This window comes from Phaeobacter sp. HF9A, assembly GCF_011806385.1.
In the GTDB taxonomy this organism is placed as follows: domain Bacteria; phylum Pseudomonadota; class Alphaproteobacteria; order Rhodobacterales; family Rhodobacteraceae; genus Epibacterium.
Genome location: NZ_JAATOX010000005.1, coordinates 1 through 55,621, shown reverse-complemented (window position 1 = coordinate 55,621; position 55,621 = coordinate 1). Strand labels below are relative to the sequence as shown.

Here is a 55,621-nt window from a genome sequence, read left to right as displayed (position 1 = left end):
GCCGCCACGACGTCGAGTTTTCGCTCGGCTATGTCAATCACCTGATCCGGCTGCTGCTTGGCCCCGGCTACGCCCCGGCGGAAGTCTGGTTCGAACATCCCGGACCTGCGCGGCCGGAGCGGCAAGAGGCCTTGCTGGGCTGCCCGGTGTTCTTTGATCAGGATCGCAACGCGATTTGGTTCCGCCCCGAGGATGTGCATCGCCGTGCGCCGGGGGCAGATCCCAATCTGGTTGCCTTGATGCAGCATTACATCCAGCTTCTGGACCGGCCTGACCACACGATCCAGACCTTTACCGAGGAGGTCCGTCAGACCCTTGCGGGGCTTGCAGACGGGCAGGAGCCCAGTTTGGTGCGTGTTGCGGCTCAACTGGGGGTTGGCGCGTCCACCCTCGGGCGGCGTCTGCGCGCCGAGGGCAGCTCCTTTCGCGATCTGGTCCGGCGCAACCGCATCGACCGGGCGACGCGGCTTTTGCTGGAAACCAAGCTCAGCGTGCTGGAGATCGCAGAGCGCAGCGGCTATGGCGAAACCGCGAGCTTTACCCGCGCGTTTCGATCCGTCACCGGAGAAACGCCACGGGCCTATCGGGCACGCCTCCTGGACGCGAGGCTTGGTAAGCTGTCCTGAGGCGGCGCATGCCGGGCTTTGGCGATGTCAGGCCTGCCCTGCCTCTGCGGCTTCGAAATCTCTCCAGCCATTTTCGATCACCGGCAGGATCGCAACAAAGTCGAAATAGGGCTGCGCAAAGAGCGGCGTGTCGCGCAGACGCTCCATCGCCGTATTCAGCGCCCCGACGCCGGGTGCCGACAACATCCAGATATCCGAGCACATGGCCGAGAAGGCTTCGCAGTCGAAGAGACGAACCTGCGTGTCGTCGCGCGGCAAGGCGCTGGCCGCGATGTCCTGGCGTTCGGCGCGCGACAACGCCAGCCAGGCGGGCAGCGCCCGAACCAGAATAAAAAGGGTGAGCGGGTGGGAATAAACCGTGGTTTGGGTCATGGGATCAGGCTTTCGGCTTGCAATGAGGTCAGGTGACACTAATTTTCAAGCAATTGCTCAGTTTCTCAACTCGCATCCTGATCCGATGACATCCGCGCTGCCGACGCCCAGAAAAACACCGACCCAGCGCCGCGCGATCGAGACCTGCGCGGCCATTGTCGAGGCCGCAGCTCGTATTCTGGAGGAGCAGGGCAGGGAGGCGCTCAACACCAATCGGATCGCCGAGCGCGCCGGGGTCAGCATCGGAACGCTGTATCAGTATTTCCCCGACAAACATGCCATCCTCGTCAGTCTCATCCGGCGCGAACGCGAGGCCCTATTGGCCGAGTTGCGGGCCATTCAGGCGCATGGCGAGGCGGCCTTGCAGGCGATGATTGCCGCCTCCATACGCCATCAATTTGCACGGCCAAAGCTGGCGGCGGCATTGGAACTTGTCGAACGCAGCTTTCCGCTTGGCCCCGAAGCGGCAGCGATGGCAGAAGAGATCGCGACGATCTCCTCGGGCCTGCTGGCGCAGCGTTTCGGAGCCTTGGCGCAGGACGACCTTCTCACCGCGGTGCTGATCGGGCGCGGATTGGTGAACGCCGCCGGCGAGGGCCTGCTGCCCCGGCAAGGGCTGGCTGAGCGGGTCAGTCTGGCGATCGAAAGCTATCTGTGCGCCGCCGCGCGCCAGCCCTGACGCAGGCCAGACAAGCACATCTGGTGCTCACTTCGCAGCCAGCGCATTTGTGGAACTGACCTCGTGCCGCGACAAGGCGGCAAACGGCGAAGCGCTGTTTTTGCCAGTCTTTGAATGTCGCGGGGGGGGCTCAGTCTTGGATCTCCTCGCTACCATCGTCAAGATGCCTCGTCCTCAGCGGTATAAATAAACACATAAAATCAATCGGATATCAGTATTAGTATGCCGTAAATCGAAATTGTATGCAATTTTGCTTTACAGAATGCAGAATCGAAAGCTAGCGTAGCGGGAACAGGAGACCCCATGCCGCATACGCTTCGACAAAAACTCGCCGACCTCGTTCTTCTCGGGACATTGAAACCCGGAGATCGCCTTGATGAACATTCGCTCGCGGAACGGTTTGGCGTGTCACGCACGCCGATCCGCGAGGCGATCCGACAGCTTGGTGCCTCTGGCCTGGTCGAAATCCGGCCTCGGCGGTCCGCGGTTGTGCGCAGCTTTGACCGCACCGAGTTGAGCGAGGCGTTTGAGGCCATGGGAGAGATCGAGGCGCTCTGTGCTGCCCGTGCCGCCGTCCGCTTCAACGAAGCCGAACGTCTGCGCCTGCGTGCCCTGATCGCCGCGTCCGAGGACATCACCGCGCGCAAGGATCGCGCGGCTGCGCTGGAGATGGATTTCGAGTTTCACGGCTTGCTGCATGACGGCGCGCGCAACTGGATGCTCAAGACCGTCGCCGAAGAGACCCGGTTGAAGATCACCCCCTACAGCGCTGCGTTGTTCACCATGGAAAGCTACGACGCCGATCTGGGGCGTCCGCATTGTCAGCACGCCGACATCGCCGAGGCCGTGCTGGCGGGCGATAGCGACCGCGCCGCGGCTTTGATGCGCGAACATATCGCCCAGGCGCTGATCTCGCTCCAGAAATTCTTTGATGAAACGGCGGCGCGCCCGGATGCGCCCAAGGAAAAAGGCAGAACCTGATGAGCCATGCATATCTCGGCCCCGGCCGCGCACAGATGTTTGCCACCGGCGCGATGTGCGCCACGTCGCATCCCTTTGGCGCCCGTGCGGCGATCGACATTCTGGCGCAGGGGGGCAATGCTGTCGATGCGGCGGTTGCCGGGGCGGTCGTGCTCGGCTTTTGCGAGCCTGCGATGACCGGGCTGGGCGGTGATGTGTTTGCGTTGATCCATGACGCCAAGACCGGCGAAAGCCGTGGTCTGAACGGATCGGGCCGTGCGCCGGCGGCGCTGAACGCGGCCGACTTGCGTGCGCAGGGGATGCAGTCCATTGATCTTGGGTCGGTGCATTCCGTCACCGTTCCCGGAGCCGTCGATGCCTTCGGGCGGTTGATCGCGGAACAGGGCAAGCTGGATTTGGCAACGGTGCTGGCCCCGGCGATCCACTATGCCGAAACCGGCGTGCCGGTGCACCGCCGGACCGCCATCGACGCGGATCATTTCAGCCACCGGCTTCAGGGCGCGGGGCGAGAGCATTTCCTGAAGGACGGTAAGCCCTACCGCGAGGGCGACATCTTTGTTGCACCCGGCCAGGCCGAGGCGCTCCGGCTGATTGCCAAGGATGGTGTCGCCGCCTTCTACGAGGGCCCGATCATGGAGGACATTCTGTCGAGCCTGCGGGCCGCCGGTGGCCTGCACACGGCCGACGATTTTGCCAAGACCCGCGCCGACGCGGTGACACCGATCCGCCGCACTTATCGCGGGCATGATCTGGTCGAATTGCCACCGAACGGGCAGGGGGCGACCGCCCTTCTGATCGCCGCGCTGCTGGAAAAGTTCGACATCGGAGCGCTGGACCCCAACGGGGCAGAGCGGGTCCATCTGGAGGCCGAGGCCACGCGCCTGGCCTATGGTGCGCGCAATCTCTTTGTTGGCGATCCGGGGAGCGAGGGGCTTTCCCTTGACGGGATGCTGTCCGAGGCGGCGATTGATGCGCTGGCGGCGGAAATCGACCCGAAACGGGCCGGCAGCCTGATCCAACCCCGAACAGAGGCTTTGCACAAGGATACGGTCTATATCACCGTGGTGGATAGCGACGGGCTATGCGTGTCGCTGATCTATTCGATCTTCTGGCCCTTTGGCTCCGGCTTTGCGTCGGAACGGTTCGGGATCGGGCTTCAGAACCGCGGCGCCGGTTTTACGCTGGAAGAGAGCCATGTGAACGAGCTGCAAGGCGGCAAGCGCCCGCTGCATACGCTTATTCCCGGCCTGCTGGAACAGCCCGGCGTTTATGCGATGCCCTTTGGCGTGATGGGCGGGGCTTACCAGGCGACGGGCCACGGTCATTTGGTCTCTAACCTTGTCGATTACGGCATGGACATCCAGGCTGCCATCGACGCGCCGCGCAGTTTCCTCGACATCACCACGGGTGTGCTTGATCTGGAACTGGGCTTTGACGACAGTGTCGCGGCCAAGCTTGAAGAGATGGGACACAAGGTGCAACGCCCGCCGGTCGGTATGGGCGGGGCGCAGGCGATCCGCCGCGATGTGGCCACCGGCCTTTTGACCGGAGGCAGCGATCCGCGCAAAGACGGCCTGGCCCTGGGGGTGTAGGATGACCGACTCCCTGTCTCACCAATCCCGGACCCGCCCGCGATTCAGTTTTGCGGGCACGCTGCGCGGACTGGCGGCGGTCGCGGTGATATCGCTGCTGATGGCGCAGATCATTGTCGTCGCCCTGCGCTATGTCTTTTCGATCGGCGCGCCATGGGCCACCGACCTGCTGACCTATCTTTTCTTTTTCATCGTTTCCTTGCCGCTGACCGGTGTGATGCTGCGCAATGAAAGCGTGCGCGTCGATGTGATGAGTCAGCGGTTCCCGCCCGTCCTGCGCCGGTGGATAGACCGCATCGCTCTTCTGGGCCTTTTGTTTCCGGCAATGGCCTGGGCGGCGTGGAAATCTGTGCCGATGGTGCAGACCTCCTGGCGGGTTCTGGAAAGCTCTCCGACTCTGGGTGGCCTGCCGGGGTTCTTCATCCTCAAGACGATCACGGCGCTGCTTTTTGCCACGCTTGCCATCGTCGCGCTGATCCTGGGGCTCCGGCCCGGACTCTACCGAAACCATCAGACTGACGAAAGCGATGTGACATGAGCGGCGCGCTTCTGGTTCTTCTTGGCGCGGCGCTTCTGGTCGGTATCCTCTCCGGCGCGCCGGTTGCCTTTGTGCTGATCGGGGTGCCCACGATGGTCGCCTTCCTCGGCTCGATGCTTGGCGTGTTCGATCTGGGCTTTCTCGCCGCCTTCCCGTCGCGGGCCTTTGGCATCCTGACCAACGATGTGTTTTTGTCGGTGCCGCTCTTCGTGCTGATGGGGGGGCTTCTGGAGCAGTCGAATATCGCCAAGCGAATGATGCTGACGGCGGGCGCGCTGTTTGGTGACCGTGAAGGTGGCATGGCCTATGCGGTGGTGATTGTCGGGGCGCTTCTGGCGGCCTCCACCGGCGTGATCGGGGCGACGATCTTCATGCTGGGCATGATCGCGATGCCGGCGATGCTGGAGGCGGGATATTCGAAATCCATGGCGTCGGGCGTTATCTGCGCGGCGGGGTCTCTGGGCCAGATCATTCCGCCTTCCATCCTGCTGATCCTGCTGACAGACCAGATCTCGGCGGCCTATCAGGCGGGTCGGCGGGCAGCCGGCGAATGGGCGGTCGAGCCTGTCTCTGTTGGGGATCTCTTTGCCGGGGCCTTCATTCCGGGCCTGCTCTTGGTGACGCTCTATATTCTCTATATCCTGTTCACCGCGCTTCGCACCCCGGCGAGCTGCCCGCCTGTCGTGACGCGGGATGCCACAGGCAACCGGACCCGGCCCGACCTGCGCGAGATTTCTTATTCCCTGCTCATGCCGCTGCTACTGATTGTGATCGTGCTTGGCTCGATCCTCGGCGGCGTGGCCACGGCGACGGAGAGCGCGGCGCTTGGCGCGGTGGGGGCGCTGGTGATGACCGCGTTGAACCGCGAGGGGCTGCCGGTCTGGCGCAAGTCCTTGCTGATGGCCGTTCTGCCCGCCGCCCTTGTGCTGGTTGCGGTCAAGCTCTCCGGCGGCGCACAGGCCTCGCCGTTGGCGGGGGGCGTCGGCATTGTGGCGCTTGTCGTGTTGTGCCTCGGCACCCTTTGCGCGCTGCTGCAAGAACTGCGCCGCGGTGGCGTGTGGGGCGTTGCGGTCGACACCGCCAGCATGGTCGCCATGCTGACACTGATCGTGCTGGGGGCGACGATACTGTCGCTGGTGTTCCGAGGCCTGCACGGCGAGGAAATGGTCGAGAGCTTCCTGCACGGTCTGCCGGGCGGAGAGCTGACGGCGGTGCTGGTGGTGATGGCGATCATCTTCGTGCTCGGCTTCATCATCGAATATGTCGAGATCATCTTTATTGTGGTGCCGATTGCCGGTCCGCCGCTGATGGCGGCGGGGGTCGATCCCGTCTGGTTCGCGATCCTGATCAGCATGAACCTGCAAATCAGCTTCCTTACGCCCCCCTTTGGCTATGCGCTGTTCTACTTCCGCCGCGTCGCTCCCGAGAGCGTGAGGACCATGGACATCTACAAGGGGATCTTGCCGTTCATCCTCTTGCAGATCGTCGCACTGGCCATCGTCTTCCTGGTTCCCGACCTGGCGACGTGGCTCCCCGACGCGATCTACAAATGAGCGGTCCAACCAACAGGGATGATAATGAAATGAAAAGAAGAGCCTTCATCACCGCCGCTTCCGTCGCCTCGGCGAGCCTGGCAGCCCCGCGGATCGCCAGCGCGAAGGCGCAGCACAACTGGAAACTCGTCACCTCGGTGCCGCGCGGCCTGCCCGGGCTGGGTGTCTCCGCCCTTCGCTGGGCCGAGCGCGTCACCGCGATCACGGAGGGCGCGATCAATGTGCAGGTGTTCGGCGCCGGTGAGCTGGTGGCCCCTTTCGCCACACAGGAAGCCGTCGAAAGCGGCACCGCCGAGGTCTACCACGGCTCCGGCACCTGGTTTTCCGGTCGGGACATTGCACATGCTTTTTTCACGGCGGCGCCCTACGGGCTGACCTTCGACGAAATGCACGCCTGGATGTATTACGGTGGCGGCCAGGAGCTGCTGGACGAGTTCACCAATCCCCGGAACCTGAAAGTGTTCATCGGTGGCGGCTCCGGCTTGCAGACCGCTGGCTGGTTCAAGAAACCGATCCAGTCGCTCGATGATCTGAAGGGGCTGAACTTCCGTGCCGCAGGTCTTTATGGCGAAGTGTTGCGCAAGCTTGGCGTCAACCCGACCTCGATTCCGCCGGGTGATATCTTTGCCGCGCTGCAATCCGGCGCGCTGGACGGGGCCGAATGGGTGGGGCCGTCGAACGATCTGGCCTTCGGTCTGCATAACGTTGCAAAATATATGTATGCGCCGTCGCCGGTCGAAATTTACGGCGGCATCGAATTTGGCATCGGCATGGACGCCTGGAATGCACTGACCGACGGCCAGCGGGTCATGGTCGAAGCTGTGACCGAGGCCGAGGCCAACCGCTCCTCCGCCGACACGCTGCATGCGCATATGCAAGCCTATGAGAAGTTGAGCGCCATGCCGGATCTGACCATCGACACCTTCCCCGATGACGTCTGGGCCGCGATCCAGAACGCGTCCCGCGAGGTGATCGAAGAGGTGAAGGAAACGAGCGATTTCCACCGTCGTTTCGTCGATGCCTATTACGCCTATGTCGGCCAGGCGACGAAGTACAAACGCTTCTATGACACTGGTTTCTTGCAGGCACGGGAGAAGTTTATTCTCTGAGGCGCCACGTGATCTGCCCGCCGCCGATCAGTGCCTTTCGGGGCTCATGGAGATCGGCGGCGGGTTTTTCTGATCTTGTTGACCCAATGGCGCCCCTCCTGAACCGATACGACCTGAACCGCTAAGAAGAGATATGAGATGACCCGAGAAACCCCCAGCTATTCCGGTCCCGAGCTCTGCGCGCTCAGCGCGGTTGACGCGGTCAGCCTTTTGCGCCGCGGCGAGGTATCGACGCTTGAGCTGATCGAGGCGGCGCAGCTGCGGCATGCGCAGACGGATCCGGCGATCAATGCCATGCCGACGCCCTGTTTCGACCGGGCAAGGGCGGCGGCGCAGGGGCTGAAACGCCCTGAGGAAGAGCGCGGCGCGCTGCATGGCCTGCCTGTTGGCATCAAGGATTTGACCGCAGTGGCCGGGGTGCGGACCACTTTCGGCACCCCGGGTCTGGCCGATTATGTGCCGGAGGCCTCCGATCCGCTGGTTGACCTGATCGAGGCCCGGGGCGGCGTGGTGCTGGGCAAGACGAATACGCCGGAGTTCGGGGCGGGTGCCAATACGTTCAACGCCATTTTTGGCGCGACGCGCAATCCCTGGGATACTCGCCTGAATCCCGCCGGGTCCTCTGGTGGCGCGGCGGCACAGCTTGCTGTCGGGCAGGCCTGGCTCAGTCATGGCTCGGACCACGGCGGCAGCCTGCGAACCCCCGCGGCCTATTGCGGTGTGGTGGGATTGCGGCCCAGTCCGGGGCTTGTTGCGGGCGGACCGGCGCAAGCGGGCTATATCACCGAGGGCGTGCAGGGGCCGATGGCCCGTTCTGTTGCTGATTGCGCGCTCTTCCTCGACACCATGACCGGGTTCGATCCGCGCTACCCGCTGTCCTATCCCCGCGAGGCCACGCCTTATCTCGCGGCGGTCGACCGGGCCGAGGTCACGGAATTGCGCATCGGGTATCTGCCGGACCTGTCGGGTGAAAGCGCGGTCGATGCCGACATGCGCGCGCATATCGACGCAGCGATGCAGAGCATGGCGCGGGCGGGCGCGTGGGTCGAGGAGGTCGCGCCGGATCTGTCAGGCATGCGGCGGGCCTATTATGTTCAGCGGGGCCTGCTCTGGGCCAGCCTGATGCGCGACATCGACCCGGCGATCCGCAACGGGTTCAAGCAGACGCTGGAAGACAATTTGCAATTTGGCCTGAGCCTGGAGATGAACGATATCATCGAGTCCCAGCTTGTCCGTTCGCGTCTCTATGACGAAACCCAGGCGGTTTTTGCGCAGGTTGATGTGCTCGCGGCCCCGGTCGTTGGCTGCATGCCCCATCCGGTCGAAGAGGAATGGGTGCGCCGGGTCGGAGGTAAGGATCTGAGCTTTTACATGGACTGGCTTGATTGCGGCTTTCTCGCGACGGCGGTCGGCTTGCCCGCGATGTCGGTACCGGTTGGATTGAACGCGCAGGGGCTGCCGGTTGGGTTGCAACTGATCGGCAAACCGCGCGGCGAGGCGGACCTGCTGGCCGCCGCACGCTGTGTCGAACAGGTCTTTGGTGGCCCCATGCCCGTTTTCGACCCCAATGTGACCCACGGCTGAGGCAAGGCGCAACTGCGAGCGTTTGAACCAGCATGTCGTGCGTGTCGCCATTGGCGTCGATTGCGCGCCTGTGATGATCGGGCCCGCATGGACAAACCGACAGAATTCAATTTTTTCGGGAACCTTTTTGCTGCGACAGCACTTTCATCCGTGTGTTTCACGAGTTTCGGGAGCGGGCGTCAAATCTCGCCCCCGTTTCCAGTCTGATTAGCGAGTAGCATCACGGCGACGCTGAACGTTGCAAATCTTGGGAACTTGCCTCGTGCCAAGCCTAGCCACCGACACGGTGCCGTGACGGTTCCAGGCCAGACCCGTGTCAGGGTCTGGCCTGGTCTTTTTTTCGCCAGACGCCATGATCAATCAATAAAACCAATTTGTTGGGAACCATTGTCGTTCTTGCGTGTTCACCTTGGACAAGAGGATCTGAACAATGAACAGGAGTATGACAATGTATCATCTGGTTCGCACGACAGCCCTGATTTCTGCGATGGCAACCGCCGCATTGGCGGCGCCAAAAGTTGCCAGCGTCGAGGTCGAGGCTGACCTTTCCGCCGTCGAAACTTATGAGGCTGCCAAGGTCTGGGCCGGGTTGGATACCGATCTCGAAACCGAAATTGCCAAATTGCTGGTGTCCGATATCGCACCCGAGGGCGAAGACGGCGCAGAGGTCAAGATTGATATCGACGAGATCGCTCTCGCGAACAATTTCGAGACCGATTTGGGCATCGGGGAATGGGCCCTGTCCGGTGACGTGGACATCAACACGCCCGACCCCAGCAAGGCGCAGCACTACACTCTGACGGTCACGAGCGACCAGACCGACATTTACTACCCCGAAGGCGTGGACCCCGCAAAGGTGACCCCTGACAACGAGTTCTTTTACCACGCCATGGTTGCTGCCTTTGCGAACAATGTCGCATCCAAACTGAAATAAGGAGATCCCCATGCGTATTTTTATGACTCTGATTGTCCTCACGGCGCTTGGCGCCTGCGAAACCATGGAAGGTGTCGGCCGCGACGTGTCGAAGGCCGGGAACGAAATCACGCAGGAGGCACAAGAAGCGCAATAACAGGCAGCTTCGGACCGACCAAGGAGGCCCCGCAGGCGTTTGCGGGGCCTTCTTGGCCCGTGCCAACCAACCAAACCTCTCTGCGCTGGGGCGGTGTCTTGCCCCCACTCCCCTGTCATAGCGGATCGGTGAAGTCGGTCGGGTGATCTGTGCCAACCTCAACTCACCTGATGTAGGCGCCAAACACGCGAAGTCATAAGTATCTGACAAAAATGAATTTTATTCATATTCACCGCCGCATTACTCGCTTGCATCGAACAATCTGCTGGATATAGTTACCCTAAACCCCCCGGATTGGAGTCCCGAGTTGTCATGCAATCGTAGCTCTAGCTTGCGTGACAGGCTACGCAGTGAAACACGACAGTGCCATCAAGCACTGGATGAACGGGTTTCGCGTCTATTGAATTCTGATCCAGAGAACTATCGGCGGTTCCTTCTCCTGCAATGGCGGCTCTTTACCGCGTTGAGTCGTTACGGCGTCGAATCGCTGTGCACGCCTCTTGTTCGTGAATTGCAGCAGCGCGTGCACCAGGATCTGGTCACGCTCGATGAACAGCCTTTGCCGGCCTCCCTCGACCTGGGCTTTCGCCCTCATCCATTGGCGGTGGATTATGTGGTGAGTGGCTCCCGGCTTGGGGCGCAAGTGTTGAAAAAACATTGGTTTGACAGCGGCTTGACCGAGGTCGATCGGGTTTGTGCTTATCTTTCGGCGCCAGCCCACACCTCCTACTGGCGTGAATTCCTTGCCCGCTCCACGGCCTTGCCCGCGCAAGGAAAAGAAGCCGACACGATTGTCATAGATTGTATCACCCTTTTTAAGTTTTGCTTAGACTATGCGCTGACCCAACCTGCCCGGGAAAGGGTGCTCCATGCCTGACATCAATCTGGACAATCTCGAACCCGCTGTAGATCTGACAAGCTGTGACCAGGAACCCATTCACATTCTTGGCCAGGTTCAGTCCTTTGGCTGCCTTCTCGCGGTGTCCGCCGATTGGATCATCGCCCATGCCTCGGCCAATTGCGATACGGTATTGGGGTTTCGTGCCGAGGATCTGCCCGGACAACCGATTGCGACTCTTTTCAGTGAAAGCGCCCTGCATGACTTGCGCACGCGCATGCAGATGCTGCCCCTACAGGAAACTGCGGTTCGGGTGTTTGGCTACGATCTGAAAGGCGACGGCCAGCTCTTTGACATATCGGCGCATAAATCCAATCGGCTGTTCGTTCTGGAGTTCGAGCCATGTCGCAAGGACCAGGACAAGCTTCATGACGCAGTTTTGGTCCAGGCGCTGATCGCCAGGGTCCAGCGCCATGGTGATATCGACAATATGGCGCAAGAAGCCGCCCGCGGCCTGAAGGCTCTCAGCGGCTTTGATCGGGTCATGGTCTATCGCTTCGAGGAGGATGACAGCGGAACCGTCATCGCCGAGGCGCGCGAGGCCGGAATGGAGCCATTGCTGGGTCTGCGCTATCCGGCCAGCGATATTCCGAAACAGGCGCGTGCGCTCTACATGCGCAGCCTTCTGCGGATCATCCCGGACGTAAAGGCGCCTGTCTATCCGATCCTGCCAGCAAGCGACCCCAATGGCGCGCCGCTGGACCTGTCCTTGGCGGTGACCCGGGCGGTGTCGATGATCCACCTGGAATATCTTGAGAACATGGGGGTTGCGGCCTCCATGTCGGTGTCGATCCTGCGCAACGGCAAGCTGTGGGGACTGTTTTCCTGCCATCACAACACACCGCGATACATCGACTATGAAAAGCGTACATCGGTCGAGCTGTTCGCGCAGCTTTTCAACTATGAGCTTGCGCAGTTGGAAATGTCCGAGGAACTGGGCGATGTCGACCGCTCTCGTGCGCTGCATGACAACCTTATGCCTCAGCTCTCCAGCGGTCGCAGTCTGTTCGAGGCATTTGACGATCTGTGCCAAGGGATCAACGAGGTCATCCCATTCGACGGCGCGGCGATTTACACCGATGGCGACTACAAGGCCCAAGGCGCCGCCCCCTTGGAAGAAGAGTTCAAGGGCCTGGTGCGCTTTCTCAACACGACGCCTCCGGGCCAGATCTATGCGACCGACAATCTGATCGGGCGCTATCCGGCCGCCGAGGGATTCGCTGACAGGGTTGCCGGGTTGCTGGTGATTCCGGTATCGCGCAGCCCGCGGGACTACTTCGTTCTCTTCCGCCGCGAGATCGTAAAATCCGTGACCTGGGCCGGCAATCCTGAAAAGCCTGTTTCCGTTGGTCCGAACGGGCTGCGGCTGACCCCCAGGAAAAGCTTCGAAGCTTGGCAAGAAGTCGCACGGGGGCACTGCCAGCCCTGGCGGCTTCGTGAGAAGCGCACCGCCGAGGCGCTACGCACCACTTTGATCGAAGTGGTTCTGAAGCTCGCCGATGAAAACAACGCCGCCCGCAAACGCGCCCAGGATCAGCAGGAGCTACTGATCGCCGAGCTGAACCACAGGGTGCGCAATATCCTCAACCTGATCCGTGGCCTGGTGTCCCAGGGCAAGGAACGGGAGAAATCGGTCGAGGCCCTTGGAGAGGTTCTCGACGCCCGTATTCACGCCCTCGCGCGTGCGCATGATCAGCTGACCGGGGCGGAGTGGGACTGGAGCCCGCTCAACCTGTTGATCGAAACGGAGACGGAAGCCTTTCTGGCAGGAAAGGCCAGCCGGGTCGTGCTTTCCGGTGACACGCTGGACCTGTCGCCAGAAGCCTTCACCTGCGTCGCGCTGGTGATCCATGAGCTGGTTACCAACTCGGTAAAGTATGGCGCCCTCAGCGATTCCTCGGGCCGTGTTGAGATCGAGACAGAGCTGCAAGATGACGGCAATGCCGCGCTACATTGGCGCGAGCGCAACGGGCCTGCCGTGCAGGCGCCGACACGCAAGGGGTTTGGAACCACTATCATCGAGAAATCCGTGCCATTTGAACTGAACGGACGGACCGAAATGCGCTATCGCGTGACCGGACTCGAAGTAGATTTCCTGTTTCCCGCCCGCTACATCCGGGAGTCGCAGGCAGTGCATCCGACCACGCGCCAACCCGTTCAACGGGCCGAGATGTCCTCACAGCGGCTGTCAGGCGCTGCGCTGGTCGTCGAAGACAACATGATTATTGCCATGGATGCCGTTGATATGCTGTCCCATCTTGGGGCGGACACGGTTGCGACCGCCAGCCGTGTTGCTGAGGCATCAGAGATCCTGAAGCAGGGTAACATCACGTTTGTTCTTGCCGATCTGAACCTGGGGAGCGAGATGTCGTTGCCCCTGGTCGAAGACTGTCAAAAGCTGGGAATACCTGTCATTCTGGCGACCGGATATGACGAGGCCGGCAACCTGACCGAACGCTTCCCCGACATTGTTGTGCTAAAGAAACCCTACACGATCGAACAATTGAGCAATGCGCTGGCCGCAGTTTTGCCCGCTGGGACCAAAGACTAGGGCAGGGCGCGCGTTGATGATCATGGAGCTTGGGCAATTATAGATGGCCCGCCGGGTTGGTCCGGCGGGCCATTTGCGCATGTGGCGATTGTCAATCAGGCGACATCACGAAAGTTGATCACGCGATGAACACCGACATCGGGTGCGGTCCCATCTTCGCTCATCGCGGCGGTGAGCAGCTTTAGCCCCACCAGGATCGAGTTGGACTCCGACGCCCAGACCCCCGCTTCGCGCGGGGTCAGTTGCAATAGCGTGACCTTTGGGTCTTCGCGGCCCTTCTCGAACCACTCAGCAACCGGAGCGCTCCACAGGCTGTCGAGTTTTTCGGCACTCTCAGAGACAACCAACGGCCCCTTGATCGAGGCATGATAATCGCCTTTCTGGGATTGGTAGACAAAGGTCGCCTCTGCCCCCAAGCCAACGGCGGCAACCAGATCCGTATCCGCAGAGGTGATGAACCAGATCGCTCCGCTTTCGGGGTCGGCAAAATGGGTCATCGGCTGCGGATGCTGAGCGCTGTCATCAACGAACAACATTCCCGCGCGGGTGTCTTCAAGACGGCGCCAGAGTTGCTCGGCCGCTTCCTGATCTGTGTCTGGTCGATGCGCCATCTCAGATGCTTTCGAGCATGCGGTCAACGGTGCTGCGCACCTCGTCCTTGGTCTTGCCCAGACGCTGCTGCAACAACCCTTCGAGCTGTTCGCGCTCACCTTTGGCCTGTTCCAGCTCATCATCGGTCAGGTCGCCATATGTCTCTCGCAGACGACCTTTCAACTCAGTCCATTTTCCGGTGAAGCGATCTTCGTCCATGTCTTTTCTCCTTCAGAGCTAAGGTGCGCGCCGCGGTGCGGCGTCATGGAGTCAACGCGGCAAACGGTGTAGGGTTCCATGATCAGGCGTTGTTTTCTTTCACGCAGCGAGAACTGCCATCAGCACAAGGCCCGGGGGCCGCTGTGCGGCCCATGGCGCACCGGAGGCGCGGCGCAGGAGCTAGACGATATTTTCGGTCACCCCGGGTAGATCTTGTTCCACATCCGTGTTCCGGTCCACGGCAAAGGGAACCAGATATCCGGTTCGGTTCTTCGGCAAGCGGGACCCATTTAGGCTGATCTCCCGTTTCCACCAGTCAAAGGACTGTTGGCAATCCATCGCTTCGGATGGGAGCGGATCGAACCACCAATGCTGAAGCAGCTTTCGGCGTGCGGCGGCAAGGGTGACCGGATCCCTGGACTCGACGGCCAGTTCCGTATCCCAGCGCATAGATCGCCCATTGAGGTTGGCGGAGCCGATCAGCACATAGCTGTCATCGACCAACAGAACCTTGTTATGGACATGAATAAGAGGCGATCCGGCGAGGGTCGCACGTGTTTCGCGCGCAGCCATTACCGGGCGAACAGGCGCCGCGACCAGCAGGCGCGCACCGAATCCGTGGCGAACGGTTTTCAATGCCGACCGGGCGCGCGCGATCCCAAAGCGTACATCCAGGCCCTTGTGTTCCTCATAGGCCAGTTCCTGCGGCGTCCCCGGCAGGACAATCACCGCGCGCAGATCGGCATTGCGGGTTGCCGCCTCGGCCAAGCCCTCCGCAATCCGGCTGGAGCGGAGGAATTGCGTTTCGATATGAATCATGTGTCGTGCCTGGCGAAAGGCCGTCAGATGCGCCTGTTCGATTTCGCTCAGCAGGATGCGCGGCGACAGGAACGGAAGTTGCAGGCGGCGCGGCGCGGAGAGCGTGCGCAACAGATGCGGCGCCCGCGAGGGGGCTTGCCGGCCAGCGGTGACCTCATCGAGGCTTTCCAGATGTTCTCGGGCCTCGCGGGCGGCTGGCCCACGCAGCAACACCTGTACATCTGACCAGGACATATGCGCTGGCAGCGTATGATCGCAGGTGTCATATCGGCGATCATTCAGGTCCAGGCCACCGATATAGAGTGTTTCATCGTCCACCACGGCGACTTTCTGGTGGTGAGAGGCGGGATGCAGGGGCGGCAGGGAGAATGAGGGGCGATCCTTGAGAGCGGGGTCGTTCCGACGTCGGTGAAACACCGCCGGTGCGAGCAGTATACGGGGCAATAGCCCTGCCTGCGCCGGATGCAGATGCATCCGCACTCGCAATTGGGACGCATCCGCGCCGGTGGCCCGCGCCAGTGCCGCGCCCTGTTCAACGGTCTTTTTGGACATCGCATGCAGATCTGCCGCCATATCCGGGTCAAAATCACTGACCGTCAGGTCAATGCGAATACCCTTGGTAATCAGATGCGCAAGTAGATCGAACCATGTCTCCCCAATTTCCTGCGCCTCTTGACTGCGCAGTCGGGTGTCCATGTCGAAAATGCGAAATCCGGCGGTCAGATGCGAGCGCGCCGCAAGCACCGCCCGTTCAAAGGCGGGAAAGGCTTCTTCAGCTGTTACCAAAACGGTAAAGTCGGATGGCATTGCAGCTCCTAACCGGCGACTTCGTTGCGCAGAAAATCCACCCTGGCAACATAGCGCGCATCTTCGGTCCCGGTTTCGCCCTCGCCGCCCAATTGGCGAATGAAGGCAGCGATCAGCATCTTGCCAACCCCGTCTCCCTCGCCGGACGGCACAGAGTCGGATTGAACGATAAGGCGAACCCGGTCCTGATCCAGCCGATGCAGCTCCACCTTGATCTGGAGCGTCGCATCGCCATTGTCCCCCATAACTTCGGTCAGCATCTCGGCGACCAGCAATGAAAGAGGGATCGCCTGATCAGGTAACAGATCAACCGAAGCCAGCTCTGTCGAGATGGCGGGGGTCGAATTTTGATCGTAACTGCTTTGCAAATCCACGATCACGGCCTTGACCAGTTCCGCGGCATCGACCGTTGCGGTGCTTGGCGTATTGAACAGCGAGCGGTGCAGAACAGCCAGCCCGCGTACACGCTTGTTCAACCCGCTCAGGATACGACGAACTTCGGTCGATGTCGTCTTGCGCAACTGCATGTTCACCAGCGACGCGATATGCTGAAGGTTGTTTTTCACCCTGTGATGCACTTCCCGCAGCAGGACTTCCTTGTCTTTCAGATCCTGTTCGCGACGCTGCTCCGCCTCGGACAACAGCATTGCCATTCGGTTAAAGGCCCTTTGGGCTTCTTCCATCTCGATCGGCGGGTTTTTGGTGGCAAGAGGCGTGCTGTCCCGTTCGCCCAGAGCATAGCGGCGCATTGCCGATCGCAGTTCAGCCACATGGTTGGTAACCACCCAGCGCATCCCGAACAGCGCAACACCCAGCCCTGCCGCCCACATCAGCAAGGGAAACAAGACCGCCATTGTATCTTGAAGCCGCGATTTGGCTGTCGGCAGGACTGACACCGGCCAACTTCCCACCAGAAAGAGCGCATTATCAATCATCGGAACGATGGCGTAAAACCGATCCTCGCCATTCCAGCTCGATGCAACGAATGTCTGGTTCATGCGGTCGGGAAGATATGTCAGCGGAATATCGTCTGGAAGATATCGAACAGCCTCGGCCAGTTCGGTATTGGCCGACACGAGCTCCCCTTCGAGGTTGATAGACGCAAGCGTCAACCCCACCTCGCTTTCGGGGCTCCGCATGGCGGAACTCGTCCTGTCAGAGGGGATAGACAGCAACAGAACGGAATCGAGCTGACCATCCTCAAAGATTGGTTGCGACACGACGACAACGTAGCGCCCCGGCAAATCCTTGGCCGGCAATAAGCTGACAAAAGGTTCGCGTCTTTCCAGCAATTCATAGAATCTTGCGCCTTTGGAAAAATACACTGCCTCGAAGGTGGACCGGCATCGTGCATTGCCATCGGGGTCCTTGAGCACGGCGGCACTTACAAGCGAGTGGCCAGCGACCAAAGCGTCCAGTGCGGCGGTACAGCGCGATGGGTCGATCTCTGCCATCACCGCAGCCACGCCCTCGGCAGCGCCAAGGGCCGTCTTGATGAGCTCGCGTTCCTCGGATGCAGCGGCCACCGTCCGCGCCATCAACGCCGAGGAGGAAAGGGTCCGTGCATCTTCGACGACAACACGGGTCTGATACACAGCTATCAGGCCCAGCGGCAACATCGCCAGGGTCATCAACGCCGCAATTCTCGCGAAGATCGTCTTGAAGAAACGTTTGGTTATCATAAGTTTGTGTTTCGTCGTTCCTGTACACGTCATATCCGCTGGAGCTAGCGAAATCGAAGGAGCGCCGCAAAGATTACGGCGTTAGGTTTTCGGTTCGCAGCCGCCTGAATGAAACGCACGGCAGCGGCTCGGGTTCCAGTAAAAAAGTAGATACAGGCCCATTTTGCTCGATTGAGACGGGCGAGAGACAGTTATCCGGGCGCGAAGACGGGCGACTGTTCGAGCCTGTCCATGATGGCGTCCAGGTGGGCGGTGTCAAACGGGCGGCTCAACATCAGCAGTCCCTGGTATTCCGCCTCCGTTGTATCACCGTTTACAAGAACGACTGGCCAATCCCGCGCCAGGGCTGCGTCGAGCCACTGGCGTGCTGCCGTTTGGTTGACCTGAAAGCCAAAGAACACCACCGGCGGCGGCATTGTCGTGTCCTCCATTGGCGACATGATCCCATTCAGCTGGAGTTCCGAGATGACAATCGGATAGCCCCGTCTAATCAAGTAATCGCTGATATCGGCAGCTTCCATGGCATGCGGTGTCAAGATCAGAATGGGTTGGGCGGCCCGTTCGGCTGTGGTGCTCATCAGGTTTCCTCGTGGTTTGAGAGGCAGGTGGTGCACCGCAATCACGTGAAACGCATTAATCTATGACATACCAAAACACAGAAATTGCCTCTGCCGGGCGCCATCGCGGGCGACCCAGTTCCAAACGCCGAAACCTATCGGCGGGCAAGTGGTATGGTCAGCAGTCTAACTCAGGCTATGCAAGCGCCCCCCCGAATGTGCGCCAGGTGCCGCCGCGGGCTGCAACAGCACCCCGAGCCAGAGCAGCAGTGGCAGAGCGACAAAGGCGCCTATTGGACCCCAGAGCCAAAGACCGAACACGATCGCCAGAAAGACGACCAGCGGGTTTACCGCCATGCGCTGTCCAACAACAAGAGGCGTGGCAAAATTGGCTTCGGCAAGGTTGATCGCGAAAAACAAAAGCGGCGGCAGGAACGCGTAGGCGCCGTGGAACTGGATCATGCCGGCAATGGCGAGACCTATCATGATGAGCAAAGGCCCCAGATACAGCACGAAGTTGAGCAAACCGGCGGCCAGGCCCCAAAGCACCGCGTATTCGACACCAAGCGCCATCATCACAATGGCAGTGACGATACCCAGCCCTGTGTTCACGAAGGTGATTGCCGCGAAATAGCTGGACACGATCTTGTCTGCTCTTCTCAGCCGGTTTTCCGCCGATCCCATTTGACGATAGAGATCGTTGCGCGCCAGAGTGAAGAAGAACAGCGTGCCGACAAAGATGAACACCTGCGACACAAAGCTGGGTGCCAGCCACAGAGCGTCTCGGACCGACGGAATCGCGGTCTGCGGCTTGACCGCTTCTGCGCCGACGCTCTGCTCTATTTCCTGACTGATCGTTTCGATACCGCGCAGCAGCTGTGACGCCTGATCTATCAATCCCATTGCGACGAATTTGATCCGCGGCAGCTCTCGGATCAGCACATTCACGATCGGTTCGATCAACAACATTACGGTTGCGACGAAGACAGTCGATAGCAGCAACAGCCCCAGGGCGATCACCACATGGGGCACATGATGGCGGGCCAGCCGATCAGCCAATGGCGACACAACAACGCCAAGGACGAGGGCAAAGCTCATGGGGGCCAGGATGTGCTGCGCCAGATGCAGGGACACGGTTATGCTGATGATCGTCAAGATCAACAGCATAACCCTGACGCCACGCCCGCTCAGGGTTGTATCTAGAAAACCGCTCATCTCAGTCAGCTGTGCCCTGAGGCAGACGCGGTGTCTGCGCCGACATCTCTCTGTGTCTTATCAGCCTGGGGGCTTGCGTTCTCCATCTCCTTGCGCCGTGTCGCAGGCAACATTGTGCCGATCAATGCCCCCAGCCCCAGCGTGATCGCGCCGACCGCGAGCGGATTTTGGGCATAGAAACCGCGCGAGCGGCCAGCCGCCTCAGTGGCCTCAGTGGCATGGACTTCGATTTTTTCCGGCTTGATGGCCGCATCCGCCGCAGCGACGCGAGCCTCAATGCCGACAGAGGTCGCTTCCGCAGAGGTCGCGCTGCGGGCAGGTGACGCTTCCGCAGTTTTCCGTCGCGCGCCAAGCCCGGAAACCATCATTGCCACGCCCAACCCGGTCAAGACCATGCCCGCCGGATTGCGGCCTGCAAATCGCAACGCCTGCCGGGTCATCCCGTCCCCGTGGCCATGAGCTGCGGCCGTCAGGTTATCCGATACAGCATCTGGGGCCAGGCTATTCGACAGGCGCAAAAGCGAGTCTGCAAAACGGCGTCGGTCGACGTTCAGTTGGTCCTCGATCCGATCAGGAGCGGACATTGGTTGCCTCCTTCATACTTTCGACATCACGTTTGAGGTTGCGAATCGAGCGGGTTGGAAAGAGCGCCTTGCTGGTCAAACGCGCTTTTCCCGCTGCCAGCAGACCGGCAGCACCCAAGAACAGAGCCACACCAACAATCAGCGCGGCCAGACCAGCCGAGAGACCAGATGCCGCGATCCACGCCACAAGAGCCGTCGCCAGAATTTGGGTTGCCGTGAGCGCTAATATCGCCGCCACCGCAAGCATGATCAGCCCGACGCCCGCGCGACTGGCATTCTCTTTCAATTCTGCCTTCACCAGCGCGATTTCGCCACGAAACAGCGTGCCGAAATTCTGGAGCGTTTCGGCGAAGAGAGCGGCAACCTGGCGCAAGTCACGATGCAGCATAACGCGCCTCCGATCTCGTCTGGGTCAGAACGTCGCCATCGGCGTCGTCCGAGGTCGTCTGCGGAGTGGTCGTCTTGAGAAAACGCGTCGCCGCGAAACCGGCAAGCGCAGTGGCGCCCAGGAACGCCACCGGGTTTCTGCGGGCGAAGCTGCTCACCTCGTTGATCGTCTCCTGAACATCCAGATGCCGCACAGTTTCAGCGATGTCTTCCAAACGACCCGCCACCAGCTGGGCGGCTTGCGCTTGGATGCAGTCGGGGGAAAATTGCCCGGCGGCGCTATATGCTGCGTTCGCGCGCGCCTGTGTTTCCAGATCGGTATCTTGGGTCATTTCGACTGCCTTTCTGCTATCTGGCTCCTGTCCTCAATACGCGCAGGGTGCCGGCTTGCCTCCAAACGACAAAAGACCATGGCCCGGAAAATCCGGGACATGATCTGCATTCTGGGAAATCCGGTTACACACGCACGCCTGACGACCGCGGCCCGGCCACCAACCACGCGAGAAAGCCAAGAACGGGCAAGATCACAATAGCTAGAACCCAGGCCGTTTTACCTGCGGTCGAAGCGCCGGATCCCAAGACCTGGATGATTGCATAAATGTCTGCAGCGAGGACCAGAAGGCCGATGATGCCATATTCCATTTCATTCTCCGATTTTAATAACCCTTGCTATGACAACGCCGCTGATTGAATTTGGTTCCCGAAAATGAAAGCCATCCCTGAAAAAATATAGGTGTGCTTGCAAAACGATGAGCCGCACCATTGGCGCGGCTCCGTTTTTCCTGTGTACAGGCGTTGGTTAAGAGCGCTTGCGCAATGCGAGGCCCAGAAGAAAACCGACGCCGGCCGCACCCGCGACCGTCAACGCGGGATTTTTCGAGACAAAAGCCTGCCCGTCCTTGGAAATGCGCTGAACCTGCTCCGAACCGTATTTCAGACTCGCGTCCAGCTGTTCATTGAGCTGCTGGAAGGATTGTGCTGCCGTCGCCTTGATGTGCTCTGCGAGCTCTTCGGGGCTGGCGCCCTCAAGCATCGAGGTCTTGCCATTGGCGAGTTTTTCGGCTTTTTTTGCAGTGGTCATTTTCAAACTCCAATTATTTCAGTGACTTGTCTCTTGGCGTCTGTGGCTCAGCCTCTGAGCATGCGAACCACGAGCGAGATCACAAACAGCACCAGGAAAATCACAAACAGGATTTGTGCGATCCCGGCGGACGCGCCAGCGATGCCGCCAAACCCAAGCAATGCCGCGATCAGCGCGACGACTAGAAACGTAAGTGCCCAACTTAGCATTCTCTTCTCCATCATTGACGCGCCGCGATTGGCACGGTCTGAATGAACAACTCCTGACCCGTGAATTGGTTCCCTGTCAGGTTTGAAATTCGAGGCGAAAAAGTAAGAAAGCGACTTGGGTATCTTTTTTGTGAAATGCACGTGATGGCACTCGCAAAAAATGGCCAAAGCGAGCCTCAGGGTTTATTTTTCTGATAGTACTTGCGCTGGATATCCGGCGAATACTGTGGCGATCTGGCGTGTCAGATCAGCGGGCGACGATGCACCTCGCTCTCTTCCCCTGCTATCTGTCCAAGCGCCTTTGAATCGTGCACCGTAAGGGTTCCGTTTTGCCAGCTCAAAACCCCGTCCCGCCGCAGGGCCGCCAGTTGCTTGTTCGTATGCACCAGCGAAAGGCCGAGCCCATCGGCCAAATCTTGCTGCCTGAAGGGCAGGCGGGCGGTGTTCTTGACCGCCTGGCCCGTCGCCTTGGCGCGGTTAAAGAAGCGGGCCATCGCCCAGGCGATCTTTTCATAGGCGGGACGCTGACCTACCGTCGCCAATGCATCGCCCAAAAAATGCTCTTCGACTGCCGCGAGATGTGCGATTGCAAACGAACGTTCAGGATGTGCGCTGAACAGTTCCCATATGGCGGTCCGGTTAAAAACGCAGAGCGTCATCTCGGTGACCGCCTCGACCGAATGCCCCATTTCGCCCATGACACCGGCCTGCAACCCCAGAAAGTCGCCGGGCATGACGAACCCGACAACCTGCCGGCTGCCGTTTCTCAGCATCTTGTATTTCAGGCCCATCCCCGACAGAACCGTGAACAGCTGGGGAGATTTCTCACCTTGCGACAACAAATGTGTGCCTGGCTCTGCCTGCATTTCGCCGGTTTTGAATTTTTGCATAAAGTCGAGCTCTTCTCGACCAAATTCCAAGAACAGCGGCAGACCGCGCAGCGGGCATTTTTCACATTTGATTGTCATTCGGATCTCCCTATCGACCGCACCAACCCAACGGGTGGCGATGGGTCGTACCGTGACTTGCGTTTCGGGGCATTCCTGAAACGTAGAAAGGGGGCCGCGCGAGAGCGCGACCCCGAAAAAACGGGAAATAGACGATCAGTTCCAGAAACCTTCATCGACGTTTTCCAAATGCTCGAGCTGGTCTTCGCTCATGCGGGTGACATAGGCATAAGATTTGTCATCAACGGCCACCAGCTTGACGTCGCTCACCGGGATCATGACATGCTTGTCTCCGATATCGAGAAAGCCGCCGATTTCGGCGATGATGCCCTTGAATTCGCCATTCTTGCTCAGAACGATGTCTTCGATTTCACCGATCTCTCGCAGCTTGTCGCTCATGTCGTCATAGCCCCAGGCCATCGCCCAGCTTTCGTCATCGGCGTCTTTCATGCTATAGATCGCGCCACCGGTGATATCGCGGGTGCGGATCAGGCCGTCATTCGCGCCCATCGTGGTCGAGGTGTCGGCCTGGGCCGCGATATTCATGCCTGCTGTGCCGTTGGTGCCGCTTTCGATCTGCGCTGAGCCTTCGGTGGTCATTGTGTTTTCGCTGCTCGCATAGGCGCTGGTGGCGGTCAGAACGGCAATTGCGGCGGTGGTGGTAAGGAACTTCATGATCTACCTCTTGCTGTTGAGTGATTGTATCTTATCAACAACCCAAGACCGTTTTGGTTCCCAAGCTGCGCAAGAAAAATTTCACAACCTTCTGATTTAAAATAAAAAAGCCGCCCCATTCGCGGGACGGCGTCTGATTGTGATCAATAAGAGAGCTCAGGCTGCCGGCTGTCTTCCGACGATCCCTGCCGTCACGCTGTCGGTCAGCTCCAGCGCTTCGTCCTCGTCCAGATGCAGCAACTCAGCGAGCGTCGCCCTGGCCCGTCCGACACGGCTCTTGATGGTGCCAACCGCAACCGCACAGGTTTCGGCCGCTTCCTCATATGAAAAGCCCTCGACCCCGACCAACACCAAGGCTTCGCGTTGTGTATCGGGCAATTTTTCAAAAACATGGATGAAGTCACGCAGATTGAGGCGGCCATCGTGGTCTGGCTTGGACGCCAGCGCCAGAGACAGAGAGCCATCCACGTCTTCCACTTCGCGCTGACGCTTGCGACGCAGCGAATAAAAGGTGTTGCGCAGGATGGTGAACAGCCAGGCGCGCATGTTCGAGCCCCGTTGAAACGAGTCAATATTGGTCCAGGCCTTGATCAACGTGTCCTGCACCAAGTCATCGGCGGTCGCGGCATTCCTGGTCAAGCTCATGGCAAAGGCCCGCAGCGCGCCCAGATGCTCGATCATTTCGTCTCTGGGGTCAGCGGTCATTGACGTCACCCTCTTTCTTGCTGTCAACAGCACGAAGCTGGGCGAGCAGATCGGTGAACCGATCAGGAAGTGGCTCTTCGGCAAGTTGACCGAATGCTTTTCGCAGATTGCGGTCAATCTCCTCCACGACGTGAGGCGCCGGTGATGTGCGCTTGGAATCCGACATTTTTTGCCTCTATGCTCAATTATTCTCGGAACCATAACGCGCCACGCTGCGTTTGGTTCCTGAAATACTCAAAAAAAAATCGGAGTTTCGTGAATGAGCAACTCAACTGCAGCAGATGTCAGCACGCTGATCGAGGCAAATCTGCCCTATCTGCGTAGATATGCGCGCGCGCTTACCGGCCATCAGGACTCCGGAGACCGTTATGCCGCGGCCACGCTCGAAGCGATCATCAGTGATCCGGCAGTGTTCTCGTCAGAGCATGGCTCCCCGAAGGTCGCGCTGTTCCGTGCCTTTCACGCGATCTGGAGCACCACCGGTATTCCTGTCGATAGCTCGGGTGAAACCGGCCTTGCCGCGCGCGCGCAGGCGCACTTGTCGCGGTTGACAGAGAACACGCGCGAAGCATTGCTCCTCAGTACGATCGAGGGGTTTTCGATCGAGGAAGTCGCCCAGGTGATGCAGGCCGAGCCAAACGAGGCGCGAGAGCTGGTACAAACCGCGCTTGCAGAAATGAATGCCGCCGTTTCGGGCAAGGTGATGATCATCGAGGACGAAGCGGTGATCGCCATGGATCTGGAAAACATTGTCGCAGATATGGGGCACAAGATCACAGGTGTTGCGCGTACCAAGAAAGGTGCCCTTGACCTGGCGGCCCAGGAGACGCCCGATTTGATCCTGTCGGATATCCAGTTGGCTGACAACTCCAGCGGCATCGATGCCGTCAACGAGATTCTGCGCGAATTGGGGGATCGGCCGGTCATCTTCATCACCGCCTTCCCCGAGAGATTGTTGACCGGCAGCGGTCCTGAACCGGCTTTCCTGATCTCGAAACCCTACTCCGAAGATCAGGTCCATTCGGCGGTCAGTCAGGCGATGTTCTTTGCCTCGACCGAGACGCTGAAGGCGTGATCAGAATCATTTTTGCAACGACCGTGCCAACGGCACAACTTTGCGGCATGGACGAAGGGGCGTTGGCAAGGTGTTTGCGCCGCTCGTGTTGGGGAGAGGCCTTTTAGGCAGCGCCCTTAGTCCATGCCGCGCCTGAGGGGCCTCCGTTTCCCGCGTGAGGCCGCCACTTTTGCGGGTCGGGCCTATCGCCTCACCGCCAACTCCTATCTTCATTCAAGGGCAGATGCGTTCAGCCTGTGGGACGAAACTGCGGTGCGGGATTCCCCGTCGGTCAATTGCGCGCGGTTCGCGCTCTTTGGATAGTTGACGCGTTCTGGACCGCCTAGACTTTTTGCATGTCTCGGCGACCTCAAGCGGACGGGCCTTCGCGGCCTTGTCGATTTTCCCACCGGCCAGAATGAAAGACCCTGATATGACCCAATCAAAACATGACTTTCCGATACCGACGCTTCCTGCCGGAAAACTTCTGATTGGGGGCGCTTGGCTGGATGCCGAGGACGGTCAGACCATTGACGTGGTGAACCCGGCAACCGAGCAGGTCTACACACAGATCGCGGCCGGCTCGGCGCGGGATGTGGATCGGGCGGTGCGGGCGGCCCAAGGCTGTTTTGAAAGCAAGGCCTGGCAGGGGATGCGGCCGCTTGACCGCGGGCGTCTGCTGGAGCGGCTGGCGCTTTTGGTGGAAGAAAACGCGGATGAGCTGGCCACCCTTGAGGGCTGGGATAACGGCAAGCCCTTTCCGGTTGCACGTCATATTGATGTGCAGTTCACGATGGATGCGCTGCGCTATTACGCCGGATGGGCCTCCAAGGCCGCCGGGGAATATATCGCCCTGTCGCCCTTTGCAAACGACGGCGGCATCTACCGCGCCTATACCGAGCGTCGCCCCGTTGGCGTGGTTGCTGGCATCACGCCCTGGAACTTCCCGTTGGGTCAGGCGGTGCAGAAGATCGCGCCGGCGATCGCCTTTGGCTGTACCATCGTGCTGAAGCCCTCGGAAGAAACCTCCATGACCGCGCTGCGGCTGGGGGAGTTGATCTGCGAAGCGGGTTTCCCGGACGGCGCCGTGAACATCGTGACGGGCTATGGCGATCCGGTTGGAACCTCGCTGGTAGATCACCCGCTGGTGCGCAAGATCTCTTTCACCGGGTCCACGGCGACGGGTCAGCGCATCCTCGCGGGGGCATCGAGCCAGATGAAGCGGGTGACGCTGGAGCTGGGCGGGAAATCCCCGACCATCGTTCTGGCCGATGCGGATATGGATCAGGCGATCCCCGGGGCCGCCATGGCGATCTTTGCGAATTCCGGCCAGCTCTGCACGGCGGGGTCGCGGCTGATCGTGGAAGATGCGGTTTATGACGAGGTCACAAAAGGCGTGGCGGAGTTTGCCAAGAGCCTGCCGATCGGACATGCGTTCACCCCCGATGTGATGCTTGGCCCGCTGATCTCGCAACGCCAGCTGGACAAGGTGTCGGGCATGGTGAGCGCAGGGGTCGAGGCCGGCGCGCAGGTGCTCTGTGGTGGCGGGCGCGCAGCCGGTTCCGGCTATTTCTACCAGCCCACCGTGGTTGCCAATGTCGACACCGATGCGCAGCTGAACCGGGAAGAGATCTTCGGGCCTGTGGTGATTGCCAGCAAGCTCACGGGCCTGAACCAGCTGAAGGCCGCCGCGAATGATACCGAATACGGGCTCGGAGCCAGCATCTGGACCAGCGACATCAACAAGGCGCATTTGCTGGCGGATCAGATCGACGCGGGCACGGTGTGGATCAACACCCATAACGTTCTTGATACGGCGATGCCATTTGGCGGCATGAAGATGTCGGGCCTGGGGCGCGAGTTCGGGTCGGAAGCGATCCATGCCTTTACCGAGGCCAAGGCGGTGTGCATGCGGCTCGATCCCTCCAAGATCTGACACGCGCGGCCCAGACAGGCCGACAACCGTTCACAAAAGCGAAAGACACAGACCATGACGCATAATATTGATACGCTGATCGACGGTGTGAGTGAGCAAGTCATCGCGTGGCGACGCCACCTGCACGCTCATCCTGAACTTTCCTTCGAGGAATACGAGACCAGCAAGTTCATCACCCAGTCGCTGAAAGAGATCGGCGGGATCGAGATCAGCCATCCTTCGGGCACAAGCGTTGTCGGGCGGCTGATCGGCGGCAAGCCCGGTCCGGTGATCGCGATCAGGGCGGATTTTGACGCGCTGCCAATCCAGGAGGATACAGGTCTTCCCTTCGCGTCCAAGACCGACAACAAGATGCACGCCTGCGGGCATGACGGGCATACCTCTATCCTGCTGGGCACAGCGAAAGTGCTGGCGGCGATGAAGGACGACCTGGCCGGAGAGATCCGTTTCTTGTTCCAACACGGCGAGGAAGCCCCTCCGGGCGGCGCGCGTGGCATGATCGAGGGCGGCGCGCTGGACGGGGTCGACCGGATCATCGGCCTGCATCTCTGGTCGCCGATCGAGATCGGAACCGTGCAGATCAATCCGACCTATGTGATGGCGGCCTGCGATGTGTTTCGGATCGAAATCAAGGGCAACGGGGGCCATATCGGCGATCCGCATACCTCGATCGATACCATCGCCATCGGCGCGCAGATCGTTGACAACCTTCAGCACATCGTGGCCCGAAACGTGGACCCGATCCATTCGGCGATCGTCGGCGTGACCAACTTCAACGCGGGCGTTGCCATTGCGGTCATTCCTCCCAGTGCGGTGCTGACCGGCGGGACCAATGTGTTTGATCCTGACGTGCGCAACCTGCTGGAAAAGCGCATCGGGGAAATCGCGCATGGGATCTGCGCAACCCATGGCGCGCAGTGCGAATATGAATATACCCGCGTCTACGACACGGTGGTGAACGACCCTGATACGGCTGCGATCGTGGATGGCGTTGCCGCGAAACTGTTTGGGCGCGAGAATGTCAAGGATCTGCCCCCGATCATGCCGGGCGAGGATTTCGCGTTCTTTGCCCAGCAAAAGCCGTCCTGTTTCGTGCTGCTTGGCGCGGGCAACAAGGAAAAGGGCATCACCGCGCCCCACCATGACCCGAAATTCGACATCGACGAAGACTCTCTGGCGATGGGGACGCGCCTGTTCGTGAATGCCGCGCTGGAGCTATTGGAGCAGACCGAAGCGGGCAGCTGAATGCGCGGCGGCGTGCCAGCCCGGAACAGGTCAGGCTGGCGCGCCGCAAAGGTTGCCAAGGTCGTGATTTCAGACCTCTGTGCGGTTCAGAATGTCGGATGGGCTGGCGCCGAAGGTCTTGCGAAAATCCTGGCTGAAGTTGCTGAGATGGAAAAAACCGTATTCCATCGCAACCTGCGTGACCGTGCAATCATGGGGCCGGGCGGCTTGCAACCGGTCATGCGTCGCCTTCAGGCGCATGAGTTTCAGATACGACAGCGGCGTGGTGCCGAGGTGCATGCGAAACCCCGCCTGCACCGTGCGCTTGGTCATGCCGCTCGCGTTGACGATGTCGTGCAGCTTGATGTCGTCGGTCAGGTGGTCCTCGATGAACTGCCGGGCCCGGCGAATGTGGTCGGGCAGGTTCTGCCCCAGCGTGCTATGCGCATTGGCCTTGTGGAACTCCGGCGACAGGTCGAGCACGGCGGAGGTGATCAGCTGCTTGAGATGAGTCACCACGGATTTGTTGTCGAGCGCGCGGTCTGAATGGATCAGGCAGTTGCTCAATCCGCTCACGACGCTGGACAAGAGCAAACCATTGGTTTGGAGGTTGAAGATTTGCGACCCGAAACTGAGATCCTCCGGCCGCAGATGGCAGGAGTGCGAGAGCAGATAATTGCTGACCCAATCGGCCTCCAGGACCAGTGTCAAATGCCGGCTGCTCCCCTCCATGTCCACCTGGAACGGGACGCCGGGCTGAAGCACGCAGAATTCCCTTGGGCTTATCATCCATTCTCTGCCGCCGGTGGTCAATCGGGTGCTTCCATTCAGCGGCAGCTTGAGGATGAGGTTGGAGCCCGGATCATCGAGGTTGACGGTGATCGTCTCGGCGTCGGACTGGTAATCAAAGTAGTGTAGGGACAGCCCGTCAATCTCGACCGACTTGTGCCAGAAGTCCATTTTTCTTGAGCGCTGGCCGGTGAAGGCCAGCTCATGCGGCATCACGGCGTCATCGACATAGCCCTTGATGGCGGGCTCGGCCTGAATGGACGTCGCGCCTTTTCGCAGCTCAAGGCATAGATCCGAGGGGGATCCATTTCTGTTCGACAAGAGCGCGTTCATAGCCAAGATCCTGGTTAGTATTGGCGCTCAGCATGTGTGCCGTTCCTTCACACGTCAAGTTTTTATGACATTTTCCGATCGAATGGCGGCGCTTGACGCAGAAAATTTACGCGCTGCGCTCGGTGGGTAGTGACTGCGTTTCTGGCCCCCTAGCGTGAAAGCAACGTGATCTAAGTTGCGCAAGGCAAACATCCCGGAAGAGGAGGTCCTGCGCGCGCCAAAGAGTGTCCGATCAAGATGCTTGCCGGGTCGATCGCGTCAACATCGAACACTGAATGTTCAACCCCAGCAGAGTCGAGGAAACGTCGAATGTCGAAATTGAAGAGGATGGCAAGCACCATCTGCCTGGGTGTCGCTGGCCTGCTGCCGGCGACCGCCATGGCCGAGGATGTGCTGATTGGTAACATTGCGCCGGTGGCCGCTCAGCCGAGCATGGCCATTCTGGCCGAGGCGATTGCCGCCTTCGCGGCGGAAGAGGGCTGGGACTACCGCATGCTGGACGCCAACCTGTCGCCCGACCGTCAGGTGAGCCACGTTGATACCTTTGTCACGCTTGGCGCCGATATCATTGCGTCCTGGTCGCTGGACCCGAATGCGGTGGCCGCAGCCTACACCCGCGCGCAGGAACAAGGCGTCAAGATTATCGGCGTGAATTCCAAAGGTCAGGGCGTCGATGCCTCCGTTTACTGGGATACGCAGCTCTGCGTTCCGGGCGGCGTTTACGAGTATAACGCAAACTGGATCGCCGAACGCAAACCCGGCGCCAAGGTGATTGTTTTTGGTGGCCCGCCGGTGCCGTCGATCCAGGACAACAAAGCCTGTTTCATCGAGGCGGCCAAGGCGGTCGGTCTTGAGGTCATTGCAACGCCGGACAACACGCAGGACAGCACCGCAAATGCGGCGGCAATGTCGGCGGATCTGCTGCTGCGCCACCCGGATGTGGATGCAGTCTGGGCCTATAACGACAACACCGCGCTTGGGTTTTCCGCGTCGGCCTATGCCTCGGGCAAGAGCATCTGGAAGGCTGGCGAAGAGGGAGGCGTCATGGTGTTCGGCACCAACGGCGACGAGATCGCGATTGATGCGGTGCGAGCCGGGCGTCTGACAGGAACGTGGGATCCCAACTACATTGCCTTTGGCGGCGCGATCGTGCTGATGGCCAAGCACCTTCTCGAACAGCCGGATCAAACGCCGGAGGATCTGGTGGTGAAATCCATGTTGGTCACTGCGGAAACGGTTGGCGACTATGTCGTGAACGAAGAGCGGCAGTACACGCTGGATACGCTCCCGCTGGTGAATTGAACCGCTGAGCAGCGATAGCTTGGACTGACCATATGGCGCGCCGGACGGATGGGCGCGCCATCCCCTCGTTTTTCCGCTTCATCGAAGCCCCGCATGACATCGCCCAGCGACTGGAGTGAGGCCGGCTGGCGTGTGGTTGGGGCGAGGCGGCTGGCCGCGTGATGGTCTGGCCAAGTGGAAAGATGTTTGGCGGCGCGTCACCCATCAACGGACTTCAATACCTGCGCGGGCACAACGCGCAGTTCATTTGCGGGAAAGCAGCATGAAGCAAATACCCAAAGAAACCGCTGCGGTGCTGGTGGAGGTCAAAGGGATCTCCAAGGGTTTTCCGGGCGTAAAGGCGCTGTCGGGTGTGGATCTGACCATCCGCGCTGGCGAGGTGCATGCCCTGACGGGCGAGAACGGATCCGGGAAATCTACGCTTTCCAAGGTCATCGCCGGAATGCACCGGCCCGACGAAGGCACGATCCGCATTGATGGCGAGATCTGCGAGCTGGAAACCCCTGCCGACGCCATTGCACGCGGGATCGTGATGATTTCGCAGGAACTGACCCTCGCGCCGACGCTGACCGTGGCCGAGAACATTTTTATGGGCCGATTGCCGAAATCCAGCTGGGGCAAGATCGACTGGTCCAGGCTGCGGGCGGATGCGGTTCAGGTGCTCGACCGTCTCGGCGTTCACGTTGACCCGAATGCGCTGGTGTCCGATCTCAGCATCGAGCTGCAACAGGAAATCGAAATCGCCCGGGCGTTGTCGACCGATGCCCGGTTGCTGATCCTGGATGAGGCGACAAGCTCGCTCTCCGAGGCGGCCACCAAACGGTTGCTCGAACTTGTCGTTCAGGAGCGCGACAAGGGCATGGCGGTGTTGATGATCACCCATCGCATGCCGGAAATCTACGCTGTTTCAAGCGTCGCCACGGTGCTGCGCGACGGCTGCCTGATTTCAACCGTGCCCATCCCGCAAACCAGCGAAGAGGAGCTGGTCCGGCTTATGGTGGGGCGCGAGCTTGGCGATTATTACAGCAAACAGGATATCGCGCCGGGCGAGTTGGTTCTGGATGTCAAAGCACTGGCGGCGGAGAACGGAACCTTCGCGCCGACGGATCTGGTCCTGCGCCGGGGGGAGATCCTGGGCCTTGCGGGTCTGGCCGGATCGGGAAAATCCGAATTTGCACAAGCACTTGGCGGTGCGATCACCGCGCGCGGGCAGGTTCAGGTCGCTGGCAAGCCGATGGCTCTGGGCGATCCCAGGGCCACCATTCGGGCAGGTGTCGGCTATGTGCCCGATGACCGGAAGGGATGCGCTATTCTGCCGGTGCGCAATATCGCTGAGAACTTCGCAATGGCCTGGATGGATCGGCTGACCCGCAACGGGTTGATCTCGCTGCGCCGCCAGAAAAGCGAGGTGGCCAGTGCCATTCAGGACTACGGCGTCGTGACGGCCTCGGCCGATACGTTGATCTCGACCCTGTCAGGCGGCAACCAGCAAAAGATCGTGCTGGGCCGCATTGTTCGCCGCCAGCCCGATATCCTGGTTTTGAACGAACCCACGCGCGGCGTCGACGTGGGTGCGAAGACCGAGATCTACAAGATGCTGCAACGCGCCGCCAAAGAGGGGGCGGGCATCATCGTCATATCGTCCGAACTGCCTGAAATCCTGGGGATTTCCGACCGGATCGCGGTGTTCTTCGAAGGCCGGATCGTCGCGGAATTCGACGGGCCCACCGCAGATGAAGAAGCCATTGCCCATGCGGCTGTTGCCGGGGTCAAGCGACACCCACAGCCGACCGTGACAAAAGAGACCGAGGTTTAACAACATGTCCACAAAACCCAAATCAGGTGGCTTTGCTGCACTTGTCCGCCGCATCTTTCAAAGCCGCTATGCCGGTGCCTTGATCAGTCTTGTGCTGGTGTCGGTCTTCTTGAGCATCTACCAGCCGGTCTTTCTGACCTGGCCGAACATGATGAATATCGTCAAATCCAACAGCGTCGGTTTCATCCTCGCGCTTGGGGCGACCTATGTCGTTATTTCCGGCACTGTCGATCTGTCTTTTGGCTCGGCCACGACGGCCTCCGCCATGGCCTTTGGCCTGCTGCTGGTGGCGGGAACACCGCTGACGCTGGCGATACTGGGGGCGATTGTTGCAGGGCTGCTATTGGGGTTCATCAACGGGTTCCTTGTCGCCTACGCGAAGATTTCCTTCTTCGTCGTGACGCTCGGCACCTTGTCGGTGTTCCAAAGCATGGCCCTGGTGGTCAACAGCGGCACCAGCGTTTCGGTGTTTTCGGTGCCGGGGTTTTCGGCGCTGAACCAGTTCGTGAATGGCAATATCGGGCCGCTTCCGGTGCTCTTGGTGTTTAACATCGTGCTGTTCCTGATCGCGGGCGGCGTGCTGCGCTTTACCGCCTTTGGGCGGTCACTCTATGCGATCGGCTCCAATATCGAGGCCGCGCGCCTGAACGGGATCAATGTCAAACGCGTGCTTTTGCTGGTCTTTATCATCTCCGGCCTGACCGCCGGGCTTGCAAGCGTTGTCCAGGTCGGCCGTCTGACCGTTGCTTCTCCCAATGTTGACATGAATCTGCTGCTGACCGTGCTCGCGGCGGTGCTGATCGGCGGCACCGCGATGACCGGCGGCGAGGGCGGCGTGCTCGGGACGTTGATCGGCATGCTGTTTCTCGGTGTGGTTCAAAACGGGCTGACGCTTTCTGGCGTTTCGTCCTTCTGGCAAGGCGCCCTGAGCGGCTCGATCCTGATCCTGTCGGTGTGGCTGGGCGGTATTCGTGGTGTTCTGCGGGCCCAGAAACAGACGCAGCTGGAATAGCAGCTCCGGCGGAGTGCCAAACCATGCGACCGGCGTTGCCCCGTGCAGCGCCGGTTTTTTGTTCAAGAGGTCTTGCGCTGGGTTGCGCTCCGGGAAAAGCGACGGGGCGAGACGCCTTTCCAGTCCTTGAAGGCGCGACCGAACGAAGCGGCATCAGCGTAGCCAAGTTGCTCGGCGATCATTTCGAGCGGAATCTGGGCGCTGCTCTCCAGCAGTTGGCAGGCGCGCCGCATCCGTTGCTGTTGCAGCAATTCGCGAAAACTCACGTTGTTCTGGGCGAGATAGCGGCGCAGGCTGCGCTCTGGAATGCCAAGGTCTGTCGCCACCGCGAAAAACGTGACGCTCGTACCCGCGAGACGTTTTGAAATGGACAATCTGACCTGTTCGATGATGTCGTCGTCCTGATCCTGCTCAACGCGCATCAGATCCATCAGATGCGCTTCGAGCACCGGATTCAAATGGTCGAGCCGTGACCGGGCGGCAGGAGGCTCTGACATTCTCAACAGGCGCGAGGGGATGACGATTCCCGTATGGGGGGCGTCGCCACGCACCGGGCAGTTGAAATTCGCTTTCAGGACATCGCGATAGGCCGAGATATCGTGCTGAAACCGCACCTCTATGGGCCGCCACTGTCCGGCCAGGGCGTGGCGCAGACAGGTTGCAATGGAGGCGATCGAGAATTCCGTGTCCTGTCTGCGTGGCCAGATATCATCGTTTCCCGCAACATAGCGCAGCTCGGTGCGCTCTTCATCGACCTCGTGGACCTCGAGGCTGGAATGCGTTTGCCAGTGGTTCTGGAACTTGATGAAAGCGTGCAGAACGTCGCGTGGCGCGCTCAGGGTCATGGTCAGCACATGAAAGGGGCCAAGTTCGGCGGGGCTGAAGCCGGTGCCCAACTCCAGACCGATCAGCGGATTGCCGGTCTGTTCGGCGACCCGTTCGGTGAAGGCGACATATTGCGAGAATTTGACCCAGGCATAGGGCGAGTCGAGGATGTCGCCGCTCAGCCCGACGTCGCGCAGAAGCTGCGTTGTATTGCAGCCGTGTTTGCGCGCGGCCTTCACGAACATATCCAGAAAAAGCGCCCTTATTCTGGATGCGTTCAGGCGTGAGGAGAGCGCGGCTGCGGTGTTTGGTTCCATGACAGGAACAGTATGAAAATTGGCCGAAATTGCAATTTTTTTATCCAGCTGTGACCCGTAGTTTTGGACAACGGGTTGGCCCTGAACACACCAACAGATCCCGAAAAATTCACCGAGACCGAGAGGCATCCTGATGTCGATCGTCCATGTTTTGCCCAACTTTCTGACGAGAGCCCAATGACAAAAGACACCAAGATCGACTTTCTCTATCTGTCCGAGCCCGACATGGTCAAAGCGGGGGTGACCGATATGCCCGCTTGCGTTGACACGATGGAAGAGATGCTCGCGCTGCTGCATGTGGGCGACTACCGGATGGCTGGAGAGAACAACAATTCCCATGGCTCCCTGATCCTGTTTCCGGAGGAGTCCCCGCATGAGACAATGCCGAAAAACACACCGGACCGCCGCCTGATGGCGATGCCCGCCTACCTGGGTGGCAGCTTTGGCACCTCTGGTGTGAAATGGTACGGCTCGAATATCGCGAACCGGGAGCGGGGCCTGCCGCGTTCGATCCTGATGTTTATCCTCACCGACACCGAAACCAGCGCGCCGCTGGCCTTGATGTCCGCGAACCTGCTGTCGGCCTATCGCACCGGCGCCATCCCCGGGGTTGGCGCGCGTCATCTGGCCCGCAGGGACTCTCGCGTGGCCGGGATTCTCGGGCCGGGCGTGATGGGCAAGACCAGCCTCAGCGCCTTTATCGCGGCCTGCCCGGATATTGACACGGTCAAAGTCAAGGGACGGGGTCAGAAGAACCTGGATCTCTTCATCGACTGGGTAAAGGAGACCTATCCGCAAATCACCACTGTCTATGCGGTCGAGACCGCCGAGGAGCTGGTGCGGGGGTCGGATGTGGTGGCCTATTGCAGCTCGGGCGCCACGGGCGATCCGTCGCAATATCCCATCGTCGAGCGGGACTGGATCAGCCCGGGCACCTTCCTCGCGATGCCGGCGCTTGGCAATTTTGACGCCGGGGTTGCCGGGCCAGACGTGCGCAAGGTGCTGGACTATACCGGGCTTTATGACGCCTGGGTATCCGAGGTGCCGCACCCGACCCATGATCATATCCCGCTTGTCGGCATGAAGTTCATGGACATGGTGACGGATGGCGAATTGAAACGCGACGCGCTGGAAGACCTGAGTGCCATCGTCGCGGGCACGACGCCGGGGCGTCAGAACGACGACGAGATCATCATGCTCTCGGTTGGGGGGATGCCGGTCGAAGACGTCGCCTGGGGCACTGTCGTTTACCGGAACGCCCTGAAGAACGGCCTCGGCGTCAAGCTCAATCTCTGGGACGAGCCCGTCCTGCGCTAAGGCGCAGCCGCCTCAGAATCTACTATTGTTTCAGCAGAAAGCAGTCTTATGACCAAAGTCATCCGTGTGAAAACCGGAACCAAATACGAAGAGATCGCCAGCTATTCCCGGCTGGTCTGCGTCGGCGACCAGATCTTTGTCTCCAATACCGCAGGTCGCGACCCGGAGACAAAAGAAATGCCCGAAGGCGTGACAGAGCAATCCTACATGGCGATCTCCAATGTCGAACGGGCGCTCAAGGCGGTCGACTCCTGCCTGGAGGACGTGGTTGCCATCCGGGTGTTTGTGCCGAACCCTGCGGATGCGGATGCGGTGGGCCAGGTACTGGGCGACAAATTCCGCGGGATAGATCCGGCCTCGACCCTGACCTGCCCGCCCTTGGGCTCCACCATCTACAAGATGGAGATCGAGGTGACCGCCATTCGCGGGGCCTCCAAGGCCGAAGCCACATATATCACCCTTTAACCTCAAGACCCGGGTTGGCCCAAGAGGGCAGGCCCGGCGCCGTCAGATGACTAGGATCCTTCATGGCCCCCATCGTTACACCCGTTCAGACACATGCCGATGTCCCGCAAAAGACGACGGTTGCCATTATCGGCGGCGGCATTGTCGGGCTGTCTGCCGCCCTGACGCTCGCGGAGCGGGGTGTCCCCGTCGTCGTGTTCGAAAAGGGCCGCGTTGTTGCGGAACAGTCTTCGCGCAACCTGGGTTGGATCAGGAAAACCAACCGCTCGCCGCAGGATGCGCCGCTGGCCATTGAAGCTGACAAGCTATGGGCCGAGATGGCACAGCGCACCGGGTCGAATGTCGGCTATCAGCAGAACGGCATCCTGTTCCTGGCCGACACCGAAGAGCTGGTGGCCGCGAACCGGAAATGGCTGGAGGCGGTCAAGGATCTGAACATTGACTCGCGACTTTTGAGCTCGGACGAAGTGGCGCGTCTGGTGCCGGGCAGCAGCCGCAGCTGGCAGGGCGGGCTATACACCGCGTCCGATGGCTATGCCGAACCGACCCTCGCGGCGAGCGCGATTGCCCGTGCGGCGATCGAGAAAGGGGCAATCGTCGTTGAGAATTGCGCGGTTCGGACCCTGGCGACATCCGGTGGCAAGGTCAGCGGCGTTGTCACAGAACGCGGGGAAATCGCCTGCGAGCATGTGATCCTCGCGGGTGGTTTGTGGTCGCGCAAGTTCCTTGGGAATCTGAACATATCCCTGCCGAGCCTGCCCATCATCGGCTCCGTTCTGCGGACGGCTCCGATGGAGGGGCCGACCGATATCGCGGTGGCCGGGCCGGATTTCTCGTTCAGAAAACGCAAGGACGGCGGCTATACGATAACCCAGCGCGCGGCGATGAGCGCGCCATTGATGCCGGATCACGCGCGGATCGGGCTGAAATATGTGCCGACCCTGCGGGCCAACTGGCGCAACCTGCGGCCGTCGCTTGGGCGGGACTTTTTCAGTGACTATGCGCTGACGCGCAAATGGAAGGACGGCAGGATTTCCCCGTTCGAACGCACCCGCACGATGGATCCAATGGCCAATCCGGCCCTGATCCAGGAAGCGATGGACAATCTGATCGCGGCCTGGCCCGCCTTCAAGACCGCCGAGATCGCAGAGACCTGGGGCGGCGCCATCGACGTCACGCCGGATTCCCTGCCGGTCATGGGATCTGTCCCGAACTGGGAAGGGCTCACGCTGGCAACCGGCTATTCGGGTCATGGGTTTGGAACTGGCCCTGCGGCGGGGCAGCTGGCGGCGGATCTTGCGACGGGGGCCGTCCCGTTGGTCGATCCCGCGCCCTATGACATTCGCCGCTTCGGCTAGGCACGGCGCTGCTTTGCAGGACGCCCGCGGACCAGATCAAGATCACATCGGAGAGGTAAAATGACGTCAGAGCCCACATATCACATGATCATCGACGGCAAGAAACTGTCGGCACCCACTGGTTTTGAGGTCACCAACCCCGCGACGGGGGCCGTGATCGGATATGCGCCCAATGGTCAGAGCAAAGATCTGGATGCCGCCGTCGACAGCGCTGCACGAGCCTTCAAGACCTGGTCCTTGATCACAGACGAGGCGCGATGCGCTGCCATTCGCGCGGTCTCTGCCAAGCTGGAGGAGCATGCCGAGGAACTGGCGCAGCTCATGACAGCAGAGCAGGGCAAGCCCCTGAACGGGATTGGCTCGCGTTTTGAGGTTGGCTTGCTGAAGGACTGGGCGGAGCATACCGCCAGCACCAAACTGCCGGTCAAGGTCATTCAGGATGACGAGACCGGCAAGGTTGAGCTGCACCGCAAACCGCTGGGGGTGATCGGGTCGATTACACCGTGGAACTTTCCCCTGGCGATCGCGATCTGGCACGTGCTGCCCGCGATCCGCACCGGCAATACCGTTGTCCTCAAACCATCGCCCCATACACCGCTGGCAACGCTGCGCATGGTCGAATTGATGAACGAGGTTCTGCCGGCGGGGGTGATCAACTGTGTGACCTGCGATGACAAAAGCTCGAACCTTGGGGCGGAGATGTCCGTGCATAGGGGCATTCGCAAGATCATCCTGACCGGGTCGAACCGGACGGGGGCAAAGGTGATGTCCAGCGCGGCTGACACGATGAAACGGCTGACGCTGGAGCTGGGCGGCAATGATGCGGCGATCGTCCTGCCCGACGTGGATGCCAAGGCGATCGCTGAGGGTCTGTTCTTTGGGGCGTTCTTCAATAACGGCCAGGCCTGCGCCGCGATCAAGCGGCTCTATGTCCACGAGGATGTCTATGATGAGGTCTGCGATGCGCTGGCGGAGTTTGCTGGCAATATCAAGACGGGACCGGGCACTGACGAGGATTCCATCCTTGGTCCGCTGGCCAACCAGATGCAATTCGATATCGTTTCGCGTTTGGTTGAAGAGGGCGCAAAGGAGGGGCGCGTGCTCACCGGTGGGGCCCCGGGCGAGGGGTTGTTCTACCCTGTGACCCTGATCGCCGACCTGAACGACGACAATCCCCTTGTGCAATCCGAGCAGTTCGGCCCGGTGCTGCCCATCATCAAATACAGCGATATCGACGCGGCGATCGAGATGGCGAACCGGAATGAAAACGGGCTTGGCGGCTCGATCTGGTCCTCTGACGTGGAAAAAGCGCGTCAATTGGCGCTGCGACTGGAGACCGGCACGGGCTGGGTCAATCAACATGGCATGCTGCGGCCCGATGTTCCCTTCGGCGGTCGCAAAAAGTCCGGGCTGGGTGTGGAGTTCGGCGAAGAGGGCCTTGCATCCTACACCGATATTCAGGCTGTGGTGTCCTGAACCCGGCAGAGAGAAAGAAGGCCCGCCGGATCTCATTCGGCGGGCCTTTGCTTGCGGCAAGACCGGCTCAGACGACCTCTAGCGTGACGTCGATATTGCCCCGCGTCGCGCGGGAATAGGGGCAGCGCTCATGCGCCCCGGCGACAAGTTTTTCCGCCATATCTTTGTCGAGGCCGGGCATGGACACCTTCAGCGTCGCCGCAAGTTTGTAGCCGTCTTCGGTTGACAGAACGCCGACCTGAGCTTCGATACCGGGCTCATGCTCCAGTGTCACTTTCTCCAACCGGGCGGTCAGCTTCAGCGCGCTGAGAAAACAGGCCGAATAGCCGGCGGCGAAAAGCTGTTCGGGGTTCGTGCCCGCGCCGCCGGGGCCGCCGAATGCCTTGGGCACAACCAGGGCGACGTCGAGGTTGCCGTCGTCGCTGGTGACGCGGCCATCGCGACCACCTTGGGCGGTCACTGTGGCGGTATAGACGAGTTTGTCAGTCATTGTATTTCCAGATAGCTTGAAAGGAAGGCCGCCGCGCCGCCATCCACAGGCGCAGGGCCCTTGCTGGATGGCGGCGAGATGCGGCGGCGGCGTTAAATGCGGAGGGTCAGAGCCCCTTCGGATGGGTCAGGAATTCTTCGATCACCTCTGGCGGGGCTTTGACGTAATCGCCTGTGCGGCTGACGGATTGGCCGGTCAACTGCTTCAGGCTGACCGCCATTTCGGCCATTTTGAGCGCAATCGGGATGCCGTTGATCACCGGCGCGCCGCCGACATTGTGGTTCTGGAACTGCGAGAAAAGCACCATCGGAATGCCGCCGCCCGGGATCACCACGTCGATACCCTGCTCCACCAGAGGTTCCGCCTGTTTATCGAACAGACCCTTGACCTCGATCGCCTTCTCCTCGTCGCCATAGGCCCCGAGGATCTGGCCCGGCTCAAAGCTCAGCGAATGAACGCCGGTGACCCGGTCGCGCAGGCCGTATTTGCCGATCTGCTGATGGAACCACGGGATGAACCTGGGGTTGATTGTCACGATGCCAAGGCGCTGGCCCAGCTGGCAGCACCAGAGCATCGTCGCCTCGCCGAGGCCGATCACCGGGATATCGACAACGCTGCGCGCTTCATAAAGGCCCGCATCCTGGAAATGCCCGACCACGACGGCATCGTAGCCTTCGCGCTCTGCCTTGACGACATTGGCGATCATCTCGCGGGCGCAGCGGAATTCGACCAGCGGGTGGGCATAGCTGTCATAGGGCGTGATGCCGTGAATATCCACGGTTGTTCCCGGAGACATCGCCGCATTCAGGTTCTTGCGCAGATGTTCCCAGTAGGTCGCACCATTTTCCAGATCAACGTAGCTCTGGTACCAAATTTTCATTTCTCTCTCCGTTGTTGATGGCGGTGTGTGCCGCCTTTTCTGTTTTGGTTGGGATGACAGTCCGGTGCTCCGGGATTTCTTTGATGATGTCATTTTGGCCGATTTCGCGCCTGCGGCGCTGGCTGTCACAAAGCGGATCAGGCCCGGCGCGCTCTTGCGCCCTGATGATCGTCGTGTCGGACGGGATCTGCGCGATCCGGCCGATTCTTATGGCGCTCTTGCGCGCTGATCTTACTCTATGCTTATACATAGTTTTATGTATGAAATAAAATTCAGTCAAGCAAAGGTTGCCCGTTCCGGGGGGCGGATCTTTGCTGATTTTCAAACCTTTCGCCGCAATTGGGCCGGAGGCGGCGGTCCATGCGCGGGTTGCGCAAATGACCGGCAGGATGGTCGCGATTTGAGACATCCGTGCGCCATTTCCCGCCTTTTGGTCATACTGCCGGTCTTGGGCTTGCCAGGGCCGAAAGAAGCGGGCCTGATAGGGGGGCAGGCTTTGGTTCCAGCAGCAAACGAGGGTGCGCTTTGAGATGAAGATCGAGGACCATTCCGCCACTTTTTGGGCAACGCCGTGAGCCGTCAGCCTTTCACCATGCGCCAACTGGAATTTTTCCTGGAGGTCGCCAATTGTAAGTCGGTGACAAAGGCCGCCCAGGCCCTGCACACGGCGCAACCGAATGTGTCGCGGACCATCCGCGAGCTGGAGCACCTGGTCGGCAACCGGCTTTTTGAGCGCAGCAACGAGGGTGTGAGCCTGACCCCCGCCGGGCAGGCGCTTTATACATATGTCCGCTCGGGTATTGCTCAGATCGAACAGGCGTTCAACCTGTTCGACGGAACAGCCACCAAGCGCACGCTGGCCGTAATGGTCGCGCCCAGCATCAGCCGGTCCATTCTTCCGGGTGTCACCCAGCGGTTCAAGAAGATGTTTCCGCATGTGACGCCGCGGGTGATGGCCACCGCCGCGGGGGATATGACGGAAAGCCTGCGAAACGGTGATGTGGACCTGCTGGTCGGGCGACAGGACAATCCGAAAGACACCTATGGCGTCAGTTTTCACCACCTATACAATGAGCCGCTGCTTTTTGTGGTTCGCAAGGACCACCAACTAGCCGAGGGCACCCATGGGCTTGATGCGCTGTGCGACTTCACGGTGATGATCCCGAACCCGGGCGTGGTGATCCGGGATGAGCTTGATCATTTCATCATGGCGAATGGCGCGCGGCAGTTTCCCAACACGGTGGAGACCATGTCGTTTGATTTCATTCGCGCCATGCTGGCCACGTCGGATATGGTCGCATTTTGCCCCGAGGGGGTCGTGCGCGCGGAACTGGGGCGCGGGGACCTTGTCGCCGTCGATATCGAGGGCATGGCGATGATGGGGTCGATCGGCATCGCAACGATCGGCGGCACGGCGCGTCTGCCGACCCTCGCACGGGCGATGATGGCCTGCTTTGAGGATGAAGTCCGCGCGCAGGGGCTTGAGTGATTTCACCGTGCAAGGCGCCCCAGCGCCATATCCAGAATGATATGATCATCATGAGACTGGTATTTTACACAAGCGGATCCTTCGCTCAGCTTTGATCCATCAATCCTTGCGGCACCTCCGCAAGGGCTTATCATCGAGAGCAAGGGTTTATGAAGACCAATACGCAAAACATACTCTTCGTCATGTTCGATCAGCTGCGGTTCGATTACCTTGGCTGCTACGGTCATCCCTCCATCAAGACACCCAATATCGACCGGCTGGCGAAAAAAGGCGTGCGGTTCACCCATGCCTATGCGCAATCGACCATTTGCGGTGCCTCGCGGATGTCCTTCTATACTGGGCGCTACGTCGGCAGCCATGGGGCGGCCTGGAACGATTTTCCCCTGCGCGTGGGCGAATGGACGATGGGGGACCATCTGCGCAAGGCCGGGATGGGGTGTTACCTGGTGGGCAAGACCCATATGCGCGTCGATGCAGAAGGCATGGCGCGGCTGGGTCTCGCCCCGGACAGCGAAATCGGCGCGCGCCAGGCTGAATGCGGCTTTGACGTGATCGTGCGCGAAGACGGCCTGGTCGGCCAGGGGCCAGACGGTTTTTACAGCGACCAGCAGCCCTATAACGAATATCTGCGCTCAAGGGGCTATGGCGGCGAAAACCCCTGGGCGGATTTCGCGAATGCCGGCGAAGAAGACGGCATGACGGCCAGCGGCTGGTTTATGCGCCATGCCGACAAACCGGCCAATATTGCCGAAGAGGACAGCGAAACGCCCTGGTTGACACAGCAGGCCATCGGGTTTCTGGACAATGCGCAAGGCCCCTGGTGCGCGCATGTTAGCTATATCAAACCGCATTGGCCCTACATCGTGCCCGCGCCCTACCACGATATGTACGGTGCCGAGGACGTCATTCCGGTCCTGCGCAGCGAAGACGAGCGCAAAGACCCGCACCCGCTCTATGCCGCTTTTATGGAAAGCGGCATCGCAGAGACATTCTCGCGCGATGAGGTACGGGAAAAAGTTGTGCCCGCCTATATGGGTCTGATCAGCCAATGCGATACCGAACTGGGCCGCATCCTCGATCATCTGGACAAGACCGGGCAGGCCGAGAACACGCTGATCGTGGTGACCTCCGACCACGGCGACTATCTGGGCGATCATTGGCTGGGCGAAAAGGACATGTTCCACGATGTTTCTGTCCGGGTGCCGATGATCATCTACGATCCCTCGCCGGAGGCCGATACGACACGCGGGACGGTCTGTGATGCGCTGGTCGAGGCGATCGACCTGACGCCGACATTCATCGACATCGCGGGGGGCACGGTGCCGGGCCACATCGTGGAGGGCAAGTCGCTGTTGCCCTTGCTGCATGGGACACCGCCGGAAGACTGGCGCGACTATGTGATCAGCGAATATTCCTTTGCCCAACTGCCTATGCGCAAGGCACTTGGCCTAAGTCAGCGCGATGCGCGGATGTGTATGATCGCAAGTCATGATTTCAAGATGATTCACGTTGAAGGCGGCTTCCGCCCCATGCTCTTCGATCTTAGGAAAGATCCGCAGGAGCTGGAAGATGTGGGAGATCGGCCGGAGTATGCGGAGATCATCGACACGCTCTATCAGAAACTGGCGGTCTGGGCGCGCAGGGATGCGCAACGGCTGACCATGTCCGACGAAGAGGTCGAACGCCGCTCCGGCGACGGCCCCTTGCCAAACGGCATCCTGGTCGGGGTGTTCGACGAGGGCGACGTGCCGGATATCAATCGCGACTACTATCTTCGCAAGGTTCCCGAGCACCCAGGCCCAGGAAAATAAAATCCATCGGTGTCCGCCAAACGTGACGCCGAGGCAACAACACTCAATACATACTCCCGGGAGATCCAAGACATGAAAATGAGACATTCCGCTTTTTTATCCGGCCTTGCATTGGTGGTTGGGCTCGCTGGCAGCGCGCAGGCCGAGACCAAGCTGCTGTTCAGCACGCTTTTCCCGCCCTCGCACACGCTTTATGCTGACGTTCTGGTGCCATGGGCCGACGCGGTGAAAGAGGAAAGCGGTGGCAGCGTCGAGATCGAATTTGCTCCGTCGAGCCTCGCGCCGCCGCCGGAGCAGTTGAGCATGGTGGAAAACGGCATTGCCGATATCGCGATCCAATACACCGGCCTGCTGCCCAATCGCCTGACGGGCCTGACCTTCACCGAATTCCCCGGCCCGAACTATTCTACCGAAGTCACGTCCGTCGCGATCTGGCATGTCTATGACGAGATGCTGCGCGACAAGATGGATCTGAGACGCGCCAAGGTGCTGTCCACATTCAGCTTTCCCAAGACGTGGTTCTGGACCATCAACGACAAGACGTTTGAAACGCTGGAAGACTTCAAGGGCGCGCGCCTTGCAACGGTCACCGGCAATGCCGCGACCGCCTGGGGTGCGGTGAGCGATGGCGTCGTGGCTGGACCGGCGTTTCGCTATTTCGAAATCGTTTCCAAGGGCATCGTGGACGCCTACACGACGATTACGCCGATCGATGTGCCAGGCTTCAACCTTGAGACCTACACCAAGAGCGGCATCGACCTGGGCGACATTGCCACCACGGGCACTTTCATTCTGATCATCAGCGACCGGAAGTGGCGCAGCCTGACGGAGGACCAGCGCGCGGCAATCGAGAACGTATCAGGCGAGGCCTTTGCCCGCCGCACCAGGGTTCTGGATGAAAAGGTCGCCGAAACACTGGCGCGGTTCGAAGCGCAGGGGATGTCGCTCAGCGAATTCTCGCCCGAACTACAGGCCCAGCTGAAAGAGAAAATGGGTTTCATCGAAGAAGCCTGGATCGCCTCCGTGTCCGAGATGGATATCGACGGCGCTGCGGTGCTGGAGCGTTTCCATGCCCTTGAAGCCGACCTGAGTGGCGCCGCAAAATGAGGCAGGCACGATCCGTTTCCTTCGCGCTCGAACGAAGGCTGAATCGGCTGATCCTCCCGGCGGGGCTGTTTCTCTTTGCCATGATGGTCGTGACCGTTGGGGATGTCGTCGCGCGGAAACTGATCGGGCGCTCCATTCCCGGAGCGATAGATTTGGTCAGCGTCGGGTTCTTGCTGACCCTTACGCTGTCCCTGCCGGTGATCACCTGGCGTGAAAGCCATTTCGTGCTGGAGCTGTTCAACCCCGATCCGTCCGGCGTTTGGGGCCGGCTGCGGCGGCGCATGGTGGCGGTGATCGCCGCCGTGGTTGTCGGCATCGCAGGTTGGAGCCTGCTGCGATACGCGGCGGATGCCTGGTATTATCAGGACGTGATGGGGTATTTTCAGATCCCCGTTGCGCCGCTTGCGCTGGTCATCTCGATTTCGCTTTTCCTGTCGGCGGCGATCTTCGCGCTTCAGGCCCTCGGGGTCCGGCGCGTGTTCGGGGGGCCACTTCCCGAGGGCGAGGACAGGCCATGACGGGGGCCCTGATTGGATTTGGCGTGCTTTTTGCGCTTACGTTTTTTGGCGTACCCCTTGTTGCGGCCCTCCTGGCGGTCGGATTTGGTGGATTTGCCGCCTATCGCGGGATCGGGGCGGCAGAAGCCGTTGTCGGCCAGCAGTTCTTTGACGCGATGTCGAGCTACGGCTTCTCGGTGATTCCGCTTTTTGTGCTGATGGGGGCCTTCATTCAGCGGGGCGGGCTGGCCGATGATCTGTTTGCGCTTGCGCGGGCCTGTCTCGGGCATCTCAGGGGCGGCATTGCGCATGCCACGATCGGCGCATCGGGCGCCTTTGCTGCGGTCTGCGGAAGTTCTGTCGCGGCCGCCGCCACCATGTCACGCGTCGCGATTCCGCAGCTCAAGCGCTACCACTATCAGGTCGGCTTCGCGGGCGGCACGGTGGCGGCCGGAGGCACGCTCGGGATATTGATCCCGCCCAGCGTGCCCCTGGTCATCTTTGGCATCTTGACCGAGACCGATATCGCGGCGCTGTTCATGGCCGGCATCCTGCCGGGGATTCTGCTGGCGCTGTTCTACATGGCGACGGCCTGGCTGATGGTCTTCCTGCGCCCCGGGTTGGGCAAGCGCGCCGAGCGCCTGCCCTGGATTGAACGGCTCGGCGCCTTTCGCAAGACCATGCCCATTGGCGGTCTGTTCCTGCTTGTTCTCGGCGGCATCTACTGGGGATTTTTCACCCCGACCGAAGCCGGCGCGGTGGGCGCGGCGGGGGCGTTTGCGCTTATGGCGATGCGCGGCAAGGCGGATTTCAGAACCATCGTTGATGCGCTGTCGGATGCGGTCCTGACCACCACGGCGATCCTTGTCACCATGAGCGCATCGCTGGTGTTCAACAACTTTCTGACCATCACGGGCCTGACGGGGCAGCTGATCGACTGGGTGCAAAGCTATGCGGCGATTCCGATCATGGTCATTCTCACGATCTGTGTCATCTACATCGTTCTTGGCGCGGTCTTTGACAGCCTGGCCGCGATGATCCTGACCGTGCCGGTTCTGACGCCGCTTGTGGCCTCGCTTGGCTATGATCCGATCTGGTTCGGCATTCTTGTGGTTGTCGCCGTCGAACTGGGGCTGATTACCCCGCCGATGGGCATGAACGTCTTTATCGTGCAACGACATACGCCAGGGGTTTCGATCTGGACGCTCTTTCGCGGGGTCGCGCCCTATGTGGTCGCAAATTTGCTGCTGCTGGGATTGCTCATCGCGGTGCCCTGGCTGGCGCTGGCGATCCCAGAGTTCGGTTTCTAGCCAAAGATGCGTTGGCGGCGCTGCGGTCGCCAACGCGCGCATGGCTCAGCAAAGGCCCTTGACTATCCAGCCCTCAAAGGTCGTGAACACGTATTTTCTTGAGCATCGTCTGCAAGACTTCAACACAGACGGCCAATTTCTCCGGGTCGATGTCTTCGGTCATATGATGATAATTCGCATTGATCACCGGCGCGGTTTCGCGGAGCTTCTTGCGCCCCTTTGCGGTCAGGGACACGCGCCGCACCCGCTGATCGGCTTCGTCGATTTCGCGCTGTGCCAGGCCGGCGGTGACAAGCTGTTCCACCAGCCTGCTGACGGTGGATTGTTCGGTCACCGAGAGCACGGAGACCTCGTTTACCGTCAGTTGCTTATAGGCGGCAAGGCAGGCCATGATCCGCATGGTTGCGCCTTGTATGCCGATGGTTCTGAGGTCGGCATCCTGCTTGACCTGCCAACGGTTGGTCAGCCGCGTCATGAGATAGGGCAGGTATTGCGACAGCTGTTCCGGCGTCTTGAACGGAAAGCCGACGTCGTCAGGTTTCTTGGGCATGATCAGTGGGTGCCTTGCCGCTTGGTTTCTTGATGATGGATTTCAGCATCGCGATGGTCTGCGTGAGCCGGTCGGCGTTCAGATGCGAAAAGCAATCTGCCAGCACCTCTGCGTGAACCGCCGCGGCCTCCTGAAACCGCTGCTGGCCTTCGGGTGTCAACACCGCAACAAACGACCGTCTATCACCGGCGGACATTGATTTATCGACCAGCTTGTCCTTGCGCAGCCTTTGGACCAGACCGGAGACATTGCCGTTGCTGACCTTGAGCCGGGCCGAGAGTTCCCCCATGCTCAGCCCCTCGGGGTAGCGTTCCAACTGGGCAAGCACATCGAATTTCGAAATGCTGATACCGGCCCGCTCCTTGAGCTGCCGATTCAGTTCGGGATAGACGAGATTATGGACATCCAGCACACTGAGCCAGAGCCGTGTTTCGTCCTTGCGATAATCTGAAGTATCCGAAGACGGATCACGGGCCATCATCAATCTATCTGCAACCACACAATTTTACATGTCAGGCATTATCCGAGAACACGTATCTGTTCAACGCATCTCGCAGATCGGTTGGAATATTGATTGACGAATGCGTGTCAAGATCTGTGGTCACGGTGGTAAAAAGGCCGCGCAGGGCTTCGGTGTCGCCAAGCATGGCATTCAGCTCCAGCGCATATGATTTGCCGCCAATCCGGGTGACCCGGATGAAATAATCGACCTTCTGGCCCATTTTGACCGGCGAAAAGAACTCCGCATGCGCGTTGACATAGCCTAGCCCGATGCGGCGGGGGCCGAGGAAGTCATAGTATGACAGACCCAGACACTCGCAAAACCATGCTTCGATCGCGCGGTTGAACACATTGAAAAAGGCGGGCGTGTAAACGATGCCAGCCGGATCACACTCTCCATGCCGGAAAACATGTGCGTAGCTCCAATCCGGGAAGGGGATTTCCCGCCGCTGAATAGGCTGTGGAAACGCCGCTGCTGTGCTGGTTTGGGTCATGGGCTTGCAAAACTTTCGATGGTCAGGATCGTGCCGTCCAGATCCTTGCTGGAGGCATCCTTGATTGCAGATGTGAGCAGCCGTTGCGCCCATTCCGCTGCGTCATCACGATCAGCGATCGACTTTGTGGTCCGCATGACCTTTTCGAATTTCGAATGTCCCCGGACGTGGGTGTCGGAATAGCCCTTGATCAGCCGGCGGAAGCTGAGCATCGCAACCCCCAGGGCATAGTTGCTTTCCAGCGCCTGCGCGGCGTCTGCCAGCCATGCGTCGCGGTGGGCGACCTCCATCTTGTGGCGCAGGGACCTGCGGCGCATCCCCTTGAGGGCGCCCACAAGGTGAAGCATCAGAAATCCGCCCAGCCGATAGGTCTGAACGCGGCGGCCCTTGTTGATGCGGCTGTCAAGCCAAGCATAGAGCGATTTGCGGGATTTCAGCCAGGTCGCCAGCCCGACCGGCAGGACAGATGCGGCTTCTTCCATGCGGGGATGCATGAATTCGGTGGTGTAGAGGAGCTGGCCCTCTTTCAGGTCCACCTCCTGCGCCACCCTTTGACGGCGCGCGCTTTGCGTTTTGATACGCGCGACGCGGATCACATCGTCATAAGCCATGGCATTGGCAAGGTATTTGGCGGCTGTGGTGGTGAAGGCAAAGCCATGCGCCTCGCCATGTGCCGCGCGGTCGCGCTGGCTGAGGTCGCGCAGGAGATCGAGGTATTCGTTGCCGTAGGCTGTATCCTGAAACTCGACCACCTTCTGCACCCCCAGATAGGCCATCGGCTGTGCCTGCTCAGGCAACTCGGCGCGCAGGCGCATCAAAAGCGCGTTGGCCCGCGTGTCGCGCAGCGCGGCGGGCAGGGCGGGGGCAAGGGGTTCAGCGGCCTCGGGCGGATTGGCTTGCGGTTGCTCCGGTCCGTTTGTGGTCCGCTCATAGGCGGCATCAAAGGCGCGGATACTGGCCTCGACGCCCTTGCTGCCCTTCCGGATCACCGCGTGATAGGCCGCGCGCTCAAAAGGCAGGGTGCCGGAGGCCGCGAGGCTGCCAAACATGGCGGAAGAGATGACGGAGCCATTGCGGACCGCCAGCGCGTCCATGTCAAAGACGATCTCCTGCTTGGCGACGACGCCGATCGCGTCGATCACCGCGCTGCTGTCGGCGATGCTGTCGCCGGGGGCCATTTTCTCACTGACCGCAAGCGACCGGTGGCAGGAGGCAATGAGGGTGGTGCGGTCAGGCGTCACGATCCCGCGCAGGATCGACCGGCCCGCCTCCATGAATTCCGACGCGATCACCACATCGACATCGCCGGGCGTCGGCATCTGCGCCAGCACGGGTTTTTGCCCGCTTTCGCCAGGGCGCATCATCTCGACGTAATAAATGGTGGCCCCGGTTCGCTGGGCCACGCCGGGAACGGAGGTCGATTGCGCCACCCAGCCCTGCGTTTCCGCAAGATCCACGATCCAGCCGGTCAGGACACCGCCACCCTGACCGCCCATGGCGACAATGGCGATAGAAATCGGCCGCTCTGTCGCGGGGCCGGCGGGTTTCAGGCTCAGTTTGACTGTGTCGTCTTTCATATTCCTATGCCTCAAAGCTCACGGCGCGCTTTTCGCGGCGGGTTTGCAGGGAGCGGATGATGGAGCCGGAGAGCTTGGCCCGGATCCTGTCCCACCCTGTCGGGTTATGGGTGACCTCGGCGCGGAAAAAGGAAGGGCAGAGCACGGCAGCATCCGCAACCTCGCCGCAGTTGCCGCAGGCCACGCAGGTGCTGTCGATCGAGGCGACGGGATCGTCGCGCAGCGGGTCGTCCAGCTCCTTGACCGACAGCGACGGGCAGCCAGACAGCCGCATGCAGGCGTGATCGCCGGTGCAGACATCCTCATCGACGCCGAATTTCTCCTTCACCACCCGCTGGCCGCCCTTGATCGCCTTGGCCAGCTGCGGTTTCACGCGGCGCTGCTTGTTCAGCATGCACTCGGAAGAGGCGACGATGATCTTGGGACCTTCGGCGTCGGTGGTCAGCGCCTCGTTCAGCACATCGCGCATCTTGGTCACATCATAGGTGTGGTCGACCTGGCGGACCCATTTGGCGCCGATCCCCTTGACCGCATCGACGATGGAATTGTTGGTGTTGCGCCGCTTGTTATGGGCGCGGGAGGACAGGATGTCCTGACCGCCGGTGGCGGAGGAATAGAAATTGTCGACGATGACAATGACACCGTCATGTTTGTTGAACACCGCATTGCCGACGCCGCTGGTCAGCCCGTTGTGCCAGAACCCGCCGTCGCCCATGATCGAGATCGCGCGTTTCGCGCCCTTGACGTTGAAGGCCGCCGCCGAGGCGGGGCCAAGGCCAAAGCCCATCGTGGTAGCGCCGAGGTTGAACGGCGGCAGGATCGAAAACAGGTGGCAGCCAATATCAGCGGAGACATGGTGGCTGCCGGTTTCCTCGAACACCATTTTCATCGCGGCAAAGATCGGCCGTTCCGGGCAACCGGTGCACAGACCTGGCGGGCGCGCCGGTACGACCTCGGCCAGCCGTTTGATCGCCGGGTTGGTCAGGATCGGAACCGGATCGGGCACGGGCGCACGGTTGCCGAGCTGTGCGGGCTCAAAGTCCTCCAGGAAGCGGCCGATCCCTTCGGTCAGCACCGCCGCAGTATAGTCGCCCCCCATCGGCAGGTAATCCTTGCCGTGCACCGCGGTTGGGCTCTTGGAGCGGGCGAGAACGGTGGAGATGGATTGCTCGATATATTCCGGCTGGCCTTCTTCGATCATCAATACCGCATCGAGGCCCTCGCAGAATTCATCGACCTCGGACTTGATGGTCGGATAGGCGACATTCATCACGTAGATGGGCACGCGGGAATTGCCATAAGCATCGCAAAGCCCGAGGAACTGAAGCGCGCGAATGGTGCTGTTATACATGCCACCCAAAACGATCAGCCCGGTTTTCCCGGTCTTTTCTGCGCCGGTGGGGCCAAAGACTTCGTTGAGCTTCTGTTCGCGGATAAAGTCGATCGCCGCGGGCATGCGCAGCTTGATCTTCTCGACCTCGTGCTCATAGGCGGCAGGCGGTAGAACGATGCGGCCCAGATCCCGTTCGGGATTGTTCATGGCATCGGTGAGCGAAAAATCGGGGCGCTTATTGTCCTTGCAGGCAAATTCGCCCGTCATGTGACAGGAGCGGACCCGCACTTGCAGCATGACCGGCGTGTTGGAGGCCTCCGACAGCTCAAACCCCTTTTCGATCAGGTTGACCATGCAGGCCTGATCGGGGCGCGGGTCCAGCAGCCACATTTGTGATTTCATCGCAAAGGCATGGGTGCGCTCCTGCATGATCGAGGAGCCTTCGCCGTAGTCTTCGCCCACGATCACCATCGCGCCGCCGGTGACGCCGCCCGATGCGAGGTTGGACAGCGCGTCCGAGGCCACATTGGTGCCCACCGTCGATTTCCAGGCCACCGCGCCGCGCAGGGGATACATGACAGAGGCCGAGAGCATCGCGCCCGCTGTCGCTTCGCTGGCCGAGCTTTGAAAGACCACGCCGAGATCGTCCAGGATATCGTTGGCATCCGCCAGCACATCCATCAGATGCGAAATCGGCGATCCCTGATAGCCGCCGACATAGGATACGCCAGATTGCAGCAGGGCCTTGGTGATTGCCAGGATGCCCTCGCCCCGGAACAGGTCGCCCTCTCCCAGCTTCAGGTCCTGAACTTCTTTCGCAAAGGATCGTTCGGCCATCATCGTCTCCCAAAAAAAGTATGGTAATGAATAAGTTTATATGTAAAATAAGTCAACGACCAGATTCATCCAAGATGCGAATTAATCCGACGAAAGGTCAAATTCGGTTAAATAACAATCTGCTAGTCTCGGTCGCCCCGACGTGACCTCGGCGGGTTGGACGGGGCTCTTTCATGGCCGACTTCGGGCAGAGGGCGACTCTTGCGCGGTCGTGGTCGAATGATGCGCAGGACCGGAGCGTCTCTGCTGTGTTTGTTCGCATCCCAGCATCCCATTCTAAAAAGGAAGACGACTATGTTGCCATTGAATGACTTTCCCAAGTTCACAGCGGCGGCGGTTCAGGCCAGCCCTGTCTTTCTGGACGCCGTAAAAACCGCGGAAAAGGCAGCGCGCCTGATCGCGGAGGCGGCCACAAACGGGGCGCGCCTGGTGGTTTTCCCGGAGGTGTTCATTCCCGGATACCCCTATTGGAACTGGATCACCGACCCGGTCACGGGCGGCGCGTGGTTTGAAAAACTGGTCCGGGCGTCGGTCTTTGCCGAGGGGCCCGAGGTCGCAAAGATCCAGGCCGCGGCCCGGGCCAACACCTGCTATGTGGTGATCGGTCTGAACGAACGCAGCCCGGTGTCGCTGGGTGCGCTCTATAACACCTTGCTGTTCATCGGGCCGGATGGCGAGATCCTGGGCAAGCATCGCAAACTGGTTCCCACCTGGGCAGAGAAGCTGACCTGGACAGGGGGCGATGGCTCCAGTCTCAAGGTCTATGACACCGAAATCGGCCCCCTTGGCGGGCTGGCCTGCGGCGAAAACACCAACACTCTGGCGCGCTTCACGCTGTTGGCGCAGGGAGAGCTGGTTCACGCCGCCAGCTACATCTCCTTGCCGGTGGCGCCGCCCGACTATGACATGGCCGAGGCGATCAAGCTGCGCGGAATGTCGCATAGTTTTGAGGGCAAGGTCTTTACCGTCATCGCCACCTCCACGGTTTCGGATGAAATCATCACCGAGATGGAAAAGCTCCGCCCCGATGCGCGGGCGCTGCTGGAACGCAAGTCGAGCGCCTATTCCGGGATCATCGGGCCGGACGGGCGCGAGGTCGTTCCCGGTCTGATTGACGACGAAGGCATCGTCTACACCGAGATCGACCTGGGAAAATGCATTCAACCCAAGCAGATGCACGACATTACCGGCCACTACAACCGCTTTGATGTCTTTGATCTGAGGGTCAATCAGGCGCCGCGGTCCGCCGTCAGCCTGAACAGCGGACCAGCACCCGATGCGGATCTGAGCGCGGTGCCAATGCCGGGCGAGAGCGAACAATCCTAATCTGATCGAGACTGGAGGAAGCCATGACTGAGACCGCCAATAAAGACGATGTTCTGGGTCGCGCACGGGTGCGCGATACGCCGGAACTGGAAGCCTATTACAAGGATCTGGCAAAGCAGGAGACGGGCGCGCTTTGGACCGTTGCCAATGCGATCGAACCCTGGGAGCCGACCCCGGCATCCGATCCGGTCCTGTGGCGCTGGGAAGATCTGCGCCCGCAGGTTCTGCGCGCCATTGATCTGGTGCGCCCCGAGGATGCGGGGCGGCGTGTCGTCTATCTGCGCAACCCCAGGCGTCAGGACGTCAGCGCCGCCTGCGGCTGGCTGTTTTCGGGCATCCAGACCATGAAGGCGGGCGAACGGGCCGGGGCACACCGGCACGCGGCCTCGGCGCTGCGGTTCATCATGGAAGGCACCGGCGCTTATACCATCGTCGAGGGCCACAAGATGAGCCTCGGCGCAAAGGATTTTGTACTGACCCCAAACGGCACCTGGCACGAGCACGGGATCGAGGAAGACGGCAGCACCTGCCTGTGGCAGGACGGGCTGGACATTCCGCTGACCAACGCGCTTGAGGCGAATTTCTACGAAGTGCATCCGGAGGATTACCAGACCAGCGATCTGCCACTGGATGACAGCCCCGCGACCTATGGCGCCCCGGCGCTGATGCCGGAGCTGGACAAATGGGACCAATCCTATTCGCCGCTGCTGAAATTCCGTTGGGATCAGACCTATGAGGCGCTGCAAAACTACGCCCGCGTCACCGACGGCTCGCCCTATGACGGGGTAATCATGCGCTACATCAACCCAAAGACCGGCGCCGATCCGATGCTGACCATGGGCGCGAATATGCAACTTTTGCGCCCGTCGGAGCACACCAAAGCGCATCGCCACACCGGCAACATCATCTATCAGGTGGCCAAGGGCGAAGGCTATTCCGTGATCAACGGCAAGCGTTTTGACTGGAAGGAAAAGGACATCTTCTGCGTGCCACCTTGGATGTTCCACGAGCATTGCAACACTCAAAGCGGCGAGGATGCCTGCCTCTTTTCGTTCCATGACCTGCCGACCATGCGAAAGCTCGGCTTCTATGCGGAACAGGCTTTGAAAGACAATGGCGGCCATCAGGTCGTCACCGGATAACTACAGGATACCCAACATGAAACTCGTTACTTATCGCGACGGCATTGCCGCCGAAGCCCGCCTTGGCGTTGTTCAGAACGGTCTTGTCATTGACGTTGAATACCTGGGCGATGCGGTGGGCGCGGCGCTCCCCTCGGACATGCTGACGCTGATCGACCTCGGCCCCGATGCGCTTGCGGCGATTACGCGCGCGCTGTCAGAAACCGAAGACGCACGCCCCGCAGGGATCGCGGTGCCGGAGGAAAACCTGCGCCTGCTGGCGCCCATCCCGCGGCCGCGCAAGAACATCTTTGGCATCGGTCTGAACTATGTCGAACATGTCGCCGAAAGCGCAAAGTCTCTGGACACGTCCAAGGACCTGCCCAAGCAACCTGTGGTGTTCTCCAAGCCGCCGACCAGCGTGATCGCCACCGGCGAGCCGATCCAGCACAACGCGTCGATGACGCAGATGCTCGATTGGGAGGTGGAGCTGGCAGTTATCATTGGCAAACGCGCGACGCGGATTTCCAAGGATGACGCGATGAGCCACGTCTTTGGCTATTCGGTGATCAACGATGTCTCGGCCCGCGACAACCGCCGGGCGGGGCAGTGGATCTTTTCCAAAGGGCAGGACAGCTATTGCCCCTTTGGTCCCGCCATTGTGACCGCCGAGGATATCGCGGACCCGCATAATCTGGTGCTTTGGCTCAAGAAGAACGGCGAGGAAAAGCAACGCTCCAACACCAAACACCTCTTGTTTGACATCCCGACGCTGATTGCCGACATCTCGTCTGGCATCACGCTGGAGCCTGGCGATATCATCGCCACCGGCACCCCGGCAGGCGTTGGCGCGGGGCGTGATCCGCAGGAATGGATGTGGCCCGGTGACGTGATCGAATGCGGGGTCGATGGCATTGGCGTGCTGCGCAACCCGGTCGTCAAGATCGGGGACTGACATGGATCACATGCATCAAACCCTGAAGATCGGGCAGATCGTTCCGTCGTCCAACCTGACGATGGAGCGCGAGATCCCGGCGATGCTG

58 protein-coding genes (1 of these 58 cut by a window edge) are annotated in these 55,621 nt (G+C 60.3%); 31 read left to right on the top strand and 27 right to left on the bottom strand.

Annotated elements, in window-relative coordinates:
- A protein-coding gene (locus tag HCZ87_RS01680) for an AraC family transcriptional regulator (RefSeq protein ID WP_167642035.1) crosses the window boundary here: on the top strand, positions 1–626 show its 3' portion. 427 nt of this gene lie to the left of the window's left edge; only the last 626 of its 1,053 coding nucleotides appear in the window; its start codon lies off the left edge, out of view; it ends in the stop codon at positions 624–626.
- A 27-nt stretch (positions 627–653) separates the two neighbouring features.
- On the opposite strand, the gene HCZ87_RS01675 is transcribed toward HCZ87_RS01680, so the two are convergent.
- Positions 654–998 carry a darcynin family protein gene (locus tag HCZ87_RS01675; protein WP_167642034.1) on the bottom strand — a complete coding sequence of 115 codons (345 nt, stop codon included), beginning with the start codon at positions 996–998 and terminating at the stop codon, positions 654–656.
- A gap of 85 nt (positions 999–1,083) precedes the next feature.
- Between HCZ87_RS01675 and HCZ87_RS01670 the strand changes: the two genes are divergently transcribed.
- From HCZ87_RS01670 to HCZ87_RS01620, 11 genes are all read left to right on the top strand, one after another.
- Positions 1,084–1,677 carry a TetR/AcrR family transcriptional regulator gene (locus HCZ87_RS01670; protein ID WP_167642033.1) on the top strand — a complete coding sequence of 198 codons (594 nt, stop codon included), beginning with the start codon at positions 1,084–1,086 and terminating at the stop codon, positions 1,675–1,677.
- 303 nt (positions 1,678–1,980) lie between these two features.
- Complete coding sequence (locus HCZ87_RS01665; protein WP_167642032.1) at positions 1,981–2,658, top strand: GntR family transcriptional regulator; 678 nt, start codon at positions 1,981–1,983, stop codon at positions 2,656–2,658.
- Positions 2,658–4,250 carry a gamma-glutamyltransferase family protein gene (locus tag HCZ87_RS01660; protein ID WP_167642031.1) on the top strand — a complete coding sequence of 531 codons (1,593 nt, stop codon included), beginning with the start codon at positions 2,658–2,660 and terminating at the stop codon, positions 4,248–4,250. Before HCZ87_RS01665 ends, HCZ87_RS01660 begins: the two co-directional genes overlap by 1 nt.
- Before the next feature lies 1 nt (position 4,251).
- Positions 4,252–4,788, top strand: a complete 537-nt coding sequence (locus tag HCZ87_RS01655) for a TRAP transporter small permease subunit (protein WP_167642030.1) — start codon at positions 4,252–4,254, stop codon at positions 4,786–4,788.
- A complete protein-coding gene (locus HCZ87_RS01650; RefSeq protein WP_167642029.1) occupies positions 4,785–6,341 on the top strand; it encodes a TRAP transporter large permease subunit in 1,557 nt (518 codons plus the stop codon). Before HCZ87_RS01655 ends, HCZ87_RS01650 begins: the two co-directional genes overlap by 4 nt.
- 29 nt (positions 6,342–6,370) lie before the next feature.
- Positions 6,371–7,450, top strand: a complete 1,080-nt coding sequence (locus HCZ87_RS01645) for a TRAP transporter substrate-binding protein (RefSeq protein ID WP_167642028.1) — start codon at positions 6,371–6,373, stop codon at positions 7,448–7,450.
- Between the two features lie 138 nt (positions 7,451–7,588).
- Positions 7,589–9,034, top strand: a complete 1,446-nt coding sequence (locus HCZ87_RS01640) for an amidase (RefSeq protein WP_167642027.1) — start codon at positions 7,589–7,591, stop codon at positions 9,032–9,034.
- A gap of 448 nt (positions 9,035–9,482) precedes the next feature.
- Entirely contained in the window at positions 9,483–9,968 is a 486-nt protein-coding gene (locus HCZ87_RS01635; RefSeq protein WP_167642026.1) for a hypothetical protein, read from the top strand.
- A 10-nt stretch (positions 9,969–9,978) separates the two neighbouring features.
- Entirely contained in the window at positions 9,979–10,104 is a 126-nt protein-coding gene (locus tag HCZ87_RS01630) for an entericidin A/B family lipoprotein (RefSeq protein WP_167642025.1), read from the top strand.
- A 400-nt stretch (positions 10,105–10,504) separates the two neighbouring features.
- Positions 10,505–10,981, top strand: coding sequence for a biliverdin-producing heme oxygenase (locus HCZ87_RS01625; protein ID WP_167642024.1), 477 nt, complete (start codon positions 10,505–10,507; stop codon positions 10,979–10,981).
- A complete protein-coding gene (locus HCZ87_RS01620) occupies positions 10,974–13,553 on the top strand; it encodes an HWE histidine kinase domain-containing protein (protein ID WP_167642023.1) in 2,580 nt (859 codons plus the stop codon). Before HCZ87_RS01625 ends, HCZ87_RS01620 begins: the two co-directional genes overlap by 8 nt.
- 95 nt (positions 13,554–13,648) lie before the next feature.
- Here the strand turns inward: HCZ87_RS01620 and HCZ87_RS01615 are convergent, their stop codons facing one another.
- From HCZ87_RS01615 to HCZ87_RS01540, 16 genes are all read right to left on the bottom strand, one after another.
- Positions 13,649–14,164, bottom strand: coding sequence for a pyridoxamine 5'-phosphate oxidase family protein (locus HCZ87_RS01615; protein WP_167642022.1), 516 nt, complete (start codon positions 14,162–14,164; stop codon positions 13,649–13,651).
- A 1-nt stretch (position 14,165) separates the two neighbouring features.
- Positions 14,166–14,363 (bottom strand): CsbD family protein, encoded by a 198-nt coding sequence (locus HCZ87_RS01610; RefSeq protein ID WP_167642021.1) that lies wholly within the window; start codon positions 14,361–14,363, stop codon positions 14,166–14,168.
- A gap of 180 nt (positions 14,364–14,543) precedes the next feature.
- Positions 14,544–15,989, bottom strand: coding sequence for a phospholipase D family protein (locus HCZ87_RS21170; protein WP_167642020.1), 1,446 nt, complete (start codon positions 15,987–15,989; stop codon positions 14,544–14,546).
- Between the two features lie 8 nt (positions 15,990–15,997).
- Entirely contained in the window at positions 15,998–17,671 is a 1,674-nt protein-coding gene (locus HCZ87_RS01600; RefSeq protein ID WP_167642019.1) for a sensor histidine kinase, read from the bottom strand.
- Positions 17,672–17,862: 191 nt separating this feature from the next.
- Positions 17,863–18,249 carry a hypothetical protein gene (locus HCZ87_RS01595; protein WP_167642018.1) on the bottom strand — a complete coding sequence of 129 codons (387 nt, stop codon included), beginning with the start codon at positions 18,247–18,249 and terminating at the stop codon, positions 17,863–17,865.
- 165 nt (positions 18,250–18,414) lie between these two features.
- Entirely contained in the window at positions 18,415–19,395 is a 981-nt protein-coding gene (locus HCZ87_RS01590; protein ID WP_254868485.1) for an AI-2E family transporter, read from the bottom strand.
- Between the two features lie 53 nt (positions 19,396–19,448).
- Positions 19,449–20,027 carry a hypothetical protein gene (locus HCZ87_RS01585; RefSeq protein WP_167642016.1) on the bottom strand — a complete coding sequence of 193 codons (579 nt, stop codon included), beginning with the start codon at positions 20,025–20,027 and terminating at the stop codon, positions 19,449–19,451.
- Entirely contained in the window at positions 20,014–20,415 is a 402-nt protein-coding gene (locus HCZ87_RS01580) for a phage holin family protein (RefSeq protein WP_167642015.1), read from the bottom strand. Before HCZ87_RS01580 ends, HCZ87_RS01585 begins: the two co-directional genes overlap by 14 nt.
- Positions 20,402–20,746 (bottom strand): hypothetical protein, encoded by a 345-nt coding sequence (locus HCZ87_RS01575; protein ID WP_167642014.1) that lies wholly within the window; start codon positions 20,744–20,746, stop codon positions 20,402–20,404. The genes HCZ87_RS01580 and HCZ87_RS01575 overlap by 14 nt, the downstream gene beginning before the upstream one ends.
- 124 nt (positions 20,747–20,870) lie before the next feature.
- Positions 20,871–21,056, bottom strand: a complete 186-nt coding sequence (locus HCZ87_RS01570; RefSeq protein ID WP_167642013.1) for a PLD nuclease N-terminal domain-containing protein — start codon at positions 21,054–21,056, stop codon at positions 20,871–20,873.
- A 157-nt stretch (positions 21,057–21,213) separates the two neighbouring features.
- Complete coding sequence (locus HCZ87_RS01565) at positions 21,214–21,495, bottom strand: DUF883 family protein (protein WP_167642012.1); 282 nt, start codon at positions 21,493–21,495, stop codon at positions 21,214–21,216.
- Positions 21,496–21,542: 47 nt separating this feature from the next.
- Positions 21,543–21,704: a DUF1328 domain-containing protein gene (locus tag HCZ87_RS01560; protein WP_167642011.1), complete on the bottom strand. Its 162-nt coding sequence runs from the start codon at positions 21,702–21,704 to the stop codon at positions 21,543–21,545.
- A 242-nt stretch (positions 21,705–21,946) separates the two neighbouring features.
- Positions 21,947–22,672, bottom strand: a complete 726-nt coding sequence (locus tag HCZ87_RS01555; protein ID WP_167642010.1) for a Crp/Fnr family transcriptional regulator — start codon at positions 22,670–22,672, stop codon at positions 21,947–21,949.
- A gap of 135 nt (positions 22,673–22,807) precedes the next feature.
- Positions 22,808–23,326, bottom strand: coding sequence for a PRC-barrel domain-containing protein (locus HCZ87_RS01550; RefSeq protein ID WP_167642009.1), 519 nt, complete (start codon positions 23,324–23,326; stop codon positions 22,808–22,810).
- Positions 23,327–23,482: 156 nt separating this feature from the next.
- Positions 23,483–24,031 carry an RNA polymerase sigma factor gene (locus tag HCZ87_RS01545; protein WP_167642008.1) on the bottom strand — a complete coding sequence of 183 codons (549 nt, stop codon included), beginning with the start codon at positions 24,029–24,031 and terminating at the stop codon, positions 23,483–23,485.
- The gene (locus tag HCZ87_RS01540) at positions 24,021–24,197 is read right to left on the bottom strand and encodes a NepR family anti-sigma factor (RefSeq protein ID WP_167642007.1); all 177 of its coding nucleotides are present in this window, start codon (positions 24,195–24,197) and stop codon (positions 24,021–24,023) included. The genes HCZ87_RS01545 and HCZ87_RS01540 overlap by 11 nt, the downstream gene beginning before the upstream one ends.
- A 93-nt stretch (positions 24,198–24,290) precedes the next feature.
- Between HCZ87_RS01540 and HCZ87_RS01535 the strand changes: the two genes are divergently transcribed.
- From HCZ87_RS01535 to HCZ87_RS01525, 3 genes are all read left to right on the top strand, one after another.
- Positions 24,291–25,106: a response regulator gene (locus HCZ87_RS01535; RefSeq protein ID WP_167642006.1), complete on the top strand. Its 816-nt coding sequence runs from the start codon at positions 24,291–24,293 to the stop codon at positions 25,104–25,106.
- Positions 25,107–25,518: 412 nt separating this feature from the next.
- Positions 25,519–27,021 carry an aldehyde dehydrogenase gene (locus tag HCZ87_RS01530; protein WP_167642005.1) on the top strand — a complete coding sequence of 501 codons (1,503 nt, stop codon included), beginning with the start codon at positions 25,519–25,521 and terminating at the stop codon, positions 27,019–27,021.
- 54 nt (positions 27,022–27,075) lie between these two features.
- Positions 27,076–28,266: an amidohydrolase gene (locus HCZ87_RS01525; protein ID WP_167642004.1), complete on the top strand. Its 1,191-nt coding sequence runs from the start codon at positions 27,076–27,078 to the stop codon at positions 28,264–28,266.
- A 69-nt stretch (positions 28,267–28,335) separates the two neighbouring features.
- Here the strand turns inward: HCZ87_RS01525 and HCZ87_RS01520 are convergent, their stop codons facing one another.
- Complete coding sequence (locus HCZ87_RS01520) at positions 28,336–29,367, bottom strand: AraC family transcriptional regulator (RefSeq protein ID WP_167642003.1); 1,032 nt, start codon at positions 29,365–29,367, stop codon at positions 28,336–28,338.
- A gap of 309 nt (positions 29,368–29,676) precedes the next feature.
- Here HCZ87_RS01520 and HCZ87_RS01515 point away from each other — a divergent pair, with 309 nt between their 5' ends.
- From HCZ87_RS01515 to HCZ87_RS01500, 4 genes are all read left to right on the top strand, one after another.
- Positions 29,677–30,669 (top strand): sugar ABC transporter substrate-binding protein, encoded by a 993-nt coding sequence (locus HCZ87_RS01515; RefSeq protein ID WP_167642002.1) that lies wholly within the window; start codon positions 29,677–29,679, stop codon positions 30,667–30,669.
- Positions 30,670–30,794: 125 nt separating this feature from the next.
- Complete coding sequence (locus HCZ87_RS21255) at positions 30,795–30,935, top strand: GMC family oxidoreductase N-terminal domain-containing protein (RefSeq protein WP_368484067.1); 141 nt, start codon at positions 30,795–30,797, stop codon at positions 30,933–30,935.
- Positions 30,932–32,485, top strand: a complete 1,554-nt coding sequence (locus HCZ87_RS01505; RefSeq protein ID WP_167642001.1) for a sugar ABC transporter ATP-binding protein — start codon at positions 30,932–30,934, stop codon at positions 32,483–32,485. The genes HCZ87_RS21255 and HCZ87_RS01505 overlap by 4 nt, the downstream gene beginning before the upstream one ends.
- 4 nt (positions 32,486–32,489) lie before the next feature.
- Complete coding sequence (locus HCZ87_RS01500; RefSeq protein ID WP_167642000.1) at positions 32,490–33,497, top strand: ABC transporter permease; 1,008 nt, start codon at positions 32,490–32,492, stop codon at positions 33,495–33,497.
- Between the two features lie 62 nt (positions 33,498–33,559).
- Here HCZ87_RS01500 and HCZ87_RS01495 read toward each other — a convergent pair whose 3' ends face one another.
- Positions 33,560–34,768 (bottom strand): AraC family transcriptional regulator, encoded by a 1,209-nt coding sequence (locus HCZ87_RS01495; protein WP_167641999.1) that lies wholly within the window; start codon positions 34,766–34,768, stop codon positions 33,560–33,562.
- Positions 34,769–34,816: 48 nt separating this feature from the next.
- Between HCZ87_RS01495 and HCZ87_RS01490 the strand changes: the two genes are divergently transcribed.
- The 4 genes from HCZ87_RS01490 (at position 34,817) to HCZ87_RS01475 (ending at position 39,255) form a co-directional block, all read left to right on the top strand.
- Entirely contained in the window at positions 34,817–35,956 is a 1,140-nt protein-coding gene (locus HCZ87_RS01490; protein WP_167641998.1) for a tyramine oxidase subunit B, read from the top strand.
- Between the two features lie 48 nt (positions 35,957–36,004).
- Positions 36,005–36,421 carry a Rid family hydrolase gene (locus tag HCZ87_RS01485; protein ID WP_167641997.1) on the top strand — a complete coding sequence of 139 codons (417 nt, stop codon included), beginning with the start codon at positions 36,005–36,007 and terminating at the stop codon, positions 36,419–36,421.
- 62 nt (positions 36,422–36,483) lie between these two features.
- Entirely contained in the window at positions 36,484–37,779 is a 1,296-nt protein-coding gene (locus tag HCZ87_RS01480; RefSeq protein ID WP_167641996.1) for an FAD-binding oxidoreductase, read from the top strand.
- A gap of 60 nt (positions 37,780–37,839) precedes the next feature.
- Positions 37,840–39,255 (top strand): aldehyde dehydrogenase family protein, encoded by a 1,416-nt coding sequence (locus HCZ87_RS01475; RefSeq protein ID WP_254868484.1) that lies wholly within the window; start codon positions 37,840–37,842, stop codon positions 39,253–39,255.
- A 67-nt stretch (positions 39,256–39,322) separates the two neighbouring features.
- Here the strand turns inward: HCZ87_RS01475 and HCZ87_RS01470 are convergent, their stop codons facing one another.
- From HCZ87_RS01470 to HCZ87_RS01460, 3 genes are all read right to left on the bottom strand, one after another.
- Positions 39,323–39,745, bottom strand: a complete 423-nt coding sequence (locus HCZ87_RS01470; RefSeq protein WP_167641995.1) for an organic hydroperoxide resistance protein — start codon at positions 39,743–39,745, stop codon at positions 39,323–39,325.
- 106 nt (positions 39,746–39,851) lie between these two features.
- Entirely contained in the window at positions 39,852–40,625 is a 774-nt protein-coding gene (locus HCZ87_RS01465; protein WP_167641994.1) for an aspartate/glutamate racemase family protein, read from the bottom strand.
- Complete coding sequence (locus tag HCZ87_RS01460) at positions 40,597–41,226, bottom strand: hypothetical protein (RefSeq protein ID WP_167641993.1); 630 nt, start codon at positions 41,224–41,226, stop codon at positions 40,597–40,599. Before HCZ87_RS01460 ends, HCZ87_RS01465 begins: the two co-directional genes overlap by 29 nt.
- Between HCZ87_RS01460 and HCZ87_RS01455 the strand changes: the two genes are divergently transcribed.
- The 5 genes from HCZ87_RS01455 (at position 41,218) to HCZ87_RS01435 (ending at position 46,839) form a co-directional block, all read left to right on the top strand.
- Entirely contained in the window at positions 41,218–42,114 is an 897-nt protein-coding gene (locus tag HCZ87_RS01455) for a LysR substrate-binding domain-containing protein (protein ID WP_167641992.1), read from the top strand. The genes HCZ87_RS01460 and HCZ87_RS01455 overlap by 9 nt on opposite strands.
- A 149-nt stretch (positions 42,115–42,263) precedes the next feature.
- Positions 42,264–43,925, top strand: a complete 1,662-nt coding sequence (locus HCZ87_RS01450; protein ID WP_167641991.1) for an alkaline phosphatase family protein — start codon at positions 42,264–42,266, stop codon at positions 43,923–43,925.
- A gap of 78 nt (positions 43,926–44,003) precedes the next feature.
- Complete coding sequence (locus HCZ87_RS01445; protein WP_167641990.1) at positions 44,004–45,032, top strand: hypothetical protein; 1,029 nt, start codon at positions 44,004–44,006, stop codon at positions 45,030–45,032.
- Positions 45,029–45,550 carry a TRAP transporter small permease gene (locus tag HCZ87_RS01440; RefSeq protein ID WP_167641989.1) on the top strand — a complete coding sequence of 174 codons (522 nt, stop codon included), beginning with the start codon at positions 45,029–45,031 and terminating at the stop codon, positions 45,548–45,550. Before HCZ87_RS01445 ends, HCZ87_RS01440 begins: the two co-directional genes overlap by 4 nt.
- A complete protein-coding gene (locus HCZ87_RS01435) occupies positions 45,547–46,839 on the top strand; it encodes a TRAP transporter large permease (protein WP_167641988.1) in 1,293 nt (430 codons plus the stop codon). Before HCZ87_RS01440 ends, HCZ87_RS01435 begins: the two co-directional genes overlap by 4 nt.
- Positions 46,840–46,912: 73 nt before the next feature.
- Here the strand turns inward: HCZ87_RS01435 and HCZ87_RS01430 are convergent, their stop codons facing one another.
- The 5 genes from HCZ87_RS01430 to HCZ87_RS01410 are packed head-to-tail and all read right to left on the bottom strand — an operon-like array spanning position 46,913 to position 52,131.
- Complete coding sequence (locus HCZ87_RS01430; protein ID WP_167641987.1) at positions 46,913–47,389, bottom strand: MarR family winged helix-turn-helix transcriptional regulator; 477 nt, start codon at positions 47,387–47,389, stop codon at positions 46,913–46,915.
- Positions 47,373–47,870, bottom strand: coding sequence for a MarR family winged helix-turn-helix transcriptional regulator (locus tag HCZ87_RS01425; protein ID WP_167641986.1), 498 nt, complete (start codon positions 47,868–47,870; stop codon positions 47,373–47,375). The genes HCZ87_RS01430 and HCZ87_RS01425 overlap by 17 nt, the downstream gene beginning before the upstream one ends.
- Positions 47,871–47,901: 31 nt before the next feature.
- Positions 47,902–48,384 carry a thioesterase family protein gene (locus HCZ87_RS01420; RefSeq protein ID WP_167641985.1) on the bottom strand — a complete coding sequence of 161 codons (483 nt, stop codon included), beginning with the start codon at positions 48,382–48,384 and terminating at the stop codon, positions 47,902–47,904.
- Positions 48,381–49,961 (bottom strand): indolepyruvate oxidoreductase subunit beta family protein, encoded by a 1,581-nt coding sequence (locus HCZ87_RS01415; protein WP_167641984.1) that lies wholly within the window; start codon positions 49,959–49,961, stop codon positions 48,381–48,383. The genes HCZ87_RS01420 and HCZ87_RS01415 overlap by 4 nt, the downstream gene beginning before the upstream one ends.
- A 4-nt stretch (positions 49,962–49,965) precedes the next feature.
- Positions 49,966–52,131: an indolepyruvate ferredoxin oxidoreductase subunit alpha gene (locus tag HCZ87_RS01410; RefSeq protein WP_167641983.1), complete on the bottom strand. Its 2,166-nt coding sequence runs from the start codon at positions 52,129–52,131 to the stop codon at positions 49,966–49,968.
- A 294-nt stretch (positions 52,132–52,425) separates the two neighbouring features.
- On the opposite strand from HCZ87_RS01410, the gene HCZ87_RS01405 reads away from it, so the two are divergent.
- The 3 genes from HCZ87_RS01405 to HCZ87_RS01395 are packed head-to-tail and all read left to right on the top strand — an operon-like array spanning position 52,426 to position 55,533.
- Entirely contained in the window at positions 52,426–53,457 is a 1,032-nt protein-coding gene (locus HCZ87_RS01405; protein ID WP_167641982.1) for a carbon-nitrogen hydrolase family protein, read from the top strand.
- A gap of 23 nt (positions 53,458–53,480) precedes the next feature.
- A complete protein-coding gene (locus HCZ87_RS01400) occupies positions 53,481–54,599 on the top strand; it encodes a cupin domain-containing protein (protein ID WP_167641981.1) in 1,119 nt (372 codons plus the stop codon).
- A 16-nt stretch (positions 54,600–54,615) separates the two neighbouring features.
- Positions 54,616–55,533, top strand: a complete 918-nt coding sequence (locus HCZ87_RS01395) for a fumarylacetoacetate hydrolase family protein (protein WP_167641980.1) — start codon at positions 54,616–54,618, stop codon at positions 55,531–55,533.
- The last annotated feature ends 88 nt before the right edge of the window (positions 55,534–55,621 follow it).

Bases quoted from the DNA above. Each gene is read 5' to 3' on its own strand.
- HCZ87_RS01655 (WP_167642030.1), top strand. From the start codon at position 4,252: ATGACCGACTCCCTGTCTCACCAATCCCGGACCCGCCCGCGATTCAGT.
- HCZ87_RS01445 (WP_167641990.1), top strand. From the start codon at position 44,004: ATGAGACATTCCGCTTTTTTATCCGGCCTTGCATTGGTGGTTGGGCTC.
- HCZ87_RS01565 (WP_167642012.1), bottom strand. From the start codon at position 21,495: ATGACCACTGCAAAAAAAGCCGAAAAACTCGCCAATGGCAAGACCTCG.
- HCZ87_RS01475 (WP_254868484.1), top strand. From the start codon at position 37,840: ATGACGTCAGAGCCCACATATCACATGATCATCGACGGCAAGAAACTG.
- HCZ87_RS01425 (WP_167641986.1), bottom strand. From the start codon at position 47,870: ATGATGGCCCGTGATCCGTCTTCGGATACTTCAGATTATCGCAAGGAC.
- HCZ87_RS01500 (WP_167642000.1), top strand. From the start codon at position 32,490: ATGTCCACAAAACCCAAATCAGGTGGCTTTGCTGCACTTGTCCGCCGC.
- HCZ87_RS01580 (WP_167642015.1), bottom strand. From the start codon at position 20,415: ATGCTGCATCGTGACTTGCGCCAGGTTGCCGCTCTCTTCGCCGAAACG.
- HCZ87_RS01595 (WP_167642018.1), bottom strand. From the start codon at position 18,249: ATGAGCACCACAGCCGAACGGGCCGCCCAACCCATTCTGATCTTGACA.
- HCZ87_RS01540 (WP_167642007.1), bottom strand. From the start codon at position 24,197: ATGTCGGATTCCAAGCGCACATCACCGGCGCCTCACGTCGTGGAGGAG.
- HCZ87_RS01535 (WP_167642006.1), top strand. From the start codon at position 24,291: ATGAGCAACTCAACTGCAGCAGATGTCAGCACGCTGATCGAGGCAAAT.
- HCZ87_RS01575 (WP_167642014.1), bottom strand. From the start codon at position 20,746: ATGACCCAAGATACCGATCTGGAAACACAGGCGCGCGCGAACGCAGCA.
- HCZ87_RS01410 (WP_167641983.1), bottom strand. From the start codon at position 52,131: ATGGCCGAACGATCCTTTGCGAAAGAAGTTCAGGACCTGAAGCTGGGA.
- HCZ87_RS01520 (WP_167642003.1), bottom strand. From the start codon at position 29,367: ATGAACGCGCTCTTGTCGAACAGAAATGGATCCCCCTCGGATCTATGC.
- HCZ87_RS01430 (WP_167641987.1), bottom strand. From the start codon at position 47,389: ATGCCCAAGAAACCTGACGACGTCGGCTTTCCGTTCAAGACGCCGGAA.
- HCZ87_RS01480 (WP_167641996.1), top strand. From the start codon at position 36,484: ATGGCCCCCATCGTTACACCCGTTCAGACACATGCCGATGTCCCGCAA.
- HCZ87_RS01405 (WP_167641982.1), top strand. From the start codon at position 52,426: ATGTTGCCATTGAATGACTTTCCCAAGTTCACAGCGGCGGCGGTTCAG.
- HCZ87_RS01650 (WP_167642029.1), top strand. From the start codon at position 4,785: ATGAGCGGCGCGCTTCTGGTTCTTCTTGGCGCGGCGCTTCTGGTCGGT.
- HCZ87_RS01400 (WP_167641981.1), top strand. From the start codon at position 53,481: ATGACTGAGACCGCCAATAAAGACGATGTTCTGGGTCGCGCACGGGTG.
- HCZ87_RS01610 (WP_167642021.1), bottom strand. From the start codon at position 14,363: ATGGACGAAGATCGCTTCACCGGAAAATGGACTGAGTTGAAAGGTCGT.
- HCZ87_RS21170 (WP_167642020.1), bottom strand. From the start codon at position 15,989: ATGCCATCCGACTTTACCGTTTTGGTAACAGCTGAAGAAGCCTTTCCC.
- HCZ87_RS01590 (WP_254868485.1), bottom strand. From the start codon at position 19,395: ATGCTGTTGATCTTGACGATCATCAGCATAACCGTGTCCCTGCATCTG.
- HCZ87_RS01525 (WP_167642004.1), top strand. From the start codon at position 27,076: ATGACGCATAATATTGATACGCTGATCGACGGTGTGAGTGAGCAAGTC.
- HCZ87_RS01545 (WP_167642008.1), bottom strand. From the start codon at position 24,031: ATGACCGCTGACCCCAGAGACGAAATGATCGAGCATCTGGGCGCGCTG.
- HCZ87_RS01660 (WP_167642031.1), top strand. From the start codon at position 2,658: ATGAGCCATGCATATCTCGGCCCCGGCCGCGCACAGATGTTTGCCACC.
- HCZ87_RS01645 (WP_167642028.1), top strand. From the start codon at position 6,371: ATGAAAAGAAGAGCCTTCATCACCGCCGCTTCCGTCGCCTCGGCGAGC.
- HCZ87_RS01675 (WP_167642034.1), bottom strand. From the start codon at position 998: ATGACCCAAACCACGGTTTATTCCCACCCGCTCACCCTTTTTATTCTG.
- HCZ87_RS01665 (WP_167642032.1), top strand. From the start codon at position 1,981: ATGCCGCATACGCTTCGACAAAAACTCGCCGACCTCGTTCTTCTCGGG.
- HCZ87_RS01490 (WP_167641998.1), top strand. From the start codon at position 34,817: ATGACAAAAGACACCAAGATCGACTTTCTCTATCTGTCCGAGCCCGAC.
- HCZ87_RS01435 (WP_167641988.1), top strand. From the start codon at position 45,547: ATGACGGGGGCCCTGATTGGATTTGGCGTGCTTTTTGCGCTTACGTTT.
- HCZ87_RS01515 (WP_167642002.1), top strand. From the start codon at position 29,677: ATGTCGAAATTGAAGAGGATGGCAAGCACCATCTGCCTGGGTGTCGCT.
- HCZ87_RS01455 (WP_167641992.1), top strand. From the start codon at position 41,218: ATGCGCCAACTGGAATTTTTCCTGGAGGTCGCCAATTGTAAGTCGGTG.
- HCZ87_RS01635 (WP_167642026.1), top strand. From the start codon at position 9,483: ATGTATCATCTGGTTCGCACGACAGCCCTGATTTCTGCGATGGCAACC.
- HCZ87_RS01615 (WP_167642022.1), bottom strand. From the start codon at position 14,164: ATGGCGCATCGACCAGACACAGATCAGGAAGCGGCCGAGCAACTCTGG.
- HCZ87_RS01670 (WP_167642033.1), top strand. From the start codon at position 1,084: ATGACATCCGCGCTGCCGACGCCCAGAAAAACACCGACCCAGCGCCGC.
- HCZ87_RS01470 (WP_167641995.1), bottom strand. From the start codon at position 39,745: ATGACTGACAAACTCGTCTATACCGCCACAGTGACCGCCCAAGGTGGT.
- HCZ87_RS01450 (WP_167641991.1), top strand. From the start codon at position 42,264: ATGAAGACCAATACGCAAAACATACTCTTCGTCATGTTCGATCAGCTG.
- HCZ87_RS01530 (WP_167642005.1), top strand. From the start codon at position 25,519: ATGACCCAATCAAAACATGACTTTCCGATACCGACGCTTCCTGCCGGA.
- HCZ87_RS01495 (WP_167641999.1), bottom strand. From the start codon at position 34,768: ATGCCTCTCGGTCTCGGTGAATTTTTCGGGATCTGTTGGTGTGTTCAG.
- HCZ87_RS01465 (WP_167641994.1), bottom strand. From the start codon at position 40,625: ATGAAAATTTGGTACCAGAGCTACGTTGATCTGGAAAATGGTGCGACC.
- HCZ87_RS01395 (WP_167641980.1), top strand. From the start codon at position 54,616: ATGAAACTCGTTACTTATCGCGACGGCATTGCCGCCGAAGCCCGCCTT.
- HCZ87_RS01585 (WP_167642016.1), bottom strand. From the start codon at position 20,027: ATGTCCGCTCCTGATCGGATCGAGGACCAACTGAACGTCGACCGACGC.
- HCZ87_RS01505 (WP_167642001.1), top strand. From the start codon at position 30,932: ATGAAGCAAATACCCAAAGAAACCGCTGCGGTGCTGGTGGAGGTCAAA.
- HCZ87_RS01630 (WP_167642025.1), top strand. From the start codon at position 9,979: ATGCGTATTTTTATGACTCTGATTGTCCTCACGGCGCTTGGCGCCTGC.
- HCZ87_RS01420 (WP_167641985.1), bottom strand. From the start codon at position 48,384: ATGACCCAAACCAGCACAGCAGCGGCGTTTCCACAGCCTATTCAGCGG.
- HCZ87_RS01640 (WP_167642027.1), top strand. From the start codon at position 7,589: ATGACCCGAGAAACCCCCAGCTATTCCGGTCCCGAGCTCTGCGCGCTC.
- HCZ87_RS01620 (WP_167642023.1), top strand. From the start codon at position 10,974: ATGCCTGACATCAATCTGGACAATCTCGAACCCGCTGTAGATCTGACA.
- HCZ87_RS01555 (WP_167642010.1), bottom strand. From the start codon at position 22,672: ATGACAATCAAATGTGAAAAATGCCCGCTGCGCGGTCTGCCGCTGTTC.
- HCZ87_RS01550 (WP_167642009.1), bottom strand. From the start codon at position 23,326: ATGAAGTTCCTTACCACCACCGCCGCAATTGCCGTTCTGACCGCCACC.
- HCZ87_RS01600 (WP_167642019.1), bottom strand. From the start codon at position 17,671: ATGATAACCAAACGTTTCTTCAAGACGATCTTCGCGAGAATTGCGGCG.
- HCZ87_RS01440 (WP_167641989.1), top strand. From the start codon at position 45,029: ATGAGGCAGGCACGATCCGTTTCCTTCGCGCTCGAACGAAGGCTGAAT.
- HCZ87_RS01485 (WP_167641997.1), top strand. From the start codon at position 36,005: ATGACCAAAGTCATCCGTGTGAAAACCGGAACCAAATACGAAGAGATC.
- HCZ87_RS01415 (WP_167641984.1), bottom strand. From the start codon at position 49,961: ATGAAAGACGACACAGTCAAACTGAGCCTGAAACCCGCCGGCCCCGCG.
- HCZ87_RS01570 (WP_167642013.1), bottom strand. From the start codon at position 21,056: ATGGAATATGGCATCATCGGCCTTCTGGTCCTCGCTGCAGACATTTAT.
- HCZ87_RS01560 (WP_167642011.1), bottom strand. From the start codon at position 21,704: ATGCTAAGTTGGGCACTTACGTTTCTAGTCGTCGCGCTGATCGCGGCA.